Below are 57,671 nucleotides of genomic sequence, written 5' to 3'. Positions count from 1 at the left end.
GGCATCACCGCGATAGAATTTCGCTTCGTGGCCAAGTTGTTCCAGTAACCCTTTGTAGAAGTGGCGAGGGGTAAGCTTTGAGTCGGATAGATAAAGCACTTTGAATCTTGATGGATCTAGAGTCTGCGCATAACGGCGGATGGTTGTTGTTTTCCCGGTACCACAGTCACCTGTGATGACGGCAAACCATCGACGTTCGGCTGCATACTCAAGCCGCCCTAGCGTTTCTTCCAGAACAGCAGATTCGTAAAGTTCATCCGTCGGTATATCGCGTGAAAACGGCGCACAGCTTAGGCCGTAGAAGGATTCAAACATTTCCTTTTTCCTCCTTCCGTACTGCACGGTAGGAGACCGCCGGAATTTGTCGTTCTTGGCGTTGCAGTTTTTTCTCCCCGGCGGCATTTAGCAGTCTTGACGATTCAGCAGGTTGTGGTTGCAGATAATCCGGTAAGGGAGGACGCTTTCCGGCACGCTCACCAATTTCAAGTTCACGTACCCTCCATGGGACATACCCTTCGTATTCAATCGTTAATTCAACAATGTCTGCCGGATCGTAAATTACATCAACTGTCCGTCCAATAAATGAAAGACCCACTTCATACTTTTTGCCCATAAAGTTAATGCAGCCAGACTTATCTACCTTGCGGGATTCGCTATGTAAAAAGGCATTGGTTAAAACTTCGGTCTCCACGAACCGGAGGGGCTGCTTGTCACTGCGAAAGGCGGTTTCCGGACTCATTTTGTTTTCCAGGGCGGAGTGATGCTTATTCTGGTAGCATTCGCTGAGCCATACCTGAAACAATTCGTTCAGGCGGTCAAGTGTCTTCGGTTTTTCTAAGGCAGCCTCACTTAGAAAAGAGTCAACAACTCTATTAAAGCGTTCGACCTTCCCGGTTGCCTCTGGAGAATACGGTCTCGCAAAAATAAGGCGTATGCCCAGTTTTGAGCAGGTCCGCGTCATCCATTTAGTACGGTATTGCTTACCGTTGTCGAAGTAAACGGATTCTGGCACACCGTACTTCTGAATGGCTGATCGGAAAGAGTCTTCGATGATTAGCTGATCTAGTGTGGGATAAAAGGCACCATGGAGTACGAATCTTGTTGCATCATCCACAAATGTAACCAAGTAGACTTGTTTCAAGGCTCCATTGGGACCGATGGGAAGGTACGGTCCGAACTTAATTATAAACGCTAAAATAAAAGTGAGCCAAAAATAAAGGAAACGCCAGGAAAAAAGTGAGCCACTTCTATGAAAAAACCTGTATAGTTCAGAAGAGAGAAAAGCTGACGTACAGGGGGAGAAAGGGTGTCAATAGAAGTGGATATTTACGAAAAGATACGCTATTTGCATGTACATGAGGGTAAGTCACAAAGGACAATATCTAAGATGCTCGAGATATCACGTAATACGGTTAAAAAATACTGTGAAGGATCACAGGTCCCCTGGGTACGTCAAGGAACAAGTGGTCGTCAGCGATATGTGGTTACTGATGAGGTAATGGATTTTATCAAGAACTGCCTGGCCATTGATGAAACAGAAAATATTAAGAAACAGAAACATACTGCTAAGCGAATATATGACCGCCTCGTGGAAGAGAAAGACTTCAAGGGTGGCGAATCAACTATCCGGGAAATCGTAGCGGAACTAAAAGGCAAACAGGCAAAAGTATTCGTCCCATTATCTTATGATCCGGGAGAAGCGATTCAGATTGATTGGGGCGAAGCAACCGCATACATCAGTGGTAAAAAGACGAAGTTGAACCTGTTTTGTATGCGGGAGTGTTACAGTGCCGATATTTACTGCCGGGCATATTACCGCCAGAACGAGGAGAGTTTCCTCGAAGCTCAAATCACCGGCTTTGACTATTTTGAAGGTGCTCCAAAACGGATAATATTTGACAATGCCAAAGTAGCCGTTAAGGAAGGGTTCGGGATTCATGCCAAAGCCCAAGACAGATACCTTGCGTTGGCCGCACATTATGCCTTTCAATGCGACTTTTGTAATATAGCGGCGGGGCATGAGAAAGGACTCGTCGAGGGACTTGTGGGCTGGGTGAGGCGCAATGTTTTAGTGCCCATACCTCGAGTAGAAACGATTGACGAACTAAATACAGAAATACTGCGCAGGTGCTTAAGATACCGTGAACATAAGATAACAGGCCGTGAGCAGACCGTCGGTGAGATGTCCATGACCACCAGAGTCATGCTGACATCCCTGCCACGATATAGATTTGACCCAAGCAAGAGCATAACACAAAGAGTGAGTGATTTTTCAACGGTGAGATTTGATTACAACCACTACTCCGTGCCGGTTAAGTACGCTGACAAAGAAATCAGTATTAAGGGCTACGGTAACGAGATAGTGATGATATACAGAAATGCTGAGATAGCCAGGTATCCCCGCTGTTACGAACGAGGACAAACCAAATATCGGCTTGAACACTACATAGACTTGATTGAAAAGCGTCCTCGCAGTGTTTTCAATGCCAAGCCCGTAAAAAGCACCCTAACAACACAATTGCTAGAGATCGGCAGACGGCTTTCTAGCCCGCGCGAAATGGTCAAGTTGCTAAGGCTTTGTGTTGACTATGGAGAGGACAAGGTTCTGGGAGCAATAGCCTCTCTGAAAAGTCCTGAACTATCGGTCGATCAGATACGAGCTTTTCTAACGCCGATTAATACACCTGAAAAGATACCTGTAGAAATAGATATTCCAGTGCCCAAGCCTCAGTTTGAAAAGTATAACGTTCTGATGAACAGGGGGGCTGCGGTATGAGTGGGGCCCATGAAATCAACCCTGTTAAAGAGAGCATCAAGCTTTATGCCAAGCAACTCAGAACACCTGCATTTGTAAGCTATGAAAACGTTGTCCGGCAGCTCTCTCCTGGTGACGGATATGACCAATTTCTCTGTGAGACCATGAAACTTGAGGTTTCACAGCGACAGGTTGCTGGGCAAAGACGCAGGATTAAAAAAGCTTGCTTTCCAGTCATGAAGACTCTTGATGAATTTAAATATGAACGTCTTGAACATATATCGGACTCCTACATATGGGAGCTTGCCTCTTGTGATTATATTAAAAACCGACAAAACATTGTAATGATCGGTACCCCCGGTGCGGGGAAAACCCATCTTTCCATAGGACTAGGCATGAAGGCCTGCTACGCAGGATTTAATGTGAAATTCTATTCGGCGATCAACTTGGCGAATGAACTTGCAGAGGCTATTCAGTTTCACCGGTTGTCAAAACTTGAAAAAAGTCTGGCTAAGATCGACTTACTGATCATCGATGAACTCAGTTATCTTACCTTCAACCGTCACCAATCCGAAATGTTGTTTCAGGTGATATCGGAACGTTCCGAAAGGGGGAGTATAATCTTAACCACCAATCTAGAATTCTCACGTTGGACAGAGCTATTTGAGAACGAAATTATGGTTGCAGCATTGATTGACAGAGTAACCTTCCGATCCCACGTATTAAACATGAATGTGAAGGATTCTTACCGATTAGAGCAGACATTGGCTAAACAAACTATGTGAATACAGGCATGGAGCTTAGCCGCGCGCGCCTGTAAAATCTCCATTCGGGCTACGCCCTCTTTCCGATTTTACAGGCGCATATCTATACCAGTAAGTGGCTCAATATTCTTCCAGCGTTTTCACTAATATGGATCACCTTTTTACTGGCGTTAGTGGATCAAATTTTTCCTGGCGAATGGCTCACTTTTTTCTTGACATTCGCAACTTAATATCCGAATGCCACATCGAATTGCGACGTTTCCTTTGAAACCGTCTGGCGGCTACGCCGGAATCAGTATACATTCGCATTTGGCGGGTACTGTAACCGCGAGCAGCCAATTTATCCTGTAGGGTGCTGCGTTTTATCTCTCTGGGCTTAATCCTGCCTTCCCATTCCAGGATCTGAATGATCTGCGCTACACTGCGACTAGGCACTTCCCGTCGAAGCAAAATAGCCTGTTCAAGAACCTGTGGCGGAATAACTTCAACCCTAGACTGGGCCTTACCCTTCGGTTTTAGTCCGAGAAATCCCTTTTGGCGGTATTCCGCCAAATACCGCCGCAAAGTCCTCTCTGTTATACTATGCTGTTCACAAATTCGGGCTTTAACTTCCCGTATTTTGGCCGCATCAATCCCATCCGCCAATAACGGTGCCAAAAGTTGTACACGCTCGGCAGCAATTTCCTCGGCCTTTTTCCAATCTTTCATCCCCAACACCTTCCTTAAGTCGACTTCTCTTCGAGTCTAACTTAAGTGGTTCCGGACAAAAATGCAGAACGGGTATGTAACCATAAATTTGAATTAGCAATGGGGCGGACAATTCTGGCTAGCCACCCTGGTGCATTGCCGACATAAAGTCCGATTCGCTGGTGTGCGGATAGTGAAGGGACGGACGGCTCCTCCACAGGTATTTGTCCAAGGCGGATGGCGATAGCTCTAAGACAGCCAAGTAAGTATGGCAACCGCATATGAAACCATTTTCTTAGCCGGTACAAGGTTGCATCATCTGCTGCTACGTCAGAAGTCCCCGATTGCGTGACCACCTGCTCAATACCTATGGATTCATAGCGCTTGTAAGGTACCAAGCAGTCCGGAAGTTCGTGATGAATACGACTACAGTTAGAACAACGCAGTCTTCGGATGATTAAAACCCTAGTTTCGCCACTGCTATTTTTATACGTTCGCTTACGGCTACCAATGATTTTTAGATTTTCGCCACAGCAAGGACAAGGGGATAATTCCGCACACCTAACAAAAAACGCCCGTGTGGACGTTTTCAATTAGCTCGTATTTTGATACAATAACCATGATCTTTGGGGGATGTCTCTAGTGAACCTGTTGGCGCAGGTACACATTTAATGGAGACATCCTTTTCCTTTTCTTTGATATGGTCATTATATCTAGCAACTTTCGGACAGGCAATACCGTCAACTTTTGGTCAATTTACGTTAGCTCAAACACTAAGTTGCGAAATAGCGGAACTTCATACCGCGATCCCTTTCTTAAAAAAAAGAGTTCTTCTAACAATGAAAAAACATCAATGCCATTTTCGATAAGTAAAGAACCATATATTATGACCAAATATATCCCAACAAATAATATATGGGTAAACTCACCATGTTGATTTAAGGTATTAATAAATGGATATTATTTATTGCGGATAAGTTCGTATTCACTCTATGATACATAATTAATCGAGTTCGCAAAACCACAGTTAGAGTTGAAATATATAAATATTTCGATTAAACTGTTTTATAGTTATTGACATGAATTAAATCTTATTTATTTAGATCTCGACCAGACAATGAAAGGGATGTTCTGATGATACCCTTTGAATTTATAGTCGAAGGCCCTCCGATATCTGCACAAACCAAAAATCGCAAGAACCTTCAAAGATGGAAAAATAAGGTCCGTGATGCAGCAATCGTTTATTGGCCGACAGGTGATGCGGCATCAAAGGAACAACTGGTTATTAGAATTACCTATTATTTCGATACAGCTAGCCCTGATGTAGATAATATTGTAAAACCAATTCAGGACGCATTGATTGGCCTAGTTTATGAAGACGATAATCAAATAACAGATTCTATCAGTAGAAAAAGAGATATTAACGGTGCTTACAAAATACGAGGAGTATCGAAAGTAATTGCTGAAGGTTTCTGCACCGGAAATGATTTTTTACATATTAAAGTATATGAGGCTTCCGGTTTTGAGGAGGTGGACTAATGAATAAAGATAGTGAAAAGGTCGCACTCACAAAAGCAGCAAAAGAATATTTGGACCAAGGGTATGAGGTAACAATTTATCCTACTAAGGATGAATTGCCAATGCCATTAAAGGGTCAAATGCCAGATTTAATTGCATTTAAAGATAATCAGTATGTTATTGTTGAGGTTAAATCCAAGTTGAGTCCAAGTGAGGCAAATCAATTAAAAGTATTTGCTGATATTGCGGAAAAACAAGGTTGGAGATTTGATTTAATTAGTATTGATGAAGATACTAAACCAACTCTCGATATTCTTACACAGAAGGATATGGAATTAACTTGGAAAAAGATTAGCGATCTTAAACATTTAGGGTTTAATAATTCAGCATTTGTTTACGTATGGGCAATGCTAGAAACATTAATGAGATCACTCGTTGCTAAAGAAAATATAAGAGTTCATTCTAACACTATGTATAGTCCGTTATTACTAGTCAAGACTTTATACTCTTATGGGGTTTTAGAAGAGGAAGATTTCAATAAATTAAAACACTATTTTTCAATTAGGAATCGAATAGTTCATGAATTGAATATAGGTGAAATTTCCGGAAATGAGTTAGAAGATTTTATTGTTTTGGCCAAAAAATTTATTAATGAAAATTAAGCAATCAATAACGACACATGGATCACCCTGGTAAAATGATTAACCCAAATCATTTTTACCAGGGTGATCCCTTTTTAGTTCTTTTGTATTTTGGTGTCATGTTCTGACATGACACATATTAATAAGTTACTTTGATTCACTTAAAACCCAATTAATGAACCGACCTAAATTCATCACAACAACCACCCTTTGTTTGAATCAGCAAACGTGAGTAATTAGTAGGTTTGGATAGAACCAATATACATTTTATGGATACCAGCGAAGTTTTACTTCCTATCCAAAATGCAAAATCTATTTCTAGTTTGTTTTTTCACCAATAAGCTTATAAGCGTCATCAATAAGCTCCTGAATAAGTTGGGGGATTTCGTCCTTTTGTATATACGCTATTGCTTTCTTTATAAATTTTACTTTGTCGAGTTTTCCAGCGTATGCATTGCGGAGTATTCTATCAAATTGTCCTAATATTTCTTTATTCTGATCAATATCTTCTAATTTAACAGGTTTATCTAAATTGTACAATTCATTGAATGCTTTTATTGCGTAATCTATTGGTATAAGATCTTCAAAAGTACCTTTTTCGATAAACTTTAATGAGTATCTATCTTTTTTTCCTTTAATCATTCGTTCTAAATCTATTCTTTCTTTATTTGCGTCGCTATCAAGTAAAGCACATATTTTCACATCATGTAAGTTATCTTTGATTTTTCTGAAGTCTGCAAGAACCTGTTGTTTTGAAGTTGAGTTCCAAACATGTATCTTCATTGGCGCAAGTGGTCTATCATATTTTAGTGCCAGTTGTGGTATTGCTACTTCTTCTGTGGCACCTTCTACAAGTATAATGCACTTTGCATCCTTAACAGTGTTGAGCATTTCAGGTGTTTCTTTAATTATTCTGGTAATTGCCTCTTCAATATCTCTGACATAATCGTCAAAGTATCTGAAGCCGATTGATATAAGTAGCTCTGGATACAATGACGTCAGATGTGTAAAAAAAATTGCATCTTTTCCTATTGTAAAATTATCATGCTGCATACCGCATTCTGGACAAATTACGGTACTATCAAGTGTCACAGCATCAGAACATTTTTTATCGATATTAATTAGATCGTCCCTTATAGATTCAAGTTCTTTACATGCAAGCAAGCCATGCCTTTTTCCAATACGCTCATAAGTGCGCTGGCTTATAAAGTGATAACCATAAAAGAGTCCTATATTTGTGCGATAAGGTGGTTGCTCAATTATTATATTGGAAAACGTCTCTAGTAATGTCTTCATATAATTGGCATGCAATTCGTATGCTAACCTATAAAAAGTGTATAGCTGCATTATGGGTGGAAAGAGAACTATGTTAATCATAAAATCAGCAAAATTTTCAGCGCTTACCAGTCTGCCGATATTTGGATATTTTAGTTTATAAGTATAGTAAAGATTATTTAGGAACTCAATATCATTAGGGGATAATCGCATTACTTCAACAAAATCTATTATATTATTAGATACTACAAAATAGGTAAATGGAGTAAACTCCACACCTATGCTATTCTCATAATTTATGTTCGGTAAGTATTTTTGATACATACTTGCAATAGAGTTGTACCATGTATAATGATAAGCATTAATCTTTTTCTCTATAGGTGAACCCTCGATTTCCAAGGACTTAATTACTGACATGAAAAATTGATAGCACTTGGTTATGCAGCTATTAGATATAATACATGTTGGCAAATCATATTTAATGAATTGAATTATATCGGACTCATTGAATTTAACAGTTAACATTAATTCTATTCCTTTCAGATCCCCGAAATATCTGGTACTTTCTAACTCAAAATAAGAAGTGGATTTTGAAGACCGCCACTCATTATAAACATAACTCTAATACTGCCACCTACTCATTTTTAGCCTAATGGTTATATGGATAGCACTAAACCGCTGGGAACTCTCATATTAAATATTAATCTTATGTGTTTGCGGCTCTGGCCCTTTTCGGATTATACATGCAAAATTATATTCACCTAAGTGAGGCGGGTCTTGGCCTCGACATTTAAAAACTTCCAATCCACCATGCAGAAGATCAATAGAAAGGTAATAGTCTTCAAGAGAATGAATAAAAACACAATAGTTTGGATTTTTCCTGGAGAGATCTGCCCTACAGACATATCCGTTTCTCGAAGCGACTTCGTCTCCATATTTTCTATATAGGGTTTGTCTATCTATGCCATTTGCATCAGCTGTTGATGCTTCATCTAAAAATTTATCATTCAGTTCACAGCATGCAAAATCTTGAGGAAACATGCTGTGTGTATTAGCATTTTTACATAAATAATTGTAAATAACTCCATTACAGTCGGTGGCCGGATCACCGACACAAATGAGAGAAATTATTCTACTGACCTCAATAGTAATAGCTATTTGGGGGGCATGCTTTTTGTTATACATTGATAATAGTAACAATGGCTCTACTTCACTATTATCTTCTATTGCTAGCATTGCTAGCTGAAGATAATGTTTAAATGGCATTTCTGTGACAGTATTTGATTCAAATTGCAAGGGGCAAGACAGCTTGCTTTCTTCGCTTGGCACATCAACAAGATCCCCATTTCTAATCATCCTTTGTAACATCTTGTGTACTATAGTAAAATTATTTTTTATCGTCAAAGATTTGGTAATTGGTGGATGAACATAAGTATCTGAACCATTAAAGAAGTAATGATATGGAGCTCCATTATATTGGTCTAGCGAGGCGTCGAAACAATCACCCACAAATTTTATGTTTTTAATTAGATATTCAAAATGCTTCACTTGATCATCTCTAGACGAATCTGTTGCAATCTCAAACAATCCTGGATCTAAAATCAGTTTCGTTCTCATTGATTGCCTCTTTTTTTCATAATGTTCCTATACCCAGCATGTAGGATGAGTTCTGATTCAGACGCATATTGATCAAAAAAACCTTGCGGGGCTTTATCAATACCAATATCCTCGTCTATGCAGACTTCTGTAAGTTCAGAACAACTCCATTGATTTTTCTCTACAAAATATATACCCAACATATCCCGTAAAGACTTATCTTCAACCGCCCGTCGTACCATTCGATTAATGATATGGTCACTATGTGTTTCAATTATTAGATGTTTTCCCTGCCTTGCAATCGCAATAAGGAAATCAGCCATATCCATCTGCATTTTAGGATGAAGGTGAATTTCAGGTTGTTCTAAAATCAGAGTGTTACCTTTAGTCATTGCTAATCCTTCAACAAGAATAGGTAGCACCTGGCTAACACCGAATCCAACATCAGCTATATTTTGTTGTTCAATTATTATCTGAGTTACCTTAGCACCGGGTATGTCGGTTGATGTTGCATGAACCGTTCCCAGACCTAGTTGCTCTGCCCACATAGAAACCGCTTCCTGCAAGCCTAAAAATTGAGTGTTTGTATCATTAGGAATTGGTATATCAATTGTCTTATTTCCTAGTTGTCCAAGATATTGAGCAGTGTTTTCGCCTCTAACTCCAATATTAGAATATATATCTTGAACAAAATATTGACGTAAAGGCATTTCTCGAAGAGGACCTAAATATTCAATTTTATTAAATTCCGTTGCCAAGATTCGAAATATTGTGTATAGAACCGGAAGGGCACTAGTTGATTTTTTTGACAAGTTGTCTTTATATAAACTAACCAATTGCATACCACGAAAATAACAAAAGCAGTTTTTCCAATTATGATTAGTATAAATAAATGGATATCCTCCCTGGTTATTATATAATGGTGTTGGGAAATTCTCTAACAGAATATCATAACGTTGGTTCCCTGTATCGTAGCTGCGCATGCTAATAATTGAGTGAACAATCTTTTCATTTTTACCATAAGATTCATTGGAATATTCTGAAGTGAGTTCAATTGTTGAAGATTCTATGAGTGCTACTTGTGGAAGTGTCTTGTCCTGTTTAAATTGAAAACTAGCACAAATATCAAATTTTGAAAAAACATTGCGTTTTGATACCATTCCAATGCTTCGACACAGTTCTTTAAAAGCCGGATTTCTGTTATCTATTGAAAAGGTAACTGACAAACCCATACCTGCCTTAGAGGATTCTATTGATGTATGGTTACGAACATTTTCAAAAACGCCATTGTTTGTATATATTCCATTAAGAAGTAAATAATTATTACCTGTTGCCTCAAAAGATTGCTTAAGCAATAAGATGCTTTTAATAATCGCAGTTTTTCCCGAACTATTTCTACCGCATAGGAGCGTAATCGGCTTTAAGGGAACATCTCTATCATCGTATGATTTATAATTTAATAGATTTATTTGTTTTAACATAAGTATGTCCTTTCTTACTGTGATCTTGTTCATAGTGGGATTCTCACCATGGATCCATTACGTAAAACACCTGATAGGTTCTTCTTGTTATTCAGAATCATTTTATCACCTAAATAACATACCAATGAGATTGTTAACAATTAGAGGTTGAACTGTTATCTACAGACAAATCATTTGACCGTTCATGAATTCCAAGCCTATACAAATAGGTAATCAGCAGTTGTGCAGTAGTAATCATTAACTCGTGCTCATAGTGACTTGTCGGTGTGATAATATCCTCATCATGATGTGAAACCTTATTGAGATAACCTCCAAAACCTTGCATTAATTGAGAAATAGCATCTCGTTTAGATTCCTCAATCTGAGAAAAATTCTCGAATAGATAACTTTTCCAAGAATCCTGTTTATTATCTTTTCGATATGCTCCGTTGTATGGATGTTTTACAAATTGTTTCAAGACTCTGTCCACCTCATTTAAGGCGGCTACCCCATCACCTGAATTTAAATATACTCTTGCCTTTTCTAACGTTTTCGTAGCATGATGCCAAGATGGTTCAGAAGAAATAAATGGAGATACCTCTAACGATTCACTCATTTTGTAATCGCTATTAATCAGAGCATTTTCCCAATCTGATTTTGATATTTGTAGACAATCTATACTAGTAAAACCATGCTTCTCTGATTCGAATGGTTCCTCCGAAAACACGAATTCTATGTTAAATTTTATATTTAACATATTTTTGTTTCTATGTCTTTCTAATAAAACAATTTCATGATTAAGCAGCATTAAGTTTAAATTTAGACTAATTACTTGTTCTGGATCTAAAAATGTCTTTTTATTTCCACCAGCAAATTCTAACTTACAAGTACCTATATGAATTATTCGATTTGAAAACGTTAAATATGCTTTGCATTCTCGGATATAAACTATTATTCTCTTGGTAGCTTTCGTATATAGTTTTGAATCGAAGTATACTATTAAACCATATTGATCAGTTTCATGATATCTGATTCTATTCTCCATCTCAAATGTTCCAAGAGTCATACCTTGTTGTATCGAAAGTGCAGACTTCAAATGTAAAATCGGGTAAGAACCCATATAAACTCCTCCTGTTCAATGAAACGGGAGGAACTCATGCTGATACCCCCGTTTCCTAATTTCGCATAATAGACATTTCCTTATGTTACCTTACTTTGCATTATTAGCCTAATGCTAAATAGGGCTTACAAAGTTATTCTTCAGAAAATCGTATAACGTTCAGGCTTTACCACAACGTCTCAACCCATTCATCTGGGATAATACACAACACATACCTATCATCTGACTACTAGTATTTCATCAATTTGTTCATGCTCAATTCGTTGTTGCCAGATAGCTATATCTCTTTCTATCCTTTGTTTATGCTTTAGATATGTTAATCCACTAAGCTCTGGAAGAAGAGATTTTAAAAAAACAATCCGTTCCTCCATATATGGAATCATACTTCCAGTACCGCCCCAGCTAATAGGTTCAATCTCAAGATTAATAAACAGTTCTGAATCTGCGTTCAACCGTATCAAATGTAGAATGTGCGTTTTTCTGCATTCAGGTGAGATTTCATTAATAGCTGAAAATAACAATCTCATTAAACGTACGTTACCATAGTTACAATCGATATAATGAGAGATCCAACTATCTTGGCGTCCAGTAAGTACTCCAGATTTATCCTGACACTTTAAGATGTTTCTAATATAGCTCGAAATCTGCCAGGATCCAAGTTCTGAGCAATTACAATATTTTTCAACAATTTTATCTGCTAGTTCGATATAATTTTCACAATCCCAGATAGCTGATAATCGATTTTCATCTACGTGTATGCATGACTTTCTTTTTTTGAGTACTATAAGCTCGATATATTCATCAATAATCAAAGGGTAATATTTTGCGAATGTAATTATGAATTCTCCATTATGGTCCTCATTTGAATCATAAGAAATTAATTTAAAATAAATCTCTTTTAATAACGTCCAATCATTTTTATATATTTCAATTAGGTTATTAGTGTATAGATTGAACATTAAGCCAAAATATATTGAGAACATGAACGGTGAGTAGTCATATTTATTTATAATAATCTTACTCGCTTTAATATATATATCAGAGTCATAGGGTTTGTATTTTTCTAAGAAATCGATATTTCTATATGGTGATGAAGTAATACTTCCTTCATCTTTAGCCAAAAAATCATAGAAACTTTGAACATACTGTTCAGATATGACTTCTTGAGGAAGATTCTTATAAAAAGAAAATTGCCAAGAGTTTTTTTGATTATATTCAACCCTACTTATTATTTCAAAGGTTGTTTTATCACCAACAATTTCAAACAGCTTTATAATTATAGGATCGGGAAACAAATTTATTGGTGTATTACATTCTAAGTAGACATCAATTGCGTACAAATATAGCTCTCTATTACTGGATAAGCAACTGTACACATACTGTAGACCTTCTTGAATTTCCCATGCATTCCCAGGAACATATTTATCATAATCGACGCAAACTTGGATGATTTTAAAGACTTTTTCTTGGTTGCATCCCTCAAGTAGATTTCTAATATCAGATTCCTTCAGTTCTTTTTCCTTTTTCCAGTTGAATTCTTCTAAGTGGCGCTTCCCTTTTAAAATACAATAAAGTTCATAATCGGGGCAGGTAAGGTAACTTTCTAACTTTGATGTAGCATCAATGCCATCACGTTTGACAAGGTCAGATACTTTTTCTGCAATAATGCAATGTGACAACCGAGAAGGGGAAAATAGTTTGTTGAAAAAGCTTAGTATATATTGGAAATCAAATTGAACAAGTTCCTGATCAACCATGTCTAAAAAGTGTCCATAATTTTTTATTATTGTCTCAATTTTGGATTGGTAGTTTTCATTGTGATATAAATCGATTAAACTAGTCCAAATCAATTCTCGATATTGTTTAGAACCATCACTTAATCGAACAGGAATCTTATATAAAATGATTGTTTTGCCTCTCCCTGCCTCTGCAGGTGAGAAATGTAGTTTTAAAAATTCAGCAGCTATTCTCAAAAAGAGGATAGTTACATTCTCATTATTCCAATGATCAGCATACTCAATAAATCTGCTTACTAGTTGAATCTGTGTCCAATAGTCAAAGCGTTGAGAGTCTTTTTGAATGCTAAAAAATGTGTTGATAGAGTGATAGCAATCCATAAATCGTTGAGGCTGTTTGCAGTAATATTTAAATAATAAATCCAACGCTACAGTTAGATCTTTTCTATCTCTAAATCCACCTATTATTTTTAAAATATCATTATTAACACTATTATTTCGACTTTCTTGTTCAAAATTTATTGTATTTATATCAAAAGTTTCTTGAGCTAAGGTATCGATTTCTTCTTTTAGCATTAAAAGAGTTTCTGTAGGTCTAATAATATAAAACGCTTTGACGAATTCAATAAATAAGGGATTGTTTGAGCGCTTAAAATCGTCCCATACAATGCCAATCTCTTTTTCAAGTTGCTGATTCATTTCAGTAGAAGCAAAAATATTTCCTAAAATATAAGCTGCATTAATAACACGTGGTCTATAGTTTCCAAAACAAGCTATTACCATATTTGAAAACGGGATAATCCTTTTTTTTATGAATATGAATTTAAGCAAATAATTACCGAGACACTGGTCAGATATTTTAACCGCCTTATCATTATATATATCCACTATCTCCAACTCATGTAGTTGATGCGTATAATTGACAAAAGATTTTTCAGATATACCGACTTCCTCTAACACAGGCAATAATGTTTCCAAGTTTTCAAGATTGATTGCTGTCAAAAAAGCGATTATCCCTGCAGTAGTGTATAAGTTTCTTTCTTGATCAATAATATTATCCTTAAGAAATTTTCCATAATATCCTTCATACAACTGAGTAGCATCATTTATGCTATCCAACGATTGTGTTTCAACTGCAAGTTTTCCTGCTATTATAGCGAGCCGCGCATTGCCCTCAGCAATTTTAACGATCTTGTCCAAATAATTTGAGTTTAAAATCTCTAAATTCACTTTTAAAAGTTCCTTGATCTCTTCATCCGAAAATGCACTTATCGTGCAAATTTCTGGAACTGAGAACTCACGCACATCTTGTATAGTCGTTTGCTTTGCATAGTCTCTCACTGTTATTACTATTTTTACATCATAGCCTTGCCTCTGCTTAGTTAGGTACTGTAAAACATGATGTAAACCCGTGATTTGATTTGCATCATCAATCATCAGTAGATATTTGCTAGGGGAATCTAGAAAAACCTTTAAATCATCGTATATAGGAAGACGATTACTTTGAATACAACACAATCTATAACCGTTTGTGGAAGCATATCTTTGACAGCATTCCAACGCTAACCTTGTTTTTCCTACGCCTGCCAGACCACTTAAGATGGTAACATTCGCCTTTTCTATCTTTAATAATACTTCAGTGATTTCTTTTTCTCTAAATTGGAAAGTGGTTGAAAGTGGTGCAGCCATTGTGTTTGCATCATAGACGGATATGAATTCATTAGAATTAAAAATTTGTTCTGTACTTATAGGTATCCCTAAAAAATCGCGTGCAATTCCGTGAAAATGGTTATATATGTCGCTCGCAATTTCATCTATTCCTTTAAGTTGTAATAATACCCCATTGGAAACACAACGTTCACGTAGACTTTTATCTTCCCCTGCCGACAAATTATCTGAAGTGTGACAATAAATGATTTCGGCAATGTCAGATACCTCTAACTTAGTTTTTTCCGGATTCAAACAATCGCTAATATCTTCGGATACCTTTTTAAACCAATTAGTTTGTTGGGTAGTATACATTACCAAAATGTATTTATTACCTGATTTCAGAAAATATGTATCAGGGATACCTTTTGTTGTTTTCGTCGTGCCCGATTTCATACCTAACGAGAGGATACCTTTATATCCTCGTTTAGATAAGTATGCATCACATAACTCCTGAAAGGGTCCGCCATCAAGCTGTAATATTTTTTGTTTTATATCTGTCAATCTTGACATTATAAACTCCTTTCTTAATGTCCGTTCCAAAAAAGCACTTCTTTACAACTTCGCGTTATAGACCCTCATGTGGCCTTTGTGCCACACCATCAAATGAATGAAAACTGGGTTCTAGTGTCAATACTCTTGCTACGGCAAAAGGTCGATTTGTCTTGGTGCTTTGAGCCCGACGTTATAGACTGATTAAGGCTTCCTGCTTGCACCACAAATTGTTGCCACGAGCACGCAGGGTAGATTAATACTTTACAGGAAGCCCGCCGTAAATCTAGATCATTGGAGGTCTTTCAATGAATGTTATTTACGAGCGTTGTTGTGGTATGGATATTCACAAGAATACTATCGCTGCCTGCCTAATTAAAGGCAGAAATAAGGAGATTAGAACTTTCAGTACGATGACTTCATCACTTCTTGGTCTCATTGACTGGCTAAAGAGCGCTGATTGTCAATGTGTTGCTATGGAGGCGACTGGATCATACTGGAAACCAATCTACAATCTTTTAGAAATGGAGGGGATACCTACATTAGTTGTGAATGCACAACATATCAAAGCTGTGCCTGGTCGAAAAACTGATGTTAAAGACTCTGAATGGATCGGTGATTTACTTCGTCACGGTTTACTAAATGGCAGTTTTATTCCCAAACGTGAGCAGCGCGAACTTAAAGAACTTGTTCGTTACCGAAGAAGTATGGTTCAAGAGCGCGCCAGAGAGTTAAACCGCATCCAGAAAGTGCTTGAGGGCGCGAATATCAAGCTAGCTTCTGTTATTAGTGACATCGATGGTAAATCATCTCGTCGAATGCTTGATATGCTCATCTCTGGCTGTACTGACGTTCAACAAATAGCAGATAAAGCGCTTAGACAAATGCGTAAGAAAATACCTCAAATAGAAGAAGCGCTTCACGGTTTTATGGGTGATCATCAAAGGACAATGTTACGTATGATGCTCAAGCATATTGATATTCTTGAAGAACAAGTCCTTACACTTGATCAAGAAATTCAAGCAAGAATGAAACCTGTCTATGAACAAGTGTCTCTTGTCGACTCTATTCCTGGAGTTGGTGAACGTAGCGCGCAAGTCATCATTGCCGAAATAGGTATCAATATGAATCAATTCCCTTCGGCTTCCCACCTCGCTTCATGGGCTGGTCTTTGCCCTGGTAACAATGAGAGCGCAGGCAAACGTAAAAGTGGTAAAACACGTAAAGGTAGTGACATACTAAAAGCCACTCTAATAGAATGTGCTAAAGTAGCCGGACATTTAAAAAACACCTATTTCAGTGCCCAATACAAAAGAATTGCAGCAAGACGTGGCACTAACCGTGCTACAGTAGCAGTGGCACATACAATTCTCAAAATAGCGTACCTAATGCTCAAAAACAACACATCATACAAAGAACTAGGCCCCGATTTCTTTGAACTACGACGCAAAGCGGAGATCGTTAAGAAATCCGTAAAAAGACTAGAAACACTCGGGTATACCGTGACTATTGAACAGGCGTTAACTCCACAGCTCTTAGCCTCTAATTGAATTATCTTCAAAGGCCTAATCCACGATTTTCAAGAATTTACTTGAGTTTAGTTGGATATTTTTTTGTTTTTTAGACCCAAATACTTTGTTTTCAGGATAGACAAATGGCTACGAAGCCATTCCTCAACAATCCTCGCATAGAAGGTGGTGCTGCATACGGTTAAGGGGTTGACACGCCTTGAATAGCCTCGTATAAAATTCTACAAATTTCCTAAATATTCCTGCCACAAATACGAGTTCCAGAAAATAAAATACCCGAACGACAAGAACGTCCTGTAGTCGATATCCATCCTGAACCAATTTTGCCCTATAAGAATAATTGAAATCATCCTTAACCCCTCACTTATGGGCTTTAGAGACATGGTAATAGTCGTAAGTGAAGATTTTCTAAATATAGCCTCGTCAACTTCAATTACACCATATCCAACGGTCAAATATTATGTAACAATAATTCATGGCAAATTTCATTCTGTACTAATAGGATGAAGTGATTTGTAGTTATTCCTACTTTATTTAATAAAAACCTCTAAACTACATGTTGGCCATATTAATAATCCACACAAAAAAACTCAAGCAAATTGCCTGAGTTTCATTGTACTTAACTTTATTAAAAGGATGATATTATTTTCCAACTCCAAAAATAGAAAAGCATAAGTATGACAAAATTAGATATTTTCCTAAAAAGCAGACCATAATTGGGAAGCATAACTTTTCCATACGAAATTAGAAGCATATCTTTTCCAATTGGAAATTTTATGGTTTAAGTCACAATTAATTGTATCAATTATTGAGTACTTATTTGGTGGAGGCGAGGGGACTTGCACCCCTGTATCGAAGAGCTGCCACAAAAGCATCTACGCGTGTATCCTTTAATTTAAGTTTCGCCGGTTGTGACTCCTAAAGGCAAGGATTCATTTCAGGCTAGCTCGATCATCTTAGCTAACGTCTCCGAGCATTGACATTAGAGCATCCTACTAAATTGACACCCTGACCCTTCATCGTAGGTCCAGAAGGCAGGATGCTAGCGGCACTTAGGCAGCTAGAGCGAAATTATCTTCGTTAACTATTTTGGTCCACCGTTTAACGAGACCAGGTGGAATCTCGACGCGCAACTTTTGCCACCGCTTCCCCGAGCGAGTCTAAAACGCCCCCGAATTAATTACATGCTTAGTATAACATATTTATCTATAAATCAAACTAAGTTTCTGTGGAAAATTTGGATTGCTATGGCAACTATATTAAAAAACATTATCCATATTAACTATTAAAAATAAAAAACCTCTATTATAAATTCAACTTTATTCGCAGAATCCAGCAGAATCATGTTCTTAAAACTCATTCAAATTGCATTTCTTCTTTAAATACTTCTCAATTTTTAAATAAGCTCCTAATAATTGTTATTACGATCCTTTAAGGCCCGCTCAATATCACGCTTACCCTCGCGTTCAGCAAGCGCCTGACGCTTGTCATAATTTTTCTTACCCTGGGCAACACCCAATTCTATTTTAGCCAAACCTCTTTTTAAATAAATTTTAATTGGGATAAGAGTTAAGCCTTGCAGCTGAATCTTTCCCACCAACTTATTGATTTCTGATCGGTGCAGCAACAGCTTACGGGGCCTTAACGGGTCATGATTAAAGCGATTTCCTTGTTCATAGGGACTAATATGCATTTGATAAACCCAAACCTCGCCTTTATCCAAATGAGCATAGCTGTCCTTTAAATTCACTTTACCGTTTCGAATAGATTTAATCTCGGTTCCGGTAAGAATGATTCCAGCTTCAACTCGATCTTCAATAAAATAATCGTGGAAGGCTTTGCGATTTTCAGAGACGACTTTTATTCCCTCAGAAGGCATTTGCTCTCCTCCTCTCATCGTATAGTATACTATAAATCATATCGATTTCCTAATTTAACCAGGATAACGTTACTACACCACCAAACCAATAATTAAGCCCTTAAAATCATTTTCTAAGGTATTAAAGTTCCTAACAAATCAAGCCCCTGGAGAAACTCGTGAACCTTGAGCACAACCTCTTCTCGCTCAGTCCCCAGTGTCAGAATATGGCCAGAATGTTCCCAGTAAAGCACTTCGTATTTCAGAGAGCGAATACTTTTGCTGATAATTTGGACGCTTATAGGGTCTACTGTGGTATCAACTCTACTTTGCATTAATAACGCCGGGCATTGAATCTTATATAATTGATGCCGCACTTGGCGGATTGCTTTGTTTAACGAGATCAACCCGTCCACCGGAATCCGCTCGTAGACAAAACGTTCAGGTTTAGCTTGAAATGACTCAGATTCCAGAGGAATTGTAGGAGCCTTTTGTGACTGTGGTTTACCGACAAACTTTCGAAAAGGCCGGATCAGTCGGACGTAGCGAGTTCTCCGATCAGCCAGAAGCATAGGAGAATTCATCGAAACAATTCCATCAATCAGGCCCAGTGTTGCCAAATGAAGTGCTAATAATCCCCCCATTGAAAGACCGATTCCGATCACTTTGGTGCAAGATTTTCTCAGCTCTCTTACTCCTGATTCAGCATCCCTGACCCAGTCTTCCCAGCGTGTCTTAGACATCTCTTCAGGCGTGGTGCCGTGACCTGAGAGCTTTATTCCTAAGACAGTCCACCCTAAACTAGCCAAACGTTCTCCTAAAAAGCGCATTTCGGAAGGAGACCCCGAGAAGCCATGTATGAGCAAGCATCCAACGCGATTCCCCGAGAAATAAAAGGGCTCTACTAAACGTTTTTTTGGTTTCACCCAATCCCTCCATTTTACTATTACAAGTGAACCCGTTCAGATAAAGCTAAACATCGAGACTTCAGATACGAAACCCTTCAGTGACGATAGTGTCCAGTGGATACTATCGCCGGAGGCGCAGATTTTAAATTCAGATTATAAGTTTAGACTATTAGCTTTAACCAATCTTCATAGACATTTCCAACAAAACGATAGCAGGAAAGGGGCACCCCATTACGAAGTGTCCCTTTTGTTATGAACTATAGATAGATCTTCAAGCCCAAGGACTCAAAGCCCGGACTGTCCTCTCTACTTAAGCATCGCTAATCCTAAAGAGCTTAAGAGGAAGACCCCTGCCAAAACAGCCGTGAACTTCGCCAAGAGTTCATCCATACCTTTCTTTTTGCCAAAGAAAGATTCTCCAGCACCTGAAATAGCGCCGGATAATCCTGCACTTCTTCCGGATTGGAGCAAGACAGTGGCGATTAATCCCAGGGAGCTAATAATTAAAAGAACGAGTATAGCAATTTTCAAATAAACACCCCCTAATACAACACCCGTTGCATCAATAACCTGGCAGTCAATAGGACTATTTTAGCACAAGCACCCTTAAAACTCAACAAGGCTATTCTTATTGTTGTTTCGCGACATTGTCTCCATAATTTGTATTACAGATCTATCAAGCAGCTCCGGATGGCATCGAAGACACCGTCTTCGTAGATGTTAGCTTTGTCTCAGACGGTTCTATCTCGCCATCCTTAGCTGCGGGGACACTTGGCTATCCATGGTCATCCACGCCAAGTGGCTTATTTCGCAGAGAGGTTATTCGACGGAGGTATACTTTCCGGCAGTATAAGGAAACTGCTGGAACACTTGTACTGCTTGAACTATTTGCTTCGAGCAAGAGCCTTTCGGCCGCGATAAATAGCGCTGCCTCCAAGTTCTTCTTCGATGCGCAGCAGTTCGTTGTATTTGGCTACTCGTTCTGTCCGAGCAGGAGCCCCTGTCTTAATCATTCCTGCGTTGACGGCCACGGCAATATGAGCTAAAGTAACATCTTCGGTTTCGCCGGAGCGGTGAGAAACGACGGCTGTGTACCCTGCGCGTTTGGCCATTTCAATCGCATCGAGGGTTTCTGTGAGTGTTCCGATTTGATTAACCTTAATCAAAATGGAGTTGGCACATTTTGCTTCAATACCGCGTGATAAGCGAGCAGGATTCGTAACAAAGAGGTCGTCTCCCACTAGTTGAACTCGATCTCCCAGACGTTCTGTCAACTTGGCCCAACCTTCCCAGTCTTCCTCAGAAAGCCCGTCTTCAATAGAGACGATCGGGTAACGCGTGATCAGGCCTTCATAATAGTCGATCATCTCTTCAGCGCTCTTCGTAAGCCCTTCTCCGGCTAAATGATAGGACCCTTTCTCATAAAGTTCTGTGGCAGCCACATCCAACGCTAAAGCCACTTGTTCGCCGGGAATGTAACCGGCTCTCTGAATGGCATCCATGATGCAAAGTAAAGCATCTTCATTGGATTCAAGGCTGGGCGCAAATCCGCCTTCATCCCCGATCGCTGTGGCCAGAGATTTTTCTTTAAGCACAGACTTCAGGCTGTGATATACTTCGGTTCCCATGCGCAGGGCCTCTGCAAAGCTCGATGCACCAACGGGCATAATCATAAATTCTTGGATATCCACATTGTTGTCGGCATGTTTACCGCCGTTAAGGATGTTCATCATCGGTACAGGAAGCTCTTTGGCATTGACTCCACCTAAATATTGATAGAGGGGCAGGCCCAGAGATTCAGCTCCAGCTTTGGCAGCAGCTAACGATACACCTAAAATTGCATTGGCACCCAATTTACCCTTGTTTTCTGTGTCATCGAGTTCAATGAGCAATTGGTCAAGGCCAGGTTGATCAAAAGGAGATAGGCCTTCAACTTCTGGAGCAATCACTTTATTAACATTCTCTACGGCTTGGACCACACCTTTTCCCATATAACGCGTTTTATCTCCATCTCGGAGTTCAACCGCTTCAAAGGCTCCTGTCGATGCTCCCGAAGGGACGGCTGCACGGCCCATAATTCCGTCCGCAAGAACAACATCCACCTCTACAGTTGGGTTGCCGCGAGAATCCAAGATCTCCCGGGCATAGACATCAGTAATTACACTCATTGAAAAATCCCCCTTTTATTGTACTTTAGACCTTAATAACGATGTTCCCGTCATTTCCTTAGGCTGTGGAATCTGAAGTATTTCTAAAATAGTCGGAGCGACATCGCACAAGGCCCCGCCATCGCGCAACGTCTGCCCTTTGTATTCATCACTAACCAGAATAAACGGCACCAAGTTCGTGGAGTGAGCCGTTAAAGGTAGGTTTGTTTCAGGGTCCACCTTTTCTTCCGCATTCCCGTGATCTGCTGTCACGAGCAATGTCCCGTTCATGTTACCCAGCTCTGCTTCAATCTCTCCCAAGCATTGGTCTACCGCTTCCACCGCTTTAATTGTCGCCTCGAAGACCCCAGTATGCCCCACCATATCCGGATTGGCAAAATTTAGAATGATCACATCATGGACTTTCTTCCTGAGCTCTTCAAGAAGACTCCTGGTGACTTCCGGAGCACTCATTTCAGGCTGAAGATTATAGGTAGCAACTTTAGGTGACGGAATCAGAATGCGTTCCTCACCCGGGTCAGGCTCTTCAATCCCTCCATTAAAAAAGAAGGTGACATGGGCATATTTCTCGGTCTCGGCAATTCTCAACTGTTTTAACCCTTGCCGAGAAAGTACTTCCCCTAGAGTGTTCTCTAAATCTTGCTGCGGAAACGCAACCGGCGCCGGAATCGTGTCATCATACTGCGTCATGCACACAAAATGCACGTGAGGGCGATTCGGTCTCTCGAACCCTGTAAACTCCTCGTCAACAAATGCCCGGGTTATTTCCCGCGCCCGATCGGAACGGAAGTTGTAAAAGAGCAGGCTGTCTCCCTCTCGAATAAGACCCACGGGCTTTCCATCCTGCCCAAGAATCACTGTTGGGAGCACAAACTCGTCCGTCACCCGAACATCATAGGAACTCTCAACGGCCGCCAAGGCACTTGGAGCAAACTTTCCTTGCCCGTAAGCCAGAGCCTGATAACCCTTCTCCAAACGTTCCCAGCGTTTATCCCGATCCATAACATAATAACGTCCGCTCACAGACGCTATTTTCCCAATCCCCAGTTCTTTAATCTTTTCTTCGAGCCGGGAAATAAATTGCTTAGCGCTCTGTGGCAGTACGTCCCGGCCATCAAGTATCACATGAATAAACACATTCTCCAAGTTTTGTTTCTTGGCCATCTCCAAAAGCGCAAATAAGTGCTCAATATGGGAATGGACTCCCCCATCAGAGAGCAATCCCATCACGTGAAATGCTTGGTTATGAAGACGAGCAGATTCCATCGCTTCTAACAAAACAGGGTTCTTAAAGATTGTTTTATCCTTAATGGCTTTATATATTCGGGTTAACTCCTGGTAAACCACCCTGCCGGCCCCCATATTCAGGTGTCCAACTTCAGAGTTCCCCATTTGTCCGTCTGGTAATCCAACTGCCTCTCCTGATGCCTGCAGCAGAGTGTGTGGATATTCGCTCTCCAAACGTCGGAAATTTGGCAAGTTCGCTTGGGCAATGGCGTTTCCTTCTCTCGCTGCACGCTGCCCCCATCCGTCGAGTATCATGAGCAGCAGTGGTCTGTCAGCGCTCATCGTTATATTCCTTCCGCGCGTGCAACTGAGGATTCTGCGTTATGTATAAGCTTCGCAAAACCTTGAGGATCAAGACTTGCCCCCCGACAAGGGCCCCATCGACATCCTGTTCTGTCAGCAATTCTGCAATATTTTCTACCTTGACGCTCCCTCCATAAAGAATGGGCACCGTCTCAGAGGCTGTTCCCATGAAGCCAGCTAAAGTAGCACGTATAGCCGCACACATCTCCTGAGCATCTTGACTAGAAGCAGTCTTTCCGGTACCAATCGCCCAGATGGGCTCATAGGCAACGACAACCTTGCTTAAATCCTCAGTTGACATACCGGCAAGAGCTCGAGACACTTGACCTTGAACTCGTTCAATGGCTTTTCCTTCCTCACGGATACCAAGGTTTTCCCCGACGCAGAGAATAGGAGTTAATCCTGATTCCAAAGCCTTGCGAACTTTTTTGGCGATAGCCTCGTCTGTCTCTCCAAACATTTCCCTCCGCTCAGAGTGCCCTAAGATAACATAAGTGCAGGCAGCCTCCAAAAGCATCTGAGCCGAAATTTCACCCGTATAAGCGCCTTGATCAGCCCAGGACATAGTTTGCGCGCCTATGTGGACAACACTTTCTTCCAGTTCATTTTTCAGAGAATAAAGCGCTGTAAAAGGAGCACAAAGTACAATGTCGAGGTCTGTGACATCTTTAACCTCCTCCAGGAACTTAACTGCGTATTCTTCAGCTTCTTTAATGGTCTTAAACATTTTCCAGTTGCCCGCAATCACAGGTCTGCGATTTGCCACGGTATGATTCCTCCACTTCATTTGCGAGGCAGGATATTTGATGCGCAAGACGACAATTCAAAAACTCTAAACCTCTTAATCTTAATATTTACCTATACCTACAACTTTAATCTTCCCTTGAACCTAAGCTCGGGCCTCACGCTGTATGCCTTAGGCCTCAAGCAATGCCGCAACCCCAGGAAGGACTTTTCCCTCCAGAAATTCCAAAGATGCGCCTCCACCGGTTGAGATATGCGTCAAACACTCTGCAACCCCCATCTTTTCCACGGCAGCTACTGAATCTCCGCCTCCAACGATCGTAGTTCCCTTGCAGGCAGCGACCGCCTGAGCTACCTGCTCCGTCCCTTTCGCGAAAGCTTCCATTTCAAAAACCCCCATAGGCCCGTTCCAGATCACAGTGAGAGCAGTAGAAATAAGGCTGCTAAACCGTTCAGCACTTGCTGGTCCAATATCCAAAGCCAGTTCATCTTCCAAAATGTCCGACAAAGCTGCAGTTCTATGTGGAGCGTCTGCCGCAAAGGCCTTAGCCACGACAACATCAATCGGCAATTCTAATTTAACCCCTTTTAGCTTCGCTTTCTCAAGCAGCTGTTTCGCTAAGTCAACCTTATCCTCTTCCAGCAGCGATTTCCCCACATTATACCCTTGGGCCTTGAGGAAAGTGTTGGCCATTCCTCCGCCAATAATCAAGGCATCAACCTTTTCCAAGAGATTTTCAATGACTCCGATTTTATCACTTACTTTAGCTCCGCCGATAATGGCCACAAAGGGATGCTCAGGTCGTTCTAAGGCATTACCCATGAACTCCACTTCTTTTTGCATCAATAAACCCGCGACGGCTGGTATGTAGTGAGTAACCCCTTCTGTGGAGGCATGAGCACGATGCGCCGTTCCAAAAGCATCGTTAACAAAAATTTCGGCCAGCGAGGCCATCTCCCGAGCAAATTCAGGGTCATTTTTTTCTTCTTCCTTGTGGAAGCGAACATTTTCCAGTAAAAGGACCTGACCATCTTGCAATGCCAGGACAGCCTCTTTAACCACATCTCCAATGCAGTCCTGAGCCAAGGAGACATCCTGCCCCAATCGTTCACTCAATCGCCGAGCAACCGGAGCTAGGGAATATTTCGGATTTACCTGCCCTTTAGGGCGCCCTAGGTGGGAAGCAAGAATGACACGTGCTCCCTCTTTGATGAGATATTCAATCGTAGGGAGAGAAGCTCGGATGCGTGTATCGTCCGTAATCTGTCCTTGTTCATCTAAGGGCACATTAAAATCTGCCCGTACTAATACTCGCCTTCCCTGTACAGTCATGTCTTTAATACTTTTTTTGTTCACGGAAAAATCCCCTTTCTCTTTAATTCAAAGGGTTCAGCATCCATATGAAGATCTGCCTTTCAAGTTATCCTTAGTATACCAAGAAAGCACATTCTTAATCTGCTACCCAACGTTTTATCAGCCCAATTCTAATTTATTCTCCATCGAAGGACAGTTTCCTGCACAACAGATAAGGATTCCTCGAATAAACGTTTCTGAGCAGTTAGCTGGTTTTTGGCGAAAGTCTTCGAACCCCTGTCTGCACATAGAGAAGTGTTTCAGCGACATTGACGATATGGTCCCCCATCCGTTCAAGAGTTCTGGCAAGTACCAGACTTAACCCCAATTGCCCATCGTCACATTTCTTTTGGCTTCCTTCAACTAAAGCGGCTTTAAAATTAGAATATACTAGATCAAGGGCATCGTCCTGATCGGCCAGATCTCGAGTAATTTCAGTTTCCCCTTTCAAAATGGCTACCGTGTAATTGGTCATGTCCGTCAATTGCTCGGCCATCGTTAAGATATCGGCCGACCAGTTTCCTTTGGGCTTAAGCTCACTTAATTCAGCAAGGTCGCAGGCATAGTCTGCGACCCGTTCAAGCTCTTGTGCCATACGTTGAAAGCCTAAAATCCAGCGCAGATCCTGGCTGCGCAGCTGTTGTAAACTCATGATGTCATAACTGCGCTTCACGATGCAATCCCTCATTTGATCGATAACATCATCTCGTTCTTCCCAATCCTGAACCACTTCACCCTTTTTCAGCGCTTCGATGGCTTCACCTAAATGGCTCTGCAGGGCCTCCGCCAGCTCGACAACCATCGCACGTAAATTCAACAAGACTCGATCATACCCCGACGTGCGAAACGCGCCCATACAGCACACCTCTTTTCTAAGTTTACTGAATAACTCATACTAAGGTTTGGAAAATCACTTCGTCTTAATCCCTTTTGAGCTATTCCTGATCATCTTATTTCTCGGCGCAGAATTCTGTTACAAGAGATTTCCTAATTTTTATGCTTTAAATCCAAACCGTAGGCCTCCATAATTATCCAAATCGGATGTTCTGTTTTGGCTCCTGATCCGTGCTGTATTTGGACCTGACATCCTCCGCATTCCGTGATCATAACTTCAAATTCTCTTTCCGTCACACCTTGGCGAACTCGAGAAAACAACGGATTTCCAATTTGCATAGCCAGATCATACCGTTCCTGTTTAAATCCAAAACTACCCGACAGGCCACAACAGCCGCCATCCAGATCGTTAACCCGAACCCCAGGTATTAAACGCAGTAAACGCACGGCTGGGGTTCCGATCCCTTGAGCTTTCAGATGACAGGGAGCATGATACCCTAAAGATAAAGAAACCTCTCGGAAATTCTCTGCGAGTTCACCCCGTTCATGCAATTTCCAAAGAAATTCAAATAAGTCATAGGTTTGGCGACCAATATGTTTTGCACCTGGATGTTCTGATTTCGGATACTCCTCCTTTAAGGCTAAACCACAGCTCGTACATGAAGTAATAACAGGGACATCCGCTTGCAGATAAGAGTACATCAAGGCTAGATTTTTGCGTATAATATCCCTCACTTCGCGAAAATGGCCGTTTGCTTGAAGGGGAACACCACAACAGTGAAACTCAGGGACGATCACATCATATCCGTTGCGTTCGAGCACTTTGATCACAGCCTTCCCCGTTAGACTGTCGTTGTATTTGATAAAACAGCCCGGAAAATATACCGCCTGCTTCCGAGGTGTTCCATGTTCTTCTAATTCAATACTTCTTGACCGTCTGCTTGCTGAATTTTTCAACCTTGGCTTATAGGCCGGAAGCGGAGCTTGCCTTCCAATTCCCAGCGTCCTTTCCATTAGGGTGCGAACAAGTGGAATCCCTAGAACCAAGTTCGTGAGAACTGGTAAGATGGTCCCTAACTTTCCCAAATATTCTGCACGCCCTAAAACAAGATCACGGACCTGATGTTGATGGGTCTTTCCGTTACTATGCCCAGTCTCTTGAGCCTTCTCTCGAGCCCTCATAATCATATCTGTAATTTTTACCCCGGACGGACAGGTGATTTCACAGGTTTTACAATTAGAACAATAATTCAGGTATCCTGCATCTGTTTCGAAGCCTTCAAGGCGCAAACGCTCGGCATCCGGTCCAACATTTTTGGGTCCAGGGAAAAAGGGATACACTGCTGCAACCGGGCATTGGGAGGTACAAGCGCTGCACTTAATACAGGCATCTAAGTTCGCAGCTTTGTCTTGTTCTAACCCCATCTGAAGTGCCTCCTTTCTATATCGTATCTCCGACGAACCATCCAGAGGCCAGTGAAACCCCTCCACCACAGTGCTCAGTCCAGGGATCATAATGAGCAAGCATTCGTCCGACGACATGCAAATTCTCGAAGATGACATCTTGGCTTTGAGGATTAACCGGGCGAAGAGTACAATCAACCTCAACTCCCATTTGGGCATAGGGTTGCTCTCCTAGGAATTCCGGCTGCGTCCAATCGGATGGAACAAAGAGCGGCAGACCAAAGACAGTTTCCTGTTGAATCGATGGAGTTACTTTAATCCCTCCCCCAAAAATCCCGCCCGTCGCCAGCACAAAGGAGCGAGCGGAAAAACACGAATCTCTGCCTTTGCTTGACACGATCACATTATGACATAACCTTCCCTGAGTCCCAACACTCTTAACCCCAGCTCCCACGAGCAATTCTCCACCTAAAGCCTTAAAGGCTCGTTTTAAGACCTCATAAAAAACCTGTCCGCTTGCAGAGGGTGGGAACGCCGTCACCTCAACCAGAGGAAAGGAAATTTCATCCAGAACATTGTCTAGGGCGCCGGAAAATTCAGTGACTAATCCGGGGAAGACTACGACCGTTTTCAAACGTTGGCCGCCCTGATCTGCGTTCATAACTTGAGAAGTGAGTCGTTTCAACAGCTCTTTCAATTCGGCAATTCCCGAATCGGTTCTCCAGTACCGTGCGTAGTCGACACCCATAATCGGTTTTCCTCCTTCATACCAAGGCTTAAACCGTTCTGCCCGGATCGGATACAGCTCGACACTTCCTAAAGGGTAAGTCCTCTCCAAAATCCCCTTGCTGACCTCCGGGTAAAAATCTTTCAGCCCCTCAGGAACTGCTAGTATGATCCGCTCAGCATCCCACAAAACATCCGCCGCAAATCTCTTCGGAACCATACTTGCTTTTCTTGGCGAGCCCAAAGGAGTCAGCACCTCTTGAGTCTCTCCCCATTTCCCTGTATAGTCCGGGAAATGAGTCTGGAAATACTCCACTCCAGCTCGAAGCGCTGATTCTCCGAGTAAAGCATAAGGATGTTTCTCCTGTTTTGCTAAACGCTCAACCTCTCCGAAATCCAAAACACCTGAACTATAGCTTAAGCTCCCTACCCCTTCAGAGATGATCAAAACCCGCTTACCTCTTTCGGAAGCTCGAATTCCTGTTAAGAGGCCCGCAAGGCCTCCTCCCACGATAATCCCATCCCACACGGGAATTCCTCCTCACTCATCCTTAGTTGCATTCACTTGAAGGATACTGCCATAAATAGCACGTGCCAGCTCAGTTTCGCGCAATTGTTGACCCCATAGTACTGGTCGGATTCCCTTCCATCTCTGATTAATAAAACGCTTCAACTCATCCTGCAGAGAGTCATATTTTCCTTTTTCCTGCCACAAAAGAGGCAAGGCTCGATAGGCACAAAAGGCCCCTTGGCAGGTCCCCATTCCCAAGCGCGTCTTGCGGCGAATGTCCGCTAAGTGATGGGCGTCTTGATCTGCTGCAACCTTCTCCACTTCAGCGATACAAACCATTTCACATTCGCAAAGCATTTGGGCTTTTTCAGGGTTACGCTGAATCTCAGCCAAAACCCCTTCCGCATCCTCTCCCAGCCTTTCCAGCATTTTTTCGGCGACAGCAGAAGGCAAAAGCCTCTGTGCTTCACGCCTCATGGCTTCCGAAATCTCTGGGATCAACTTTTCCTCTGAAGTGCGGCATGGAGTCGTATTTCCCAACCGCTCGGCGACCCAATCCGTTACTTTCTCTGCCATCAAACGATAGGTTGTGAACTTTCCGCCAACGATACTCACAAGTCCCTGGACTCCATCTTGAACACCATGGTCAATTAAAGCAAAGGTTCGGCTGACCTCTCGCCCTTCTTCAGCTGCTCCAGGAGCTTCACTGTCCTCTCGATGAAGGGGTCTTACTCCTGCGAAGGCCCGAATAACCCGATGCTCCATGAGGCTCGGGAGAACATCCTCACCTAAAGACAATAACCGTTTAACCTCATTCTCCTGGGGAATCGTCTCTTGCGGAGAATCCACGATTTCTGAAGTCGTCCCCAAAATCGTGATGGTTTCATGGGGAACAAAAATATCTCCATCGCTCGGAGGGTGCAGTCGGTTCACCACTCGTTGGCATAACCTTTGATTAAAGGCCAGAAGTGTCCCTTTGTCACAGATCACCTCTAAAGATATCCCGATGGAGTCCGCGATTTGAGAGGCCCAAGCCCCGGCAGCATTGACAACAATATCGCAATGGACGATCAATTCTTCCCCATTTAAAAGATTCCTGGCCCTCACCCCGAAAATCTGTTGATCCTCCTTAAGGAGCTGTTCCACCCGATGATAGGTTCTAAAATCGCCGCCATAATGCCTTGCGGATTTTGCATTGGCCCAAACCAGCTTAAATCCGTCCACAGTGGCATCAGGCACTTCGAAAACACGGACGACATTATTGCCTATTAAAGGTTCTTTCTTGTACGCCTCAGCGGGAGATATTTCGCGTATCGGAATATTGGCCCGAGCACAACCCGCGATCCATTGTTTAACATAAGTCGGGTCGTCCTCGGACATTTGTACAAACCACCCACCCGTATCGGAAATGCAATTCGCAGCAATTCGTTTAAGAATCAGGTTTTCTTCAATACACTCAGCGGCTGACACGGGGTCTTTAACCGCATAACGCGCACCGCTATGCAATAAGCCATGAAAACGCGAGCTTGTTCCGTGTGCCAGGTCTCCTTGTTCCAGAAGTAAGGCAGAAATTCCCCGCATACTTAAGTCCCGCAAAACCCCAACACCTGTTGCTCCGCCGCCGACAATCACAACTTGGTATCCTATCATATTAACCTCCCTACGCTCTCGGAATGTTTCAAAATGTAAAGCTGCGCCTATGCGCTGGCCATGGATGGCCAAGTGTCCCTGAAGCCAAGGGTGGCGAGAAAGGACCTGTAGAAAGTATTCAACGAAGTTATACTTTCTGACAGTACAAAAAGCCACTGGCGGAACGCTGTTACGCTTCCTCCAGTGGCTTCTCTTATTCTCTAAGCCTTTATTATCAAGTTTTAAAACTTACTTCATAAGTATACACTTAGATTCTTCCTGCGTCAACGCAGCTTCCACAGATTCCTTCGACTCGCCGTCACGGCTGTCAAGCCATTGCTTAAAGCCTTGCGTACGTCCTCCTCAGTTCGGAGCAGCCCGCCTCCTAAGATACTTAAATCTGTTACTTTTCGGAACTCATCAATCGCATATTTCGGAACGGTAGCTGGTAAGATTTCGATAGCATCGGGGGTTACTTTTTTAATAATCTTCAATCCTGTACGAATTGCTTCTGAATCAACCAGAAATAAACGCTGGACGGTCAACATATTATTTTCTTTCGCATAGCGAAGAAGCTGCCATTTAACGGAGACAATTCCTTCAAGACCCAAACGTTTCAAGTAGCGCATCCCGGCCTCGTCTTTCCCAACCCCTTCGATCAAATCCACATGAGCTAAGAGATATTTTTCAGGATATTTACTGCGGATTTTTAAAATCCCTTCAAAGTCGTTGATATCTCCACCGATCAAAATAACGACGGAAACCCAAGGGATGTTTAAGACTTCTGTTAAATCTTCAAGGTGCTTAACAGCTGGCACAACCCCACTTAAACTTAAAGCCTCTTTAAACCCAACTCTATTTTCCATCGCAATCCTTCCAATTCTAACGCTTGCTTTCTCAGACACACAACGTAATTCTAAGAGAGTTATTTCAGCCTTAACTTTCCAAGGTCGTACAGGCTTTTTTCTCAATCAGAAGTCCTACTTCCTCTTTTAGGGCAAAGCGGGATCCTGCAAATCGGTTAAGATGATCCACCACGATCGTTCTTCCTTGCACAACCACCTCAGCCCTGGCTGTATTCCCTAAGATATAGAAGTTTTCTAACGTTCCCTGAAGTTTTATATCGTCTGCTTCCCCCATCTGACTCAATTCGTCTGAACCGACCAATAAAACATGCTCAGGCCGGATACACACCTCATCAGCTTTAGGCAAGCCTACCAAAGTCCCAGGAACAAAGTTATAAGTCCCGATAAATTGGGCCACGAATTTATTGGCGGGCTTATGATAAATTTGTTCTGGAGTTCCATACTGCATGACTTCTCCATTGTTGATGACCACTATGCGATCCGACATGACCAAGGCTTCTAGCTGATCATGGGTGACAAAAATTGTTGTAATTCCCATTTTTCGCTGCACATCACGAATTAAGGTTCGGGCACTTTCCCTGACCTTGGCGTCCACAGCACTCAGCGGCTCATCCAAGAGAAGCAGATCCGGTTTAACGACAAGTGCCCGAGCTAAAGCAACCCTCTGCTGCTGACCTCCCGACATCTGATGAGGGTAGTTGTTTTCTTTGCCCGTAATGCTGAGAATATCCATAACCTCCTGAACTTGCTTGCGGATTTCTGCAGAAGGTATTTTCTTAATCTTAAGGCCAAAGGCAATATTCTCAAACGCCGTCATGTTGGGGAAAAGCGCGTAGGATTGAAAGACCATCCCAATATTTTGCTCTTTCTTACTCTGCCCTTCCTGGATCTCTCTTTGGTTGACAATAACCTTCCCGCCATCCCCACGCTCTAAGCCTGCGATGATTCTCAAGAGCGTAGTTTTTCCGCATCCGCTGGGCCCTAATAATGTGACAAATTCCCCTTTTTCAATGTCCAGTTCTATTCCCTTCAAGACCTGGCGGCCTTGAAAGCTCTTATCTATATTGACGACTTGAACATAGCTCATGTCTATACCCCCACACCCTTACTTGACTTCCGTCCTCTGTTCTTAGCCCCTTCCTCCGACCTAAAAGCTACCCAGATTAAAATTAAGGACATCAACAAAATCACTAGAAAATAGGAAGCAACCAAGGCATTAGCCATGTGGCCATCCACCTTTTGCAATTTATACAGGTAGATTTGAATGGTTTCATAGTTATCCCCAACCAGTAAATTAGCCAGAACAAATTCTCCAAATAAGACCGAGACGGAAATCAAGGCAGCAGAAATAACTCCTCTCAGCACATTGGGAAAGATGATCTTGGCAAAGGTCTCCAACTTACCACAACCCAACATTAGGGCCGCTTCGGTCAAGGCCTTGACATTGATCGTCCGAAAGCTATTCTTGGTTGCCTGATACATAAACGGTAAGATGAGGACAAAATAGGAGCCAATTAATATCCAAGGGGTATTGGTGATCCTCAGCGGACCTTTAGCGTACATTTGAATCATACCGATGGCCAAAATAACTCCCGGCATAGCAAAGGGCAAAATAGACAAGACTTCGAAGAGTCTTTCCAAACGCGGATAATAAACAATTGCCAAGTACATCGAAGGAATGATGATGAGAACTGATAATAGAATCGTTGCGAAACTTACAAAAATAGTTCTTAGCAAGGACTGCATAAACTCCGGACTGTTAAACAATTGTTGATAGTAGGACAGAGTGTATCCCTCAGGCAAGATGGTCGTGCTCCATTTTGTGGCTATAGAGAAAAGCAGGGTGGCAACGATGGGGAAAAATAAATACGCAAAAATTACGACTAAAACAACCCGAGCAAAAATCCCTCGTTTCATTCTCCCACCCCTCCGCTGTTTTTCTTAAGTCTGGCATTAATAACAATAGAGGCGACTAAAAATGCTGCCATAATGACGGCTAAAGCACTGGCTAGAGAAGGGTCCGGAAAGATATCTCCTGTGACAAGATTGGCTATTGTTATGGATACCAAGCTGTTATTCGAGTTTGTTAAAGCATAAGCAGTAGCATAAGCTCCTAAAGAATTAGCAAAAAGCAGCGTAAAGCTGCCTAACATCGAGGGTAACAAAATTGGCACCCCGATCTTGCGCCAAAAGTGAACCTTGCCAGCCCCCAAGATGTAAGCAGCTTCCTGAATGTCCTGCCTAAGGGCATAAACCGCCGGATACATCAGCATAAAGGCCAAAGGAACGCTAAAGTAAATATAAATTAGGACGATGCCTGTCCAGCTAAAGAGGTTAAACCCCATCCCATATAGGTCCAGCCCCATTTTTTCCTTCACCAAGACTGTTACCAGTCCATTAACTCCTAATAAAACGATATACGCAAAAGCCAACGGAACCCCCGAAAAATTAGAGGTCATATTAACTAAGGTTAATAATTTTTCCCGCCAGGCTTCCCCTAACGAACGCAGAGACAGGGCCCCAAACGTGCCAATAATCAGACCGATAATTCCTACGGCCACAGAAACCAGTAAACTATTTCTTAAGGAAACCACATAATACTTACTTTTGAAAATTTCGGAAAAGCTTGCCGTGCTAATGCCTGCAGCAGTATGTACACTACTATAAATAATATACCCCATGGGTAAGATTTCGAAGGCTAAGGCGAAAATAATTAAGGGAACAAATGGAATCCAAAGGATTCCACCTCGCCGTAACTCTTGGCTAAGCCGAGCTACCAGGTTCTTTTTCATTTTGTAAGGCCTCCTCGTCGCCGACGACGTTAAAACGCATTTGACCAAAGGAAGGCCCGACAAAAGGATCTTTCGACCCCAGACCTGCCAGGCTCTTCCTCCATGGTTCTTAGACAAAACCAAGGTTATTGAGAAACTATGACATTGTTCCTCCACAGGTCGGGGATGGTTTTCATGTTCTTTTCCCAAGCTGCAAAATCCTTAATAGGTTTCGCTGAAGCGTATTGATCTTTAGAAACCATTGTTTTGGCAATATCCTCCGGAATTTGAACCTTATCTCGAATCGGACGAGCAAATCCTTTGGCTAAGAGGATTTGTCCCTCGTCACTCAAAAGGAAATCTTGGAATGCTTTCGCTGCATTGGGGTGTGGAGCATACTTATTGATCACCGATACATAAGCACTCGCCACAGTACCATCACTCGGAATAACCACTTGGTAATTGTCCTTATCCGCCAAGCGGGAACGATAGCCCAAGGCATTAAAATCCCAAAGGATCCCTACAGGGACTTCACCTTTCTGGAAAACGCTGAAGATGTTGTCACTGGGTTTAAGATTACCGGCTTGAGCTAACTTTTTGAAGTAGTCAATTCCAGGGGTTAAGTTGTTCTCGTCTCCACCGTTAGCAAAAGCAGCTGCCAAAATTGCCGCTTGGGACTGAGCGGCCTTTAAAACATCTCCGGTGACGACAGCACCTTTGTATTCAGGTTTAAGCAAATCCGCCCAACTATGGGGAACATCTTTAACCAATTTAGTATTTACTAAGAATGCGATTGTTCCTACATACTCCCCTGTCCAGAGACCATCCTTATCCTTCGCCCAATCTGGAACCTCATTCCAAGTTGGCCCCTTATGCGCTTGCACGACATCACGTGAAATAGCAACATTTCCAAAGGTAATACCTACATCCCCGATGTCGGCAACTGGGCTGCTTTTCTCAGCATCAAATTTGGCAATCTCTTCGGCACTCGTCATATCCGTATCCGAATGAGTTATTCCATTGTCTTTCGTGAAAGTACCCCAGATTTCACCGAGGTTGGCCCAAGCATCAGGCATACCATAAGAAACGATTTTCCCCTCTTTTTTCACAGCATCTTTCAGGGCCTGTCCTGTTAATTCCGCAGCCGGCTTGGCTTCTTTACTTGTATCAGCTGTAGGGGTTGTTCCACACCCAGTCAAAAGACTACTCATGAGAAATGCGCCGATCATAGTTACCGCTAAGACTTTCCTACTCGTTTTTAACATCTCGAATCCTCCTCTGAAACAAATCTAACCCTGACTAAAGTGAAATTTTGCTCAATCCTAATCGGACTGGCAGTAACTTCTCACCCCCTTGCAGACGTTGCGTTATCCCAGATATATCCATTCACTGCCCCTGAAGTCAAATCTTTATATCCTTTCACGTCCAACCTCAGAGTTAAGCATGAAGGCCCACCATGAAATAAAATGAGCATTTCCAATCTTAATATGGCAGATAACTTGACTTACCTAAGAATAAAGCGCTCTGGATGATTAGTAATCACGATATCCACCCCAGAATTCATAACACATTCCATCTCCCAGGTCTCATCCACTGTCCAAGTATGTACATTCAGGCTCCGCACATGGCTTTCTCGTACCAATTCTGGGTTTACAAAGGCATAATGAGGGTGGAGATGGTTTGCGCCTAGATTCTGGGCATAAAGCCAAGGGGAAATCGGTCCGCAGTCATAAAGTAAGCCTGTTTTCACGTGGGGATAGTTCCTAATTACCTCTACAATTGTCTTATGTTCAAAGGAAGAAATTATACTATGATGAGTCACCTGATGCTTCTCCAATAGACCAACCACCTTGTCAACAATTCCGGGATATTCGATCAGTCCGGTTTTAATCTCAACATTAAGAATAAGAGGCCTGGCTTTAAGCATTTCCAACAGTTCTGCCAGCGTGGGTATTGGAGCAAATACTCCAAATCCAACTCCAAAATTCAGCTTCTTTAATTCCTTGAGCGTGAAATCATTGACCCAACCAACACCGTCGCTCGTACGATCAACACGTTCGTCGTGGCAGATAACGACCTCTCCATCCTTTGATAGCTGTACATCAAACTCCAAGCCATCTACCCCAAATTCAAGGGCTTTGGCAAAGGATAGCAACGTGTTTTCCGGAGATGTACCCGCAGCTCCTCGATGACCTAAGATTTTCATAGAATCTCTCCTTAAAAGACATTCCTGAATTGTTGTAACCTTCTTAAACAATTCAGTTTCAGAATAACACTCAATTATTAGTTCTAAGTTAGGCCATTGTAATATTTATGTTAAACTGGCAAAAATATTTAATTTTTTTAGACAATTCCCATGACTACTTTTGCAATATTAACAGTATGTTCATCCACTTGAGATAAGAGATTAATCAAGTCTAACGTCATGTAACGAAATTTCTCTACAGTTTTCAGGTCACTTTCTTGCCCTCCTTGCTTAGAACCTTGAGCAAGAAAATTAAACTGCAAGTTTCTTTGTATGCGTGTCGTCTCAGGATGTTCACGAATCACTTCTGCCGCTGTTTGTGGATTCCACTGAGTCAGTGCCTGAAGTACCGTTGCAAAATGATCCAGGACTTGTTGGTATAAATCATCAAGATGTCCCCAGTTTTGGGCTGGAATATTGAGGTTTTCGCGATGAAGCTTGGTGGTTAATTGGACCATAGCCATAACGGCATCCCCAATGTACTCTAATTCCTTGACAATAAACTGGATATTCATACTTTCTTCGGCCTGTTCGTCGGTAAGTCCTTTCTGCGACAGAACTGCCAAGAACCGCATGGTATGCCGATAATACCAATCCACCCATTCTTCAGCTTTTACCATTTCTTCGATGATTTCCTCTGAATCTGATAAAAGAGCCTCCGGAATTATTTGCAGCATTTTAGTATAGATGAACTTTCCTAAAGCACGGATCTCCTCATTGGCCTGTCTAAGAGCAACAGCCGGAACCTCCAAGGATACTTCATCGATAACCTGAAATTTAAACGAAACATCTTTACCTGCACGATCTGGAACTACTCGTTTCAGGCCTTTAGCAATGACCGTGTTCAAGGGTAGAAACAAAAGAACCATTAAAAGCGCAAAGAGCAAATGAGCGTTAGCGACTTGACGCTGTAAATTGCCTGTCGTCCATTGGATGAGCAGGGCAAACTTCGCCAAAAAAGGGTATAAGAGAAGCGCGGCCACAACTTTATACCCTGTATTCGCTATTGCTGTTCGTTTCGCATCCATTTTTTGAGCCGTAAGACTTGTAAGCAGTGTTGTCACAGTCCCTCCAATATGAGCACCAATAACCAACGGTACAATCGCTGACAGATTCAAAAGATGTTGTCCGGCAAGGGACATCATAATAGCAAAAACTGCTGTGCTGCTCTGAATTACCGTTGTTAAGATAAGTCCCACGATGATAGCCAGGAAAGGCTGTGTCCCCAGTTGGGAAAGAAACGTATAAACTTCAGGAATATTGCGCAGCGGAACTGAGGCATCCGACATATTGGACATTCCGACAAAGATCAAGCCGAAGCCAATTAGAGAATGGCCTAAATGCTTCCACTGTTTTTTACCTGTAAAATACAGAATGAATCCAATAAATGTGGCCCCTAACGCAACATCAAGAATCTGAAAAGCAATAAGCTGAATGGAAATCGACGTCCCAACGGCCGAACCTAAGACAATGCCTAAGGCTTGCCCTAGATTCATCATGCCTGCATTGACGAATTCCACGACCAAAACAGTCGTCGCTGCGCTGCTTTGAAAAGCAACCGTCATGACGGTTCCTAACAAAACAGCCATAAACGTTTTCTTCGTAAGAGATTGAAGAATTTGTTTAAGCCGATTTGCTGCAAATTTTTGTAAGGCATCTGACGTTGTCTGTACTCCATACATAAAAAGACCGAGCCCGCCCAGAAACACTAAAACTGTACCGACACTACTTATCTGCCTTCAACTCCCTCTTGTCTTCAGCGCAAGCAGCCACCTAGCTGCATTAAGCTGGAGAAAGTATTCAACAATATTATATTTCTGGCAGTAGAAAAAAGCCGCAAACGGACCTGTTTAGAACAGATAAATTTGCGGCTTTCTCTATAACTCCAGCCTTAAATATCAAATTTAGCAAGAAAAACAATCTAATATTAGATATGATTTATTATATGCAGATATTCAGAATTTAGCAATTAGTTTTTAGATTCAAACTCCCTTTTTTAGGTCTTTCGTCAGGACTCAGCCTACTCTTTCCCGCCTTAATATCGCTTCCTCACCGTCGCCGCAGGAATCCCCAACTCATCACGATATTTAGCAACCGTACGCCTGGAGATCACCATAGTTTTAGCCTTAAGAAGATCGGCTAATTTTTGGTCAGAATAGGGGCTTTTGGGATTCTCTGAAGAAATAATCTCACGAAGAGCAAACTTAATTTCTTCCGTCGTGATATTCGAGTCATTATTATGTCCTCGTCCCATGCTATTGGCAAAGAAGAATTTAAATTCAAAAATTCCTCGAGGCGTCTGCACATATTTATGAGATGTAGCGCGACTGACAGTCGACTCATGAACCCCAATTTCCTCGGCAATGTCCCTTAAGGTAAGAGGTTTCAGATGGCGAATCCCATAACGAAGAAAATCTGTTTGCCATTTCACGATGGCATTGGCGACTTTATATAAGGTTAAACGCCGCTGCTCGATACTGCGGATCAGCCAAGCCGCAGCGTTTAATTTCTGTTCCACAAATTTACGGGTATCCGTCTCTTCCTCGTTGCTGAGAGCCTCTCGATAAGCTTTGTTTATTCCAAGACGGGGTACTGTGATGTCATTAACTAAAATAATAAACTCTCCGCCAATCTCCTCGATGACAACATCTGGAACAATATAACGTACATCTCCAGGACCTGAGAAGCGGAGTCCCGGTTTGGGATCAAGTTTTCGGATCAAATCGGCCAATTCCTGAACTCGACTGATGGATAGTTTCATGGCATGGGCAATCCTTTGCAAACGTCCTGCCGCTAAGTCTTCAAGATACTTTAATAATTCCGGTAATTCCGGCGGGTAATTTGGCAGAAGCGGTAGCTGTAACCTCAGACATTCCTCGAGACTGCGAGCTCCTATTCCCAGAGGGTCAAGACCCTGAACAGCGGCCAACGCCTCTTCTGCCGTTTCCAGAGAAACGTTTTTCTCTCGGGCGATATCTTCTAACGTTATAGTAAGCCCGCCATTGTCATCGAGATTCCCAACAATATACTCAGCGACAGGTAGGGAAGCCGAAATTTTTTGAACATGAAGTTGCTCGAGCAAATGTTCTTGAAGAGTTGGTGCTGCAGTGATGAACGGATCAAAACGCTGTTTTTCTTCCACGACCACTCGTTCTTGCCGGACGCGATTTTCCTCTTGATCATGAAAATAATCTTGCCAATCTACTTCCCATTTATCATCAGACGGACTTTCTTCCGCACCGTTAGCCTCGGATTCTGCTTTCACGTCTAAAATCTCTTCTTGTGTTTCCAGCAAAGGGTTTTCTAAAAGTTGTTCCTCAACATACGTAGAAAGCTCAAGTGCGGACAATTGTAAGATTGTGATTGCCTGACGCAATTCTGGAGTCATAATTAGTTTTTGAGTTTGTTCTAGACTCAAGCCGTATCCTAACCGCACCTAATCCCCCCCCATATCTTCACTTAATGTTCAAGCACTAGAATCTTACCTCAAAGCCTTATGCAGACTGTTAGTTTAGGGTTCCCATCTTTTGGCTCCTAATTCGCTCGGCCAAAGCTTCAATCTTCCTCATTCGATGGTTTACTCCCGACTTACCGACTTTTGGCCGCAGCATTTCACCGAGTTCTTTTAAACTGGCATCAGGGAATTCCAAGCGCAGCTCTGCCATTCCTCTGAGCGCAGAGGGTAAGGCCTGGAGGCCAATTGAGTTCTGAATTAATTGGATATTTTCAAGCTGTCTCACTGCAGCATCAACAATTTTATCGAGATTCGCTGTTTCACAGTTTACCAAACGGTTCACCTGATTGCGCACGTCTTTGAGTACACGAACATTTTCGAATTCCAAAAGTGCATGATGAGCTCCAATAAAGCCTAGAAACTCTACGATCCGTTCACTCTCTTTGATATAGACAACGAACCAATGCTTGCGCATACTCACTTTAGCCCCTAATTTAAAGCGATTTACCAACTGACACAGGGCTTTGGCATGTTGTTCATCATTGCTGACAATTTCGAGATGATAGGTACCTTCAGGATTATTTATTGAACCGCCTGCCAAAAATGCTCCCCTCAGATAGGCCTTTTGGTCACAGCGTTTTTTGATGAGATCGGGGGGAATACCATGGTAAATTTGTCCGCCCTCATTAAGCAGACCCAGATTCTGCAAATCCTCCAACCCACGGGGATAAATTCGTACCATGTATGAGTTGTTTTTGCGCAGCCTTAGTTTGCGGCGAACCACAATATCCACGGGGCGTTTAAGGACATCCTTTGCCAAACGATAGATCTTGCGTGCCACGGGAGCGCTTTCCGTAATAACATTCAAAGTGTATTGTTGATGCGCGCTAATTTGAAGGGTACCATCCATGCGTACTAAAGCGGCTAATTCCGCCAGCTCACAACAAGATTTTTGCTCACTTAGGCGCGCCAACTCTTCTTTAGTCACAGCACTAAACGACAATGATAAGGCCCCCCTTTATCGAGGTTCGATGTTCAAGATTTACGTGGTTCTGCGGAGCTTTTGAGATAGCAGATAAGCATCGACTAAAGCAATTCGCTCACCTATAGGTTTTAAACGAAATAGTAGGCGGATAAGTTCCTTAGCTAACTTATCGGGATCGTGACGAACAACATTCCTTTCTTGAACAAGATTGGCCTCAAAATACTTGGCTCCCAATCGTTCAACCTCTTTAGGATCGGTAATTACCGGAACGGCTTCCTCTTCAACATATCGTTGTAAGATGGATAATGTAATTTCTCCCCTTGTCGCCAAAACAGCATCCACGAATCCAGGACCGCAGTGATCTAAAATCGCTTTTAGATGGTCGGATACACGATAACCGTCGGTTTCCCCCTTTTCAGTCATTACGTTACAGACATAGACACAAGGAGCATTGACCTTTCGAATCTTTTCCCGAAGTCCAGCTACCAACAGGTTAGGCAACACGCTGGTATAGAGGCTCCCAGGCCCTAAAACAATTAGATCTGCCTCTTCCAGCGCTTGCAAAGCATCAGGCAAAGGAGTACAGTCACTAGGTTTTAGAAAAACACGGCAAATTTTCCCGTCAATATCTCGAACAGCCGTTTCCCCTTCAACGCGGCGCCCATCTTCAAAATCTGCCATTAACTCTACTTGTTCCAGCGTTGAAGGAAACACTTTGCCGCGCAATGCAAACACTTTACTGACTTGTTCGATTCCTTTCTGAAAATCACCGAAAGTGTCCGTCAGACCCGCTAAAAATAAGTTTCCCAGACTATGCCCTTCAAGAGTTCCACTTTCAAATCGATAGGAAAATAGTGTATCCATAATATCCTCAGTATCCGCCAGAGCCACCAGACAGTTACGTACATCGCCTGGAGGCTGAATCCCCATCTCCTCACGCAATCGTCCGGAACTGCCGCCATCATCCGAAACCGTCACAATCGCTGTAAGATTACAAGTGTAGTTTTTTAGACCGCGCAGAAGAGAGGATAGGCCGGTCCCGCCTCCAACGACAACAATCTTCGGGCCTCTCATTAAATGTTGCCGCGCATAGATCACATCGACAATTCTTCCTTCATTATCCGGAAGCACCCCCGAAATAATCGAATATAACATGCGTTTAAAACCAATGGCAATCGCCAAAATTCCAAGGATGCTTATAAAAAGACCTGTTGGTATTGCTGTATGCTGAGTGCTCCCTGTCAAGTGATAAACGATTTCTCGAAATTGTAATTCTGCATAGCCTATAGCTACTCCATCGTTCATGACTGCAAAGCCTGTAGCAAATAAAAAAATGCCAAGAACCGCCAAAAGGAACCAGCGCTTTACTTTCAAATTTGGGTAGAGCCATTTCAAATACCGAACAAGTCCCTCGCGCTTCATGATTTTCATCGTGCTGTTCCGCCCTTTTGATTTCTCGAAGCATCCCGATGTTTAACACTGATTGAATAATTGCGTTCTCTTAAAAATTGTCCGACTCGTTCCGCGATAGCGACAGATCGATGCTGCCCTCCTGTACAACCAATTCCAATGACTAAGTGAGTTTTCCCCTCTTTAATATAATTAGGAAGAATATATTCTAATAAGGCCAAGTATTTTGCCATGAATTCTTGAGCCATTTGATTGCCAAAGACATAGTCTTGTACTAACTTGTCTTCGCCCGTTAAAGGACGTAAAAACTCAACATAAAACGGGTTAGGCAGAAATCGCACATCCATAAGCAAGTCAGAATCGAGGGGAATTCCATATTTGAAACCAAAAGAAATGACCGAAACAGCCATTTGACCGCCCTGACCCTTGCCAAAAAGTTCCGCTACTTGGGTTCGGAGTTGTTGGGCCGTCAAGTCGGTCGTATCAATAATTTCATCTGCCCGGATCCTTAACTCTTCGAGTTGCTGGCGTTCAGCCTGAATCCCATCTAAAACTCGTCCCTGAGGGGACAGCGGGTGACGGCGCCGAGATTCTTTATAACGACGAATCAACGTTTCATCCGAAGCATCTAAGAAGAGAACTTGTAAATGGAACCCTTCCTTCTCTAGATTATTTAATGCTTCACTCAGGGAAGAAAAAAATTCACCTCCTCGCAAATCGCAGACAATGGCTGCTTTCGATACCTTACCTCGAGATTGCGCACAAAGCTCTGCAAATTTAACTAAAAATGTCGGTGGTAAGTTGTCGACGCAGAAAAAACCCTGGTCCTCTAAACTCTGCATGGCCTGAGTCCTTCCTGCCCCAGATAAACCAGTAATTACAATGAGTTCTAATCCCTCTTTGTTCATCCTTTCACCCCCTCTTCAGATTATGGTTATGATGATCCTTTCGTTAAAACGTTTATGGCTTGGGTCTGGGCATTCGTCAGCGCATCTTGAGGGCTGGCGTTCCCTGCCAGAGCACTGCTCCAGGCTGCATCCTGTATAGGAAAAAGTTTCCACTCAGGAGCATTTCCCTCAAGGGCCCAAGCCTTAGAGAGAGCAAGATAGGCTTGAGGAAAAACACCCTTTTGAGCTTCAGGGCGCTGGTAGTAAGCCATATTGGCGGGAAGAAGAGAACCCGCCTTTACGAGCTCTCCTTCAACATCCGGCGTCAAAAGCGCTTTTTCAACGATCTGAATTGGTTGACTAAGTTCATCAGAAATAATCGCTGAATTGGCTATTCCGAAGGTTAAACCCAGAAGCTGCTTTCCCAATCCACCTGTCAAATCTGTCAATGGAACGCATCCCCAAGGCACATTTTGCTGGTTTAAGAGGGCGGCTTGACTCGCTCCTGCAATGGCATAGGGAGCCTGCCCCCCTGCAAAAGCTGTGAGCGCTTGGGGATCAATCCGAAGCGTGTGAGAACTCTGCCAAGCCATCAATTGTTGTAAAAACGCCAGATTCCCTGGGTCATCCAAACTAGGATTCCCTGAGTTCAGCAACTTTCCGCCCTGTCCATTCCACCAAGCAGAAAGTGTAGCTGTATCCGGTGCGGGGATAGCTACTCTTCCTCGGGAAGAAAAAAGTTCGGCAATTGTGCTCGGAGCGGTTGCCGTGTCCGTTCTGAAATAGAGCAGAGGAACATCTGTCAGCCATGGCAACGCATATTCCGTTTCTCCAAAATGAAACCCAGCTAAAGCCGCCGGAAAGCTCCCTTGATCCATGTAGGCTGTCTTGCCCAGAGTCCCCTGCTCATAAAGCTGACGAATGATCTCTCGCCGGGCAATGAAAATCTCCGGTCCTTCCCCACCAGCTTCTGCTTGATAGGAAAAGGCAGCAAAATTCTGTTCAGGTATATATCTAAGCTTCACGATTACCTCAGGATGAGCTTTGGAAATCGCTTGAACCTGGGCCTGCAAAGCATCCGCTTGTGCTCCAAGCAGAGAATGCCAAACCTCAATAATTGCCGGGGCTGGTCCACCGGGCTGCCCTGCCTGAGGTGCGCCGGCGCATCCTGTGACTAAGAAAACGATTATTAAAATGCAGAAAATCCTGCGTTGTAAGATTCGGGAAATCATTGTTCTGCACTCCATTCATGCTTGATACCGATAAGCCCTGACTTTCCCCTGCCGATAGAAGAAAAGAAACCAACTTGGGGTAAATTCACCCTCTTGCAGCACATCCGTCTCGAAATAGGCCACTGCCGTATTTCTGCTCCATTGACGCCGGTCCATGGTTACGAACTCAGGAATGACGGCTGCCCAGCAACCATCTCTTCGGATTTCCTCCTGCCGTCGATTCATCTGATCCGCTTCCTGTATGATTTCCGAACCTGCTCCCAAGCTAAAATAATCCGGAAGGATCTTGGGGCGTTCCCATAAATAATAATCAAAGCGCAGGGCATCGAGAATGGTCTTCCTATGAGTGTTCTGATAATCTGATAACTTCGCCTTGTTAGCTTGGAACCATTCTATAAACTCCCACAGTTTGTCAAATAACGCTTTGCCCTGCCATTGCCGTTGAAACCACCGGTGACTCTCCCAATACTCTGCAAACTCATGATAGAAATCAAAGGCTGTGGTGAAAAGGGTAAGGACCTCACGCAGGGCATGCTCGAACTTCCCTGAATTATAATATTTGTCAAGAACATCTTCCATACGTTGTAATTGAAGTATTTCACGATGAGATAATACTGCGGTTTCCAAGATAGTATACGGGGGGTCAGGGGTAAACAGGAGACCATATCGCCTGCTATTCCGACGCAGACCAGATCCTTTAAGGACTTTCAGAAATCCTAACTGGAGCATATCGGGTCTAACGGAGTAAACGTCATTAAAAGAGGTTCGGAAATTAGCCCAGTTTTCCTCTGGGAGACCAGCGATCAAATCAAGATGCACGGGAATATCTAGGTCCTGCATATAAGGTACAGCGTTCTTCCAAGCTTCAAAACTTTGGCGTCGTGAGACAATCTCCAAGGTCGGCTGGTAGGTCGACTGCACTCCAATCTCCAGTTGAATCAAGCCTCGAGGGTAATTTGAAAAATAATCCATCCAATCTTCATCCAGAAGATCTCCTGCCATTTCACAGTGCACTCGGACTCGGTCGCTTAAATTCAGGAAGCCGCTCTCTTCACGAACTACGTCCAAAATCTGAAAGGCATGGCGTTTATGAGCATTAAACGTTCGATCCACAAATTTTATGGTCCGAGCACCTTGTTCTAGTAAGCGGCGAAATATCACGCGAAACCTCTCCGAGGCTAAATATCGAACTCCCTGAAAAGTCGAAGACAGACAGTACTGACAAGAAAAGGGACATCCTCTTGTGGTTTCGATGTAAACAATCCTACCTGAAAAATCCTCATTTTCTGTATAGGGTGACGGAAGTTCATTTAAATTCAGTGATGTCTCGCTTGGAGGATTGACATGCACCTTTCCCTCGCTTTCCCAAGCAATACCTTCCACCAGAGAAAGATCCCTGCCTTCTTGCCAGGCCGACAGAAGATCCTTTATCGATTTCTCCCCTTCACCAAGAATCACCGCATCGACCTCATGATGAGATCCTAAAAAATCTTCAACCTCAAAGGAAACCTCCGGCCCTCCAAGAATAAACCGAACCTCCGGACAAACCGGGCGAAGATGTCGTATCACCGCTATGATTTCTTTGATGTTCCAAATGTAACATGAAAAGCCAACAACATCAGCCTGAGCTTCATAGATTTCCCCAGCAATACGTTCGAGGCGATCGTTGATGCTGAATTCCAGCAGGTTTACATCAGAAGTTACTGAACGAACGCTTTCTCTCAAGTAGCGAAGGGCTAAATTGGTGTGAACATACTTTGCATTGAGCGCAACTAATAGAACACGCAAAATCGGCAATCCCCCTTCGCCCTAAGTATAGCGTTTTAGCCCCCTCAATGCAATTCTTGTGCCAGAATGCACGAGAGCCTTCCACCATCTTAGTGGAAGGCTCTGAATTTCATAGTTACCATTGTGTTGAATCATTGGGATAAGCTTGAGGATCTTTTTTGACTCTAAAGTAAGAAAGACAAGCTAACATCATAGTTCCAGCAAGAAGCACTGATCCTGATAAGCAATAAATTGCCCCTACTCCAATTTGAGCAGCGCCATAAGTCAGCAAGCTAATCGATCCCATATAGGCAATTCGCGTCAAAGCAAAGCGGGCACTAAAAACTCTTCCCCGCATGAATGTTTCCGTCTCTTCCTGAAAAATACTTTGTACGGGCAGCAAAAACAGAGAATTAGATACTCCTGTTAAGAAAAAACCGATGACCGCCAAAGGATACCATGGAAAAACCCCAAGAATCGCTATCGTAAGACCCGAAAGAAAATATCCGCTGAAGATTAACTTTTCTTTGTTGAGGTTACTCCCCCATACAGCGAGGAGCGTACTTCCCGCTGTAATTCCTACCGCAGCACTCGCCTCGAGAATTCCCAAACCAAAATTTGACGTCTTGAGGGTATCTAAGGCATAGACAAAGATTAGAGGGTTAAAGCCGCTGAATAAAAGTAAGACCAAACAGTAAGTAAGAAGAGTTCGTGCTAAAACCTTTGTTTCACGAATATAAGACAAACCCTCTATAATATCTTGGAAAATATGGGACTTATTTTCCTCCTCGAAATTATCCTCCCCAGAATTCTGAGCTTCAAACTGAAACGTCATAGCATAAATCAAAACGGCTGAAAACACAAAGGTTAGAGAATCTATGTAAAATACCTTTTGAATAGGCACGAAGGTAATCCATAGTCCAGCCATCGCATACCCTAAGATCTCCGTAATATTCTCAGCCGTCTCAGCCAGAGATGTGGCTGTTAATATTTTTTCTTTCGTAAAAAGAGCAGGAATAACTGCCATTTTGGCTGGGCTGAAGAATAGGTTTGCGGTGGTGCTTAGAAAGCTTAGAACATAGACCAGATTTATGGAGTAGCTGATCAAGAGTGGTATTAAGCCTACAAAAACGGCCCTCAACAAATCGGCCGTAATCATGGTCCGTTTTTTTTCCCACCGATCGACATACGCTCCAGCGATAAGTCCAAACAATAAATAGGGCAAAAAGGTCGCCAGGGTCATTTTTCCTACTTCTAAGGCACTCCCGGTCAGGCGATAAATTAAAACACCTAAAGCAATATAATGAAGTTTATCTCCTAGAGCTGATATAAACTGACCTGTCACCAAGAGGGTAAAGTCTTTTTCTTGAAATAAGGTTAGAGGTTTCACTACGTTTACAGCCTTCGCATCGTGTTCCAAATTACCATCCTCCGCCATAATCCTTAGTAAGATTATCCATAAACTAGATATATTCTACAAATACCACAGAAGTCCTTGTTACAAGAATTGAGATATATTCTACAGAAAAGAACAATTGTCGACATCCCGTTTAATAATTATCCTCAAAAATAAGCCCTAACCTGAGTCAAGCCTCAGATTAGGGCGTTTTGCTGTGATTCATGATCTTAAGCATATTCACTTTACTTAGCCATGAAACCCACCTGGAAAAAGGACAGGCGCCACTTTAGGAGTTATCACGCCGAAGCCATAACCTTGTCGTTTGAGATAGTCAATAATTTGGGGAAGTGCATCAACCGTTGTGAGCTTAGCTCCCGCATCATGCATCAAAACAATGATTCTAGACTTACCCGGCACTTGGCTTTCAAGGTTATGAATTAACTGTTCCGTCGGGACAAGAGCAGCATCAGCGTCTCCGATGCTGACGTTCCAATCATATACTAAATAATCGGCAGCATCCACGGCATTGTAATAATTAACGTGGAAATGGCCCTGAGTGCCTCCAGGTGCCCGAAGGATGTGGGGACGAGTTCCTATTGCCTGATAAATAAGTTCTTCCGTGTGTCTAATCTCAGCCAAAAAAGACTCCGGACTGCGATAAACCAGACTGTATTCATGGGAGTAACTGTGATTCCCTATCCCCTCTCCTTGATCATATTCCGCTTTTAAGAGGTCAGGGTATCGCTGTACCTGTTTCCCTACCACGAAAAAGGTTGCCTTTACTCCTTCATCCTTAAGAATCTTAAGAATACGAGGAGTTGTTTCAGGATAGGGTCCATCATCAAAGGTCAAATAGGCAATCTTTTGGGGTTCTTCACCAAAGGCTCTGACACGCATGGCAAGTCCCGGAGCACTCGGCGGAGTACCACTCAACTCATAGAAGGGATGGATCGGTGTCTGTTTTCCGCCGAATGGAGGTATCGGGGAAGGGTTGTTATCACTCTCATCAGCTGGAGGTGGTGCAGGGCTTTGCTCGGATAGCGGTGCACTTTGCTCCGTATCCGTTGAATCTGCTGAAGCCGGTTGAGGAATTTCCGGAGATTGCGGAATTTCCGAAGCGTCTTTTCCCAAAGCAGGCGGCTCTGTCCTCTCGGCGGAATCGTTTGTTCCTGAGGATAGTGCTGCTTTGACCGGCTCGACTGATTGACACCCACTCAGAGTGACACTAACCAAAAGCGCCAGAAGCACAAGAGGGACACGCCATGTTTGCCATTGTTTTATCCTCATTATGTCTGCTCCCACCTTAGGTCACGTTCGAGATTCAAAGTTCAAAGGACAATTCACCTTAAACTATATTCTAAAGTTCACAATAATTGCCTGTACAGTTTTCATCGTCACTATTTTTGATAAAGAATATCTTTATCGATATCACTCAAGGTTGCACAACCTGTCATGAGCATAGCTTGTTTTAGTTCATTCTTCATCCTCCGTACGACTAAAGCAACCCCTTCTGTGCCTCCGCCATAAGCAGCAATGACAAGAGGCCTTCCAATCAAGACCGCATCCGCCCCTAGGGCCAGCATTTTTAAAACGTCAATCCCTGACCGTATTCCTCCGTCAACGAGCACGGGAATTCGCCCATCGACTGCTACTGCGATTCTCGGCAACACTTCTGCTGTTCCCGGCGTGTGATCAAGGACCCGGCCTCCATGATTGGAAACAACAATGGCAGCGGCTCCTGCTTGAATCGCCAGCTCCGCTTCATCCGCTGTCATAATTCCTTTCAGGATCACCGGTAAGGTTGTACTCGAGATAATCGTTTTAAGCTCTTCAATCGTTTTGGGACCCACGGCCATGGCAATTAAGCCTGCCGCATCAATATCGATGCCCACCGCTAAGGCGTTAGCTTCTTCAGCCCGCTTCAGATATCTAATAGCTTCTTCCGGTTCCCTTGGTTTCGTGAACGGAATGCCGCAGCCCTGAGCTTTAACAATAGCTTCTATACCAGTGTTATACATCATCGGATCAGGGCCATCCCCCGTACAGCCTAAGACTCCTTCAGAAAGACAGCCCTGAAGTATGGCTTCCGCCCATTCTACTTCGTTCAAGGCTCCACCCATATTAAATTTGTTGCCTGCGATTGGCGCCGCAAGAATCGGAGCTGTTAAATTCTGCCCAAAAAGCTCTATCCTTGTGTTCGGATTTTTGGCGCCATGGAGTGTTCTCATATTTATACGAAGTGCGGACAGAGCTTCCACATTGTTTCTAAACGAAGCCCCTGTACCAGCTCCCCCCATCCCCGGAACCTCCCCAACACAGGCCTTACCATTACACTCGGGACAAACCCGACAAAATCCCTTAAGTTTCTCGCGGGCAGTTTGGCGAACCGACTTTATGTTCATTGATTATCCCCCACACTCTCTCCATAAATTTTAATCCTTAAATTAATCATCAAGCTCTAAGTCCCTGACCGTCTTCCAGAACATAGCGTTCGATGGCTTCAGCCACACCATCTTCCTGATTCGTGGCAGTTATTATATTCGCCTGTGCCTGAATCTCCTGACGTGCGTTCCCCATCGCTACGCCAACTCCTGCATAGTTGATCATTTCCAAATCATTAAAACTGTCCCCTATGGCCATGACCTCTTCTTGAGCAATACCCAACCGCTCTGCCAAAGCTGCCAAAGCAACTCCCTTATTGACCGAACGATCCGTCATCTCCAGAAAATACGGTTTGGATTTCGTTAAATGTACCTGTTCCCCATAGCTCTGACTCAAAATAGGTGATAACTTGTCTAAATCGGCTTCTTCAGCCATCAACAAGATTTTTTCAACGCCTTCCGGTTCCTGAGAAATCGTCTTAACTAAATCCGCTTCTTCAATAACGACACTGGAGATACGTACGTACTTTTCTGACAACTCGCTGATCTTCGATGTAATAACGCGGTCTTTGAGATAGACCTGAGCGTAAAACCCTCTGCTCGACACATCCTGGATAATTTCTATTGCCAACGTGCTCGGTATCACACGGCGGAAAAGTATTTCTCCACTAATGACCTGCTGAATCATAGCTCCATGATAGGTAATCACAGGAACGTCTAACCCCAGTTGGAGAGCGTACGGTCGTGTTGAAATCGGCATACGCCCTGTAGCAATTGTCACTTTTACGTCCTGTGCCTGTGCCTTTCGAATTGCTTTAACAACACGCGGAGAAATCGTCCAATCATCTCTAAGTAATGTATCATCCAAATCCATAGCCACTAAGCGAATAGCCAATTTCCTCTTTCAACTCCTTCAAACGTTTCATCTACCGCCAATTCAGGCAAAAAACCTTTCTCGACGATAGATGACACCTTTTGCCAAGATTATTAAACTAAATAACGTTTTAAATATTGACCTGTATAGGATGACGGGTAAGCAGCAACGTCCTCAGGCGTTCCTGTGATTACGACTTCTCCCCCTCTGTCTCCGCCCTCAGGTCCAAGGTCAATTAACCAATCTGCCGTTTTTATGACATCTAGATTATGCTCTATGATTAGCACCGTATCTCCGGCCTCAACCAAGCGGTGAAGTACTTGGAGAAGTTTATCGATATCGGCCATATGCAGCCCTGTCGTAGGTTCATCCAGGATATAGATGGTTTTTCCTGTACTGCGGCGGCTGAGTTCCGTGGCTAGTTTAATGCGCTGAGCCTCCCCCTGACAAAGTTGTCGCCGGTTGGCCCAAGTGAATGTATCCGAGTCCGACATCTTGGAGAGTTTGCAGCTTACGTGAAATCTTGGGAACCGCCTGAAAGAATCCCACGGCTTCGTCCACGGTCATATCCAGAACCTGGGCAATACTTTTCCCTTTATAGCGTACTTCCAGGGTTTCCCGGTTATACCGTTTGCCCTCGCAGACTTCACAAGGTACATAGACGTCCGGAAGAAAATGCATCTCAATCTTAATAATCCCATCTCCGTGGCAAGCTTCACACCGGCCGCCTTTGACATTGAAACTGAAACGTCCCGGTTTATACCCCCGCATTTTGGCCTCAGGGGTGATGGAGTAAAGTTCGCGAATAAAATCAAACACTCCCGTATAGGTAGCCGGATTGGAGCGCGGGGTACGTCCAATGGGAGATTGATCAATATCAATAATTTTGTCCAGATACTCCAAGCCATCCAAACGTTCGTGAGCACCGGCACGCTGCCGGGCACCGCTCAGTTTTGCGGCCAAACCTTTATAGATGATCTCATTGACCAGAGTACTCTTGCCTGAGCCTGAGACTCCCGTAACACAAGTTAAAAGTCCTAAGGGTATCCGAACATGAACCTCTTTTAAATTATTTTCTCGAGCCCCGAACACTTCCAACCATTTTCCGTTCGTTTCTCGTCGTTCCTTAGGTACCTCAATTCTCTTTTCACCGCTTAAATACTGACCGGTTACAGAGTCTTTGTTCGCCATAATCTCTTGAATCGTACCTTCGGCCACAACATAACCGCCATGTGCCCCAGCCCCCGGTCCTATATCAATAATGTGGTCCGACTCAAGCATCGTATCTTCATCGTGCTCAACCACGATTAACGTATTCCCGAGATCCCTTAATCGTTTCAGGGTAGAAAGGAGACGAGCGTTATCACGCTGATGAAGTCCAATACTTGGTTCATCCAGCACATAAAGCACACCCATAAGGCTTGATCCGATCTGGGTTGCCAAGCGAATTCTCTGAGCTTCTCCACCAGAGAGTGTGCCCGCCGAGCGGGCCATCGTCAGATAGTCTAGTCCAACATTGATCAGAAAGCCCAGTCTTTCCCTAATTTCCTTCAGGATCTGGTAGGCGATGGTTTCTTCTTTAGGAGTCAGCGTCAATTGATTCAGAAAGTTAATAGCTTCTGTAATGGAAAGGCGGGATAAATCGTCAATTGAAATCCCACCCACCTTCACGGCCAAAGCTTCTGGTTTTAAACGTTTTCCCTGACAGGCTGGGCAAGGGCGTTCACTCATATAACTTTCGATCTCAGCTCGAACCATTTCCGAAGTAGACTCTTTATAGCGCCGTTCAAAGTAAGGAATTAACCCTTCAAAGTTCGAATTGTACATTTTTAATTGGTCGAAAATATTATGATACTGAAACCGTATGGGAGTTTCTGTGCCATAGAGCAACCCTTTCCATTGCTTCTCAGATAATTCCTGCAGAGGGGTGTCCATCTCAAAACCTAAGTTTTTCGCAACTGCCTCCATCATTTTTGGATAGTAGGTTGAAGTAGATTTAGCCCAAGGAGCAATAGCTCCTTCGTTTAATGATTTAGAACGATCCGGGAGAATCAGGTCAAGGTCTACAACCAGATTAGCACCTAATCCCGTACACGTTGGGCATGCCCCATAAGGACTGTTAAACGAAAAAAGTCGGGGAGAAATTTCCTCGAGAGCAATCCCACAATCGGGGCAAGCAAAATTTTCACTAAAAAGCATCTCGTCACCGTCTGTTACATCAACAATGACATTCCCCTCTCCGAGCTTCAGGGCCGTTTCCAGAGAATCCGCCAATCGTTCAGCGCTCTCAGCTTTTAAGATGATACGATCAATGACAACTTCAATGGAATGCTTCTTGTTTTTAACTAATTCAATGTCTTCACTTAAGTCCCGCGGTTCCCCATCCACGCGTACTCGAACATACCCTGCTTTACGCGCTTCCTCAAACACTTTAAGATGCTCTCCTTTTTTCCCTTTGACTAAGGGAGCCAGTACCTGGAGCTTCGTGCGCTCGGGCAATTGCAAAATCTGATCCACCATTTGCTGAATGGTTTGCTGAGAAATTTCCCGTCCGCACTGAGGGCAATGCGGGTGCCCGATCCGAGCGTATAATAAACGCAAATAATCCGAAACCTCTGTCGCCGTGCCCACTGTTGAACGAGGATTGCGATTCGTTGTTTTCTGGTCGATGGAAATCGCCGGAGATAGTCCCTCGATTGAATCCACATCCGGCTTGTCCATTTGTCCTAAAAATTGTCGAGCATAGGCCGAAAGGGATTCTACATATCTCCGCTGCCCTTCGGCATAAATCGTATCAAAGGCCAGTGATGATTTTCCGGAACCGGACAGGCCTGTAATTACCACTAATTTATCCCGGGGAATATCAATGTCGATGTTTTTCAAATTATGAGCACGTGCCCCACGCACGCGCAAGTAATCCTGGATCATAATTGGCCTCCTAATATTAATGCTTGCCGCTTTTACGCTTTGATCGGTTGTAGCGTTGACCACTTCCACGTTGCTGACTTGTCATCTTGTAGTTATTTTCTTCCCCTTTTAATTCTATCATAGCGTCGCGAATTTCGGCTGCTCGTTCAAAATCTAAGTTTTGAGCTGCTAAGCGCATTTCTTGCTCCAAGCTCTCCATGAGCACGGCGAGTTCATCCGGCGGCAGTTTTGAGCCATAGGTTTTTTTGGTTTCGGCGACTTTCGTTGCCTCAGGTACATCATGAATCATCTTACGAATAGTTTGAGGGGTAATTCCCATCTTCTCGTTATAGGCCATTTGAATCGCCCGACGTCGATTAGTCTCATCGAGAGCCACCTGCATGGATTGAGTTATCTTATCCCCATACATAATGACTTTACCTTGGGCATTACGGGCAGCGCGCCCAATCGTCTGAATAAGCGAGCGATCAGACCTCAAAAATCCTTCTTTGTCCGCATCGAGAATAGCAACGAGGGAAACTTCAGGTAAATCCAGTCCCTCCCTAAGAAGATTGATTCCCACAACCACATCAATCATACCCAGGCGAAGCTCTCGAAGGATTTCTGTACGCTCTAATGTCTTAATATCTGAATGGAGGTATTTCACCTTAATCTCCAAGTTTTTCAAATATTCGGTAAGATCCTCGGCCATCTTCTTGGTTAGAGTCGTAATCAGGACTCGTTCATTTCTGGAAATCCTCCTACGGATTTCTCCCAGCAAGTCATCAATCTGACCTTTGGTCGGACGAACAACGACTTCCGGATCTAGGAGGCCGGTTGGACGAATGATTTGTTCAACCACTGTCGGGCAATGAGATAATTCATACGGACCCGGAGTAGCACTGACGAAAATACTTTGCTTAACCGTCCGTTCAAACTCAGCAAAGGTTAAAGGACGATTGTCCAAAGCAGACGGAAGCCGAAAGCCAAACTCGACAAGAGTCGTCTTGCGCGAGCGGTCTCCTTCATACATTCCTCTTACTTGAGGGAGAGAAACATGAGATTCATCAACAAAAAGAAGAAAATCCTCCGGGAAATAATGCAGCAAGGTATAAGGCGTCTCCCCTGGTTCACGGAACGTCAAATGCCGAGAGTAATTTTCAATCCCGTTGCAGAATCCCATTTCTCTAAGCATCTCCAAATCATAGCGTGTTCTCTGTTCAAGCCGTTGCGCTTCTAAAAGCTTATTTTGAGATTGTAAGGCCTTCAAACGTTCGGTTAGTTCCAGTTCAATATTTTCTGCGGCCTTCATCACCTTATCTTGCGCCGTGACATAGTGAGAATTTGGGAAAATTGCAACATGGTGCCGTTCGCCTAAAATTTCTCCGGTTAAGACATTTATTTCGTAGATATGTTCAATCTCATCGCCAAACATCTCCACTCGAAGAACTTTTTCACTAGAAGCAGCAGGGTAAATCTCCACCACATCCCCTCTAACACGAAAAGTTCCTCTGGTAAAGGCTATATCGTTGCGGTCATATTGAATGGAAATCAGCTTGCGTAATATATCATTGCGCTCAATCACTTGCCCCTGGCGCAAAGAAAGTACTAAGTCTCGATACTCATCCGGAGAACCTAAACCGTAGATACAAGATACGCTGGCCACAACCAAAACATCTCGCCGCTCAAAGAGTGCAGCCGTAGCGGAGTGACGCATTTTCTCAATCTCGTCGTTGATTGAAGCATCTTTCTCAATAAATGTATCGCTGGAAGGCACATAAGCCTCAGGTTGATAGTAATCATAATAGCTGACGAAATACTCTACGGCGTTTTCAGGGAAATATTCTTTGAATTCGCTGTAAAGCTGCGCAGCCAATGTTTTGTTATGTGCCAAAACAAGGGTTGGTCTTTGAACCTTTGTGATAATATTTGCCATGGTAAACGTTTTTCCTGAACCAGTGACCCCCAACAACGTCTGAAAAGGCCGCCCTAGCTTTACTCCGTCTGCTAAAGAATCGACGGCCTGGGGTTGATCTCCCGAAGATTGATATGGGGCATGTAAACGGAATTCCATCCTTCGACCCCCTTCGCTAAACTTTAAATTTATACAACATAAAGCTCATTAAACTTTATGTATTTATAATTTTTCTTAGTTTATTTTACATCTAAGGCGTAGCTTATACAACAATACAGCTGCCTAAAGCACAGGCTAATGTTAATCCTGATTTTTCCAAAAGTTTATCTTAGCTGCAAGCACTCCTAAAACATGGTATTCTTCTAAATTTGGAACAGAAAAAGCTGAAAGTTTTCACCCCTTCAGCTTTGAACAATTTCGCTTATGTTATTGTCCGCTACTCTGATCCTTCGAGGATTGGCCTCCCTGATCTTTGGACGAATCTTTTGATTCTTGATCACTTTGATCCGTTTGTTGTTTTAACATATCTGGGGGCAGTGTCTTAACTTGCTCGTTCGTAGTTTTTTCTGTGCCTATGACCTTACCCTGGGCATCTAAGTAATCTCGAGTGGTTTCAGTCTTAATTCGTTCCGTAACTTTTTCTACGCCTGCTGGAACATTGCCAGATTTATTCTGTGCTTGGTCACTTCCAGAGGATGCTCCCTGCTTGTTCTGATTTTTACTGTCCCCTTGATCCTTACTGGCTCCTTGATCTTTTCCCTGGCTTGACGCCTTGGTGCTTTGTTGTTTCTGATCTTGTTCGGCGCTTTGCATCGTTTTAACATAACTTTTCTGAATGACTGCAAGATTATCTGGGGTTACGGCCTTGACTTGAATCAGCTTCGCAGGTATTTCCCCTTGCTCACTGGTAATGGAATCACTGACATCAAGAGATTCATTATTAAGGATTTTTTGAGCCCACTGAAAGGCATTTACGCCCTGAAGGTAGGGAGATGTATCGACAGCACTTGTCTGGGTTCCGCTCGCTATCCGTTCAAGAGATGGGATGCTTGCTTGTCCCCCTATCAAGATAACTTTTTTGTCCAGTTGGAATTGTTTTAGAACGTCGTTTGCTATTGCCGATAGTTTCTCAGTATGAGCTAAGATTCCTTGAACTTTACCTGGGTTTTTTTGAAGGAGATCACTAAGGCTCTGTTTGGCTGTAGATTCTGACCCTGAAGAACTCGCTATTATTTGGACAGTGATTTTCGGATATTTGCTGAGAACCGATTTATTCCCTGCCAACAGTTCCTGAGAGCCGGTCTCACTCGCATCATTCTGAAGAATGATCACTTGTCCCTCTGGAACTTTGCTTACCAGGGATTCAGCCATGAGTTCACCTGCCTTTTCTTGATCAGGGGTAACAATGCCTACAAGCTTAACGCCTGCAGGAACTTGATTTAAAGCTAGTACTGGCACTTTGCTGGCCTCGGCGCTCTTCAGAAGGTTGGCATTTCCTCCTTGGTAGATTAAGACCTTGGCTCCTTTCAACGCCGAATCATTATCCACCTCACTTGGATCAATATATTTGAC

43 protein-coding genes, 1 other RNA gene and 2 pseudogenes (2 of these 46 only partly in view) are annotated in these 57,671 nt (G+C 42.9%); 5 read left to right on the top strand and 41 right to left on the bottom strand.

Annotated elements, in window-relative coordinates; translation table 11 throughout:
* A protein-coding gene (locus VZF35_RS15945) for an ExeA family protein (RefSeq protein ID WP_407306387.1) crosses the window boundary here: on the bottom strand, window positions 1-315 show its 5' end (the start). Its footprint begins 486 nt before the window's first position; the window shows 315 of its 801 coding nt (coding positions 1-315); the start codon lies at window positions 313-315; the stop codon falls past the left edge of the window.
* Window positions 308-1,141 (bottom strand): DDE-type integrase/transposase/recombinase, encoded by an 834-nt coding sequence (locus tag VZF35_RS15940; RefSeq protein ID WP_407306386.1) that lies wholly within the window; start codon window positions 1,139-1,141, stop codon window positions 308-310. The genes VZF35_RS15945 and VZF35_RS15940 overlap by 8 nt, the downstream gene beginning before the upstream one ends.
* A 165-nt stretch (window positions 1,142-1,306) precedes the next feature.
* On the opposite strand from VZF35_RS15940, the gene istA reads away from it, so the two are divergent.
* Both istA and istB read left to right on the top strand, forming a co-directional pair.
* Entirely contained in the window at window positions 1,307-2,776 is a 1,470-nt protein-coding gene (gene istA, locus VZF35_RS15935) for an IS21 family transposase (RefSeq protein ID WP_407306384.1), read from the top strand.
* The gene (gene istB / locus VZF35_RS15930; protein WP_407306382.1) at window positions 2,773-3,540 is read left to right on the top strand and encodes an IS21-like element helper ATPase IstB; all 768 of its coding nucleotides are present in this window, start codon (window positions 2,773-2,775) and stop codon (window positions 3,538-3,540) included. Before istA ends, istB begins: the two co-directional genes overlap by 4 nt.
* A gap of 180 nt (window positions 3,541-3,720) precedes the next feature.
* Here istB and VZF35_RS15925 read toward each other — a convergent pair whose 3' ends face one another.
* Window positions 3,721-4,227, bottom strand: a complete 507-nt coding sequence (locus VZF35_RS15925; RefSeq protein WP_407306380.1) for a hypothetical protein — start codon at window positions 4,225-4,227, stop codon at window positions 3,721-3,723.
* 41 nt (window positions 4,228-4,268) lie between these two features.
* Window positions 4,269-4,799, bottom strand: coding sequence for a DUF6431 domain-containing protein (locus VZF35_RS15920; RefSeq protein WP_407306378.1), 531 nt, complete (start codon window positions 4,797-4,799; stop codon window positions 4,269-4,271).
* Window positions 4,800-5,340: 541 nt separating this feature from the next.
* Here VZF35_RS15920 and VZF35_RS15915 point away from each other — a divergent pair.
* Both VZF35_RS15915 and VZF35_RS15910 read left to right on the top strand, forming a co-directional pair.
* The gene (locus tag VZF35_RS15915) at window positions 5,341-5,745 is read left to right on the top strand and encodes a RusA family crossover junction endodeoxyribonuclease (RefSeq protein ID WP_407306376.1); all 405 of its coding nucleotides are present in this window, start codon (window positions 5,341-5,343) and stop codon (window positions 5,743-5,745) included.
* A complete protein-coding gene (locus tag VZF35_RS15910; protein WP_407306374.1) occupies window positions 5,745-6,386 on the top strand; it encodes a hypothetical protein in 642 nt (213 codons plus the stop codon). The genes VZF35_RS15915 and VZF35_RS15910 overlap by 1 nt, the downstream gene beginning before the upstream one ends.
* A gap of 297 nt (window positions 6,387-6,683) precedes the next feature.
* Here the strand turns inward: VZF35_RS15910 and VZF35_RS15905 are convergent, their stop codons facing one another.
* The 5 genes from VZF35_RS15905 to VZF35_RS15885 form a co-directional block, all read right to left on the bottom strand.
* Window positions 6,684-8,039, bottom strand: a complete 1,356-nt coding sequence (locus VZF35_RS15905) for a TOPRIM nucleotidyl transferase/hydrolase domain-containing protein (RefSeq protein WP_407306372.1) — start codon at window positions 8,037-8,039, stop codon at window positions 6,684-6,686.
* A 294-nt stretch (window positions 8,040-8,333) separates the two neighbouring features.
* The gene (locus tag VZF35_RS15900) at window positions 8,334-9,257 is read right to left on the bottom strand and encodes a hypothetical protein (protein WP_407306370.1); all 924 of its coding nucleotides are present in this window, start codon (window positions 9,255-9,257) and stop codon (window positions 8,334-8,336) included.
* A complete protein-coding gene (locus tag VZF35_RS15895) occupies window positions 9,254-10,717 on the bottom strand; it encodes an AAA family ATPase (protein WP_407306368.1) in 1,464 nt (487 codons plus the stop codon). The genes VZF35_RS15900 and VZF35_RS15895 overlap by 4 nt, the downstream gene beginning before the upstream one ends.
* Before the next feature lie 133 nt (window positions 10,718-10,850).
* Window positions 10,851-11,816, bottom strand: coding sequence for a hypothetical protein (locus tag VZF35_RS15890; RefSeq protein ID WP_407306366.1), 966 nt, complete (start codon window positions 11,814-11,816; stop codon window positions 10,851-10,853).
* Between the two features lie 218 nt (window positions 11,817-12,034).
* On the bottom strand, window positions 12,035-15,772 hold the full coding sequence (locus tag VZF35_RS15885; protein WP_407306364.1) for a hypothetical protein: 3,738 nt from the start codon (window positions 15,770-15,772) through the stop codon (window positions 12,035-12,037).
* 287 nt (window positions 15,773-16,059) lie between these two features.
* Between VZF35_RS15885 and VZF35_RS15880 the strand changes: the two genes are divergently transcribed.
* Window positions 16,060-17,301 (top strand): IS110 family transposase, encoded by a 1,242-nt coding sequence (locus tag VZF35_RS15880; RefSeq protein WP_407306362.1) that lies wholly within the window; start codon window positions 16,060-16,062, stop codon window positions 17,299-17,301.
* 800 nt (window positions 17,302-18,101) lie between these two features.
* On the opposite strand, the gene ssrA is transcribed toward VZF35_RS15880, so the two are convergent.
* The 32 genes and pseudogenes from ssrA to VZF35_RS15720 form a co-directional block, all read right to left on the bottom strand.
* Window positions 18,102-18,453: a transfer-messenger RNA gene (gene ssrA / locus VZF35_RS15875) on the bottom strand.
* Window positions 18,454-18,688: 235 nt separating this feature from the next.
* Complete coding sequence (gene smpB, locus VZF35_RS15870; protein WP_407306360.1) at window positions 18,689-19,159, bottom strand: SsrA-binding protein SmpB; 471 nt, start codon at window positions 19,157-19,159, stop codon at window positions 18,689-18,691.
* A 113-nt stretch (window positions 19,160-19,272) separates the two neighbouring features.
* On the bottom strand, window positions 19,273-20,064 hold the full coding sequence (locus tag VZF35_RS15865) for an alpha/beta hydrolase (RefSeq protein ID WP_407306358.1): 792 nt from the start codon (window positions 20,062-20,064) through the stop codon (window positions 19,273-19,275).
* Between the two features lie 288 nt (window positions 20,065-20,352).
* Entirely contained in the window at window positions 20,353-20,577 is a 225-nt protein-coding gene (secG, locus tag VZF35_RS15860; protein WP_407306356.1) for a preprotein translocase subunit SecG, read from the bottom strand.
* 353 nt (window positions 20,578-20,930) lie between these two features.
* Entirely contained in the window at window positions 20,931-22,214 is a 1,284-nt protein-coding gene (gene eno, locus VZF35_RS15855; RefSeq protein ID WP_407306354.1) for a phosphopyruvate hydratase, read from the bottom strand.
* Window positions 22,215-22,229: 15 nt separating this feature from the next.
* Entirely contained in the window at window positions 22,230-23,783 is a 1,554-nt protein-coding gene (gene gpmI / locus VZF35_RS15850; RefSeq protein ID WP_407306352.1) for a 2,3-bisphosphoglycerate-independent phosphoglycerate mutase, read from the bottom strand.
* A gap of 2 nt (window positions 23,784-23,785) precedes the next feature.
* A pseudogene (gene tpiA, locus VZF35_RS15845) lies at window positions 23,786-24,570 on the bottom strand (triose-phosphate isomerase).
* Window positions 24,571-24,720: 150 nt separating this feature from the next.
* Window positions 24,721-25,905, bottom strand: a complete 1,185-nt coding sequence (locus VZF35_RS15840) for a phosphoglycerate kinase (protein WP_407306350.1) — start codon at window positions 25,903-25,905, stop codon at window positions 24,721-24,723.
* Between the two features lie 202 nt (window positions 25,906-26,107).
* The gene (locus VZF35_RS15835) at window positions 26,108-26,758 is read right to left on the bottom strand and encodes a phosphate signaling complex PhoU family protein (protein ID WP_407306348.1); all 651 of its coding nucleotides are present in this window, start codon (window positions 26,756-26,758) and stop codon (window positions 26,108-26,110) included.
* A gap of 131 nt (window positions 26,759-26,889) precedes the next feature.
* The gene (locus VZF35_RS15830; RefSeq protein WP_407306346.1) at window positions 26,890-28,161 is read right to left on the bottom strand and encodes an anaerobic glycerol-3-phosphate dehydrogenase subunit C; all 1,272 of its coding nucleotides are present in this window, start codon (window positions 28,159-28,161) and stop codon (window positions 26,890-26,892) included.
* A 16-nt stretch (window positions 28,162-28,177) separates the two neighbouring features.
* On the bottom strand, window positions 28,178-29,395 hold the full coding sequence (gene glpB / locus VZF35_RS15825; protein WP_407306344.1) for an anaerobic glycerol-3-phosphate dehydrogenase subunit GlpB: 1,218 nt from the start codon (window positions 29,393-29,395) through the stop codon (window positions 28,178-28,180).
* A 12-nt stretch (window positions 29,396-29,407) separates the two neighbouring features.
* The gene (gene glpA / locus VZF35_RS15820) at window positions 29,408-31,027 is read right to left on the bottom strand and encodes an anaerobic glycerol-3-phosphate dehydrogenase subunit GlpA (protein ID WP_407306343.1); all 1,620 of its coding nucleotides are present in this window, start codon (window positions 31,025-31,027) and stop codon (window positions 29,408-29,410) included.
* A gap of 263 nt (window positions 31,028-31,290) precedes the next feature.
* Window positions 31,291-31,872, bottom strand: coding sequence for a glycerol-3-phosphate responsive antiterminator (locus VZF35_RS15815; RefSeq protein WP_407306342.1), 582 nt, complete (start codon window positions 31,870-31,872; stop codon window positions 31,291-31,293).
* A gap of 70 nt (window positions 31,873-31,942) precedes the next feature.
* Window positions 31,943-32,959 carry an ABC transporter ATP-binding protein gene (locus tag VZF35_RS15810; protein WP_407306341.1) on the bottom strand — a complete coding sequence of 339 codons (1,017 nt, stop codon included), beginning with the start codon at window positions 32,957-32,959 and terminating at the stop codon, window positions 31,943-31,945.
* 2 nt (window positions 32,960-32,961) lie between these two features.
* On the bottom strand, window positions 32,962-33,789 hold the full coding sequence (locus tag VZF35_RS15805; protein WP_407306339.1) for an ABC transporter permease: 828 nt from the start codon (window positions 33,787-33,789) through the stop codon (window positions 32,962-32,964).
* Entirely contained in the window at window positions 33,786-34,664 is an 879-nt protein-coding gene (locus tag VZF35_RS15800) for an ABC transporter permease (RefSeq protein WP_407306336.1), read from the bottom strand. Before VZF35_RS15800 ends, VZF35_RS15805 begins: the two co-directional genes overlap by 4 nt.
* 125 nt (window positions 34,665-34,789) lie before the next feature.
* Complete coding sequence (locus VZF35_RS15795; protein ID WP_407306334.1) at window positions 34,790-35,908, bottom strand: extracellular solute-binding protein; 1,119 nt, start codon at window positions 35,906-35,908, stop codon at window positions 34,790-34,792.
* A 239-nt stretch (window positions 35,909-36,147) separates the two neighbouring features.
* Entirely contained in the window at window positions 36,148-36,849 is a 702-nt protein-coding gene (locus VZF35_RS15790) for a glycerophosphodiester phosphodiesterase (RefSeq protein WP_407306332.1), read from the bottom strand.
* 137 nt (window positions 36,850-36,986) lie between these two features.
* Window positions 36,987-38,570, bottom strand: coding sequence for a Na/Pi cotransporter family protein (locus VZF35_RS15785; RefSeq protein WP_407306330.1), 1,584 nt, complete (start codon window positions 38,568-38,570; stop codon window positions 36,987-36,989).
* 353 nt (window positions 38,571-38,923) lie between these two features.
* Complete coding sequence (gene rpoN / locus VZF35_RS15780) at window positions 38,924-40,324, bottom strand: RNA polymerase factor sigma-54 (protein ID WP_407306328.1); 1,401 nt, start codon at window positions 40,322-40,324, stop codon at window positions 38,924-38,926.
* 70 nt (window positions 40,325-40,394) lie between these two features.
* Window positions 40,395-41,345, bottom strand: coding sequence for a DNA-binding protein WhiA (whiA, locus tag VZF35_RS15775; RefSeq protein WP_407306326.1), 951 nt, complete (start codon window positions 41,343-41,345; stop codon window positions 40,395-40,397).
* A gap of 39 nt (window positions 41,346-41,384) precedes the next feature.
* Window positions 41,385-42,758, bottom strand: coding sequence for a uridine diphosphate-N-acetylglucosamine-binding protein YvcK (locus VZF35_RS15770; RefSeq protein WP_407306324.1), 1,374 nt, complete (start codon window positions 42,756-42,758; stop codon window positions 41,385-41,387).
* A complete protein-coding gene (gene rapZ, locus VZF35_RS15765) occupies window positions 42,755-43,645 on the bottom strand; it encodes an RNase adapter RapZ (RefSeq protein ID WP_407306322.1) in 891 nt (296 codons plus the stop codon). Before rapZ ends, VZF35_RS15770 begins: the two co-directional genes overlap by 4 nt.
* 26 nt (window positions 43,646-43,671) lie before the next feature.
* A complete protein-coding gene (locus VZF35_RS15760) occupies window positions 43,672-44,871 on the bottom strand; it encodes an extracellular solute-binding protein (protein WP_407306320.1) in 1,200 nt (399 codons plus the stop codon).
* The gene (locus VZF35_RS15755; RefSeq protein ID WP_407306318.1) at window positions 44,872-46,644 is read right to left on the bottom strand and encodes a B12-binding domain-containing radical SAM protein; all 1,773 of its coding nucleotides are present in this window, start codon (window positions 46,642-46,644) and stop codon (window positions 44,872-44,874) included.
* Window positions 46,645-46,759: 115 nt separating this feature from the next.
* Window positions 46,760-48,043, bottom strand: coding sequence for an MFS transporter (locus tag VZF35_RS15750; RefSeq protein WP_407306316.1), 1,284 nt, complete (start codon window positions 48,041-48,043; stop codon window positions 46,760-46,762).
* Between the two features lie 225 nt (window positions 48,044-48,268).
* Window positions 48,269-49,309, bottom strand: coding sequence for a polysaccharide deacetylase family protein (locus VZF35_RS15745; protein WP_407306314.1), 1,041 nt, complete (start codon window positions 49,307-49,309; stop codon window positions 48,269-48,271).
* 110 nt (window positions 49,310-49,419) lie between these two features.
* Entirely contained in the window at window positions 49,420-50,424 is a 1,005-nt protein-coding gene (locus VZF35_RS15740) for an alpha-hydroxy-acid oxidizing protein (RefSeq protein WP_407306312.1), read from the bottom strand.
* A gap of 49 nt (window positions 50,425-50,473) precedes the next feature.
* A complete protein-coding gene (locus VZF35_RS15735) occupies window positions 50,474-51,298 on the bottom strand; it encodes a Cof-type HAD-IIB family hydrolase (RefSeq protein ID WP_407306310.1) in 825 nt (274 codons plus the stop codon).
* 92 nt (window positions 51,299-51,390) lie between these two features.
* Window positions 51,391-54,205: pseudogene (gene uvrA, locus VZF35_RS15730) on the bottom strand (excinuclease ABC subunit UvrA).
* Between the two features lie 16 nt (window positions 54,206-54,221).
* The gene (gene uvrB, locus VZF35_RS15725; RefSeq protein WP_407306308.1) at window positions 54,222-56,258 is read right to left on the bottom strand and encodes an excinuclease ABC subunit UvrB; all 2,037 of its coding nucleotides are present in this window, start codon (window positions 56,256-56,258) and stop codon (window positions 54,222-54,224) included.
* Between the two features lie 267 nt (window positions 56,259-56,525).
* Window positions 56,526-57,671, bottom strand: partial view of a sugar ABC transporter substrate-binding protein gene (locus VZF35_RS15720; protein ID WP_407306306.1) — the 3' portion only. Its footprint extends 234 nt past the window's final position; only the last 1,146 of its 1,380 coding nucleotides appear in the window; its start codon lies beyond the right edge, outside the window; it ends in the stop codon at window positions 56,526-56,528.

The sequence above is a fragment of the Desulfosporosinus paludis genome, from assembly GCF_045689965.1.
GTDB classification, from domain to species: Bacteria; Bacillota; Desulfitobacteriia; order Desulfitobacteriales; family Desulfitobacteriaceae; genus Desulfosporosinus; species Desulfosporosinus paludis.
This window is presented reverse-complemented; position numbering and strand designations above follow the sequence as displayed.

What these genes read in the sequence shown, in the direction of transcription:
- istB (WP_407306382.1), top strand. Translation starts at nt 2,773, where the DNA reads ATGAGTGGGGCCCATGAAATCAACCCTGTTAAAGAGAGCATCAAGCTT.
- VZF35_RS15925 (WP_407306380.1), bottom strand. Translation starts at nt 4,227, where the DNA reads ATGAAAGATTGGAAAAAGGCCGAGGAAATTGCTGCCGAGCGTGTACAA.
- VZF35_RS15915 (WP_407306376.1), top strand. Translation starts at nt 5,341, where the DNA reads ATGATACCCTTTGAATTTATAGTCGAAGGCCCTCCGATATCTGCACAA.
- VZF35_RS15910 (WP_407306374.1), top strand. Translation starts at nt 5,745, where the DNA reads ATGAATAAAGATAGTGAAAAGGTCGCACTCACAAAAGCAGCAAAAGAA.
- VZF35_RS15900 (WP_407306370.1), bottom strand. Translation starts at nt 9,257, where the DNA reads ATGAGAACGAAACTGATTTTAGATCCAGGATTGTTTGAGATTGCAACA.
- VZF35_RS15895 (WP_407306368.1), bottom strand. Translation starts at nt 10,717, where the DNA reads ATGTTAAAACAAATAAATCTATTAAATTATAAATCATACGATGATAGA.
- VZF35_RS15890 (WP_407306366.1), bottom strand. Translation starts at nt 11,816, where the DNA reads ATGGGTTCTTACCCGATTTTACATTTGAAGTCTGCACTTTCGATACAA.
- VZF35_RS15885 (WP_407306364.1), bottom strand. Translation starts at nt 15,772, where the DNA reads ATGTCAAGATTGACAGATATAAAACAAAAAATATTACAGCTTGATGGC.
- VZF35_RS15880 (WP_407306362.1), top strand. Translation starts at nt 16,060, where the DNA reads ATGAATGTTATTTACGAGCGTTGTTGTGGTATGGATATTCACAAGAAT.
- smpB (WP_407306360.1), bottom strand. Translation starts at nt 19,159, where the DNA reads ATGCCTTCTGAGGGAATAAAAGTCGTCTCTGAAAATCGCAAAGCCTTC.
- eno (WP_407306354.1), bottom strand. Translation starts at nt 22,214, where the DNA reads ATGAGTGTAATTACTGATGTCTATGCCCGGGAGATCTTGGATTCTCGC.
- gpmI (WP_407306352.1), bottom strand. Translation starts at nt 23,783, where the DNA reads ATGAGCGCTGACAGACCACTGCTGCTCATGATACTCGACGGATGGGGG.
- VZF35_RS15835 (WP_407306348.1), bottom strand. Translation starts at nt 26,758, where the DNA reads ATGGGCGCGTTTCGCACGTCGGGGTATGATCGAGTCTTGTTGAATTTA.
- VZF35_RS15830 (WP_407306346.1), bottom strand. Translation starts at nt 28,161, where the DNA reads ATGGGGTTAGAACAAGACAAAGCTGCGAACTTAGATGCCTGTATTAAG.
- glpA (WP_407306343.1), bottom strand. Translation starts at nt 31,027, where the DNA reads ATGATAGGATACCAAGTTGTGATTGTCGGCGGCGGAGCAACAGGTGTT.
- VZF35_RS15815 (WP_407306342.1), bottom strand. Translation starts at nt 31,872, where the DNA reads ATGGAAAATAGAGTTGGGTTTAAAGAGGCTTTAAGTTTAAGTGGGGTT.
- VZF35_RS15810 (WP_407306341.1), bottom strand. Translation starts at nt 32,959, where the DNA reads ATGAGCTATGTTCAAGTCGTCAATATAGATAAGAGCTTTCAAGGCCGC.
- VZF35_RS15805 (WP_407306339.1), bottom strand. Translation starts at nt 33,789, where the DNA reads ATGAAACGAGGGATTTTTGCTCGGGTTGTTTTAGTCGTAATTTTTGCG.
- VZF35_RS15800 (WP_407306336.1), bottom strand. Translation starts at nt 34,664, where the DNA reads ATGAAAAAGAACCTGGTAGCTCGGCTTAGCCAAGAGTTACGGCGAGGT.
- VZF35_RS15795 (WP_407306334.1), bottom strand. Translation starts at nt 35,908, where the DNA reads ATGTTAAAAACGAGTAGGAAAGTCTTAGCGGTAACTATGATCGGCGCA.
- VZF35_RS15790 (WP_407306332.1), bottom strand. Translation starts at nt 36,849, where the DNA reads ATGAAAATCTTAGGTCATCGAGGAGCTGCGGGTACATCTCCGGAAAAC.
- VZF35_RS15785 (WP_407306330.1), bottom strand. Translation starts at nt 38,570, where the DNA reads ATGTATGGAGTACAGACAACGTCAGATGCCTTACAAAAATTTGCAGCA.
- VZF35_RS15770 (WP_407306324.1), bottom strand. Translation starts at nt 42,758, where the DNA reads ATGAAAATCATGAAGCGCGAGGGACTTGTTCGGTATTTGAAATGGCTC.
- rapZ (WP_407306322.1), bottom strand. Translation starts at nt 43,645, where the DNA reads ATGAACAAAGAGGGATTAGAACTCATTGTAATTACTGGTTTATCTGGG.
- VZF35_RS15760 (WP_407306320.1), bottom strand. Translation starts at nt 44,871, where the DNA reads ATGGAGTGCAGAACAATGATTTCCCGAATCTTACAACGCAGGATTTTC.
- VZF35_RS15745 (WP_407306314.1), bottom strand. Translation starts at nt 49,309, where the DNA reads ATGAGGATAAAACAATGGCAAACATGGCGTGTCCCTCTTGTGCTTCTG.
- VZF35_RS15740 (WP_407306312.1), bottom strand. Translation starts at nt 50,424, where the DNA reads ATGAACATAAAGTCGGTTCGCCAAACTGCCCGCGAGAAACTTAAGGGA.
- uvrB (WP_407306308.1), bottom strand. Translation starts at nt 56,258, where the DNA reads ATGGAATTCCGTTTACATGCCCCATATCAATCTTCGGGAGATCAACCC.